The organism is Bradyrhizobium sp. BRP22 (genome assembly GCF_020194175.1).
Classification (GTDB): domain Bacteria; phylum Pseudomonadota; class Alphaproteobacteria; order Rhizobiales; family Xanthobacteraceae; genus Bradyrhizobium.
On record NZ_JADYVX010000004.1, the window covers coordinates 112,666 to 168,743 of the forward strand.

The 56,078-nt window shown below is 62.0% G+C and carries 54 protein-coding genes and 1 pseudogene (1 of these 55 running past the window's edge); 35 read left to right on the plus strand and 20 right to left on the minus strand.

Annotated elements, in window-relative coordinates; translation table 11 throughout:
- The 14 genes from I6F35_RS07250 to I6F35_RS07315 form a co-directional block, all read left to right on the plus strand.
- Window positions 1-846, plus strand: partial view of an NAD(P)H-quinone oxidoreductase gene (locus I6F35_RS07250; protein ID WP_225117193.1) — the 3' portion only. The gene continues 117 nt to the left of window position 1, outside the view; 846 of the gene's 963 nt are visible here — the last part of the coding sequence; the start codon falls outside the window, past its left edge; its stop codon occupies window positions 844-846.
- A 23-nt stretch (window positions 847-869) separates the two neighbouring features.
- Window positions 870-1,295 (plus strand): heme-binding protein, encoded by a 426-nt coding sequence (locus I6F35_RS07255; protein WP_225116968.1) that lies wholly within the window; start codon window positions 870-872, stop codon window positions 1,293-1,295.
- Window positions 1,296-1,303: 8 nt separating this feature from the next.
- Window positions 1,304-1,912, plus strand: a complete 609-nt coding sequence (locus I6F35_RS07260; RefSeq protein WP_225117194.1) for a glutathione S-transferase — start codon at window positions 1,304-1,306, stop codon at window positions 1,910-1,912.
- Between the two features lie 573 nt (window positions 1,913-2,485).
- Entirely contained in the window at window positions 2,486-3,586 is a 1,101-nt protein-coding gene (locus I6F35_RS07265) for an ABC transporter ATP-binding protein (protein ID WP_225116969.1), read from the plus strand.
- Window positions 3,587-3,639: 53 nt separating this feature from the next.
- Complete coding sequence (locus tag I6F35_RS07270) at window positions 3,640-4,704, plus strand: ABC transporter substrate-binding protein (protein ID WP_225116970.1); 1,065 nt, start codon at window positions 3,640-3,642, stop codon at window positions 4,702-4,704.
- A gap of 45 nt (window positions 4,705-4,749) precedes the next feature.
- Complete coding sequence (locus I6F35_RS07275; RefSeq protein ID WP_225116971.1) at window positions 4,750-6,096, plus strand: LLM class flavin-dependent oxidoreductase; 1,347 nt, start codon at window positions 4,750-4,752, stop codon at window positions 6,094-6,096.
- Window positions 6,097-6,117: 21 nt separating this feature from the next.
- Window positions 6,118-7,884, plus strand: a complete 1,767-nt coding sequence (locus tag I6F35_RS07280; RefSeq protein ID WP_225116972.1) for an ABC transporter permease subunit — start codon at window positions 6,118-6,120, stop codon at window positions 7,882-7,884.
- Between the two features lie 136 nt (window positions 7,885-8,020).
- Complete coding sequence (locus I6F35_RS07285; protein ID WP_225116973.1) at window positions 8,021-8,974, plus strand: LysR family transcriptional regulator; 954 nt, start codon at window positions 8,021-8,023, stop codon at window positions 8,972-8,974.
- Between the two features lie 604 nt (window positions 8,975-9,578).
- Entirely contained in the window at window positions 9,579-10,325 is a 747-nt protein-coding gene (locus I6F35_RS07290) for a class II aldolase and adducin N-terminal domain-containing protein (protein ID WP_225116974.1), read from the plus strand.
- Between the two features lie 162 nt (window positions 10,326-10,487).
- The gene (locus I6F35_RS07295; protein ID WP_225116975.1) at window positions 10,488-11,765 is read left to right on the plus strand and encodes an NAD(P)/FAD-dependent oxidoreductase; all 1,278 of its coding nucleotides are present in this window, start codon (window positions 10,488-10,490) and stop codon (window positions 11,763-11,765) included.
- A gap of 202 nt (window positions 11,766-11,967) precedes the next feature.
- Window positions 11,968-12,384, plus strand: coding sequence for a RidA family protein (locus tag I6F35_RS07300; RefSeq protein WP_225116976.1), 417 nt, complete (start codon window positions 11,968-11,970; stop codon window positions 12,382-12,384).
- A gap of 3 nt (window positions 12,385-12,387) precedes the next feature.
- Window positions 12,388-13,062 carry a DUF1028 domain-containing protein gene (locus tag I6F35_RS07305; RefSeq protein WP_225116977.1) on the plus strand — a complete coding sequence of 225 codons (675 nt, stop codon included), beginning with the start codon at window positions 12,388-12,390 and terminating at the stop codon, window positions 13,060-13,062.
- A gap of 403 nt (window positions 13,063-13,465) precedes the next feature.
- Window positions 13,466-15,775 (plus strand): FdhF/YdeP family oxidoreductase, encoded by a 2,310-nt coding sequence (locus I6F35_RS07310; RefSeq protein ID WP_225116978.1) that lies wholly within the window; start codon window positions 13,466-13,468, stop codon window positions 15,773-15,775.
- A gap of 12 nt (window positions 15,776-15,787) precedes the next feature.
- Window positions 15,788-15,946 (plus strand): hypothetical protein, encoded by a 159-nt coding sequence (locus I6F35_RS07315; RefSeq protein ID WP_225116979.1) that lies wholly within the window; start codon window positions 15,788-15,790, stop codon window positions 15,944-15,946.
- A 236-nt stretch (window positions 15,947-16,182) separates the two neighbouring features.
- Here the strand turns inward: I6F35_RS07315 and I6F35_RS07320 are convergent, their stop codons facing one another.
- Genes I6F35_RS07320 through I6F35_RS07330 form a run of 3 tightly spaced genes read right to left on the minus strand, consistent with a single transcriptional unit; the run spans window position 16,183 to window position 19,067 of the window.
- On the minus strand, window positions 16,183-17,325 hold the full coding sequence (locus tag I6F35_RS07320) for a DUF305 domain-containing protein (protein WP_225116980.1): 1,143 nt from the start codon (window positions 17,323-17,325) through the stop codon (window positions 16,183-16,185).
- Window positions 17,326-17,330: 5 nt separating this feature from the next.
- Entirely contained in the window at window positions 17,331-17,873 is a 543-nt protein-coding gene (locus I6F35_RS07325) for a hypothetical protein (protein WP_225116981.1), read from the minus strand.
- Between the two features lie 18 nt (window positions 17,874-17,891).
- Complete coding sequence (locus I6F35_RS07330; RefSeq protein WP_225116982.1) at window positions 17,892-19,067, minus strand: zinc-dependent alcohol dehydrogenase; 1,176 nt, start codon at window positions 19,065-19,067, stop codon at window positions 17,892-17,894.
- A 201-nt stretch (window positions 19,068-19,268) separates the two neighbouring features.
- Here I6F35_RS07330 and I6F35_RS07335 point away from each other — a divergent pair, with 201 nt between their 5' ends.
- Window positions 19,269-20,060 carry an SDR family NAD(P)-dependent oxidoreductase gene (locus I6F35_RS07335; RefSeq protein WP_225116983.1) on the plus strand — a complete coding sequence of 264 codons (792 nt, stop codon included), beginning with the start codon at window positions 19,269-19,271 and terminating at the stop codon, window positions 20,058-20,060.
- A 176-nt stretch (window positions 20,061-20,236) separates the two neighbouring features.
- Window positions 20,237-20,629 carry a VOC family protein gene (locus I6F35_RS07340; RefSeq protein WP_225116984.1) on the plus strand — a complete coding sequence of 131 codons (393 nt, stop codon included), beginning with the start codon at window positions 20,237-20,239 and terminating at the stop codon, window positions 20,627-20,629.
- A 225-nt stretch (window positions 20,630-20,854) separates the two neighbouring features.
- Here the strand turns inward: I6F35_RS07340 and I6F35_RS07345 are convergent, their stop codons facing one another.
- The 4 genes from I6F35_RS07345 to I6F35_RS07360 all read right to left on the minus strand — a co-directional run bounded on the left by I6F35_RS07345 (window position 20,855) and on the right by I6F35_RS07360 (window position 23,819).
- Window positions 20,855-21,277: a CBS domain-containing protein gene (locus I6F35_RS07345; RefSeq protein ID WP_225116985.1), complete on the minus strand. Its 423-nt coding sequence runs from the start codon at window positions 21,275-21,277 to the stop codon at window positions 20,855-20,857.
- 141 nt (window positions 21,278-21,418) lie between these two features.
- Window positions 21,419-21,889 (minus strand): YbaK/EbsC family protein, encoded by a 471-nt coding sequence (locus I6F35_RS07350; protein WP_225116986.1) that lies wholly within the window; start codon window positions 21,887-21,889, stop codon window positions 21,419-21,421.
- A gap of 380 nt (window positions 21,890-22,269) precedes the next feature.
- Window positions 22,270-22,707 carry a low molecular weight phosphatase family protein gene (locus I6F35_RS07355; RefSeq protein WP_225116987.1) on the minus strand — a complete coding sequence of 146 codons (438 nt, stop codon included), beginning with the start codon at window positions 22,705-22,707 and terminating at the stop codon, window positions 22,270-22,272.
- Window positions 22,708-22,778: 71 nt separating this feature from the next.
- A complete protein-coding gene (locus I6F35_RS07360) occupies window positions 22,779-23,819 on the minus strand; it encodes an alpha/beta hydrolase (RefSeq protein WP_225116988.1) in 1,041 nt (346 codons plus the stop codon).
- Window positions 23,820-25,162: 1,343 nt separating this feature from the next.
- Between I6F35_RS07360 and I6F35_RS07365 the strand changes: the two genes are divergently transcribed.
- Entirely contained in the window at window positions 25,163-26,074 is a 912-nt protein-coding gene (locus I6F35_RS07365; protein WP_225116989.1) for a DUF3313 domain-containing protein, read from the plus strand.
- A gap of 32 nt (window positions 26,075-26,106) precedes the next feature.
- Here I6F35_RS07365 and I6F35_RS07370 read toward each other — a convergent pair whose 3' ends face one another.
- On the minus strand, window positions 26,107-26,922 hold the full coding sequence (locus I6F35_RS07370; protein ID WP_225116990.1) for a lytic murein transglycosylase: 816 nt from the start codon (window positions 26,920-26,922) through the stop codon (window positions 26,107-26,109).
- Between the two features lie 98 nt (window positions 26,923-27,020).
- Here I6F35_RS07370 and I6F35_RS07375 point away from each other — a divergent pair.
- Window positions 27,021-27,416: pseudogene (locus tag I6F35_RS07375) on the plus strand (serine hydrolase domain-containing protein); the annotation flags it as partial.
- A 350-nt stretch (window positions 27,417-27,766) separates the two neighbouring features.
- Here I6F35_RS07375 and I6F35_RS07380 read toward each other — a convergent pair.
- Window positions 27,767-28,081: a hypothetical protein gene (locus tag I6F35_RS07380; protein WP_225116991.1), complete on the minus strand. Its 315-nt coding sequence runs from the start codon at window positions 28,079-28,081 to the stop codon at window positions 27,767-27,769.
- 597 nt (window positions 28,082-28,678) lie between these two features.
- On the opposite strand from I6F35_RS07380, the gene I6F35_RS07385 reads away from it, so the two are divergent.
- From I6F35_RS07385 to I6F35_RS07405, 5 genes are all read left to right on the plus strand, one after another.
- A complete protein-coding gene (locus I6F35_RS07385; RefSeq protein WP_225116992.1) occupies window positions 28,679-29,806 on the plus strand; it encodes a TRAP transporter substrate-binding protein in 1,128 nt (375 codons plus the stop codon).
- A gap of 120 nt (window positions 29,807-29,926) precedes the next feature.
- On the plus strand, window positions 29,927-30,529 hold the full coding sequence (locus tag I6F35_RS07390; RefSeq protein ID WP_225116993.1) for a TRAP transporter small permease subunit: 603 nt from the start codon (window positions 29,927-29,929) through the stop codon (window positions 30,527-30,529).
- Window positions 30,526-31,875 carry a TRAP transporter large permease subunit gene (locus I6F35_RS07395; protein ID WP_225116994.1) on the plus strand — a complete coding sequence of 450 codons (1,350 nt, stop codon included), beginning with the start codon at window positions 30,526-30,528 and terminating at the stop codon, window positions 31,873-31,875. The genes I6F35_RS07390 and I6F35_RS07395 overlap by 4 nt, the downstream gene beginning before the upstream one ends.
- A gap of 30 nt (window positions 31,876-31,905) precedes the next feature.
- Complete coding sequence (locus I6F35_RS07400; RefSeq protein WP_225116995.1) at window positions 31,906-33,306, plus strand: amidase; 1,401 nt, start codon at window positions 31,906-31,908, stop codon at window positions 33,304-33,306.
- Entirely contained in the window at window positions 33,303-33,476 is a 174-nt protein-coding gene (locus I6F35_RS07405; protein ID WP_225116996.1) for a hypothetical protein, read from the plus strand. The genes I6F35_RS07400 and I6F35_RS07405 overlap by 4 nt, the downstream gene beginning before the upstream one ends.
- A gap of 77 nt (window positions 33,477-33,553) precedes the next feature.
- Here the strand turns inward: I6F35_RS07405 and I6F35_RS07410 are convergent, their stop codons facing one another.
- The 3 genes from I6F35_RS07410 to I6F35_RS07420 all read right to left on the minus strand — a co-directional run bounded on the left by I6F35_RS07410 (window position 33,554) and on the right by I6F35_RS07420 (window position 35,541).
- Window positions 33,554-33,796 carry a PilZ domain-containing protein gene (locus I6F35_RS07410; RefSeq protein ID WP_225116997.1) on the minus strand — a complete coding sequence of 81 codons (243 nt, stop codon included), beginning with the start codon at window positions 33,794-33,796 and terminating at the stop codon, window positions 33,554-33,556.
- Between the two features lie 193 nt (window positions 33,797-33,989).
- Window positions 33,990-35,009, minus strand: coding sequence for an aldo/keto reductase (locus I6F35_RS07415; RefSeq protein ID WP_225116998.1), 1,020 nt, complete (start codon window positions 35,007-35,009; stop codon window positions 33,990-33,992).
- Between the two features lie 103 nt (window positions 35,010-35,112).
- Window positions 35,113-35,541, minus strand: a complete 429-nt coding sequence (locus tag I6F35_RS07420) for a PaaI family thioesterase (protein WP_225116999.1) — start codon at window positions 35,539-35,541, stop codon at window positions 35,113-35,115.
- 75 nt (window positions 35,542-35,616) lie between these two features.
- Here I6F35_RS07420 and I6F35_RS07425 point away from each other — a divergent pair, with 75 nt between their 5' ends.
- From I6F35_RS07425 to I6F35_RS07435, 3 genes are all read left to right on the plus strand, one after another.
- Window positions 35,617-36,240, plus strand: a complete 624-nt coding sequence (locus tag I6F35_RS07425) for a CoA pyrophosphatase (protein ID WP_225117000.1) — start codon at window positions 35,617-35,619, stop codon at window positions 36,238-36,240.
- Between the two features lie 339 nt (window positions 36,241-36,579).
- Window positions 36,580-37,560 (plus strand): tripartite tricarboxylate transporter substrate binding protein, encoded by a 981-nt coding sequence (locus I6F35_RS07430; RefSeq protein ID WP_225117001.1) that lies wholly within the window; start codon window positions 36,580-36,582, stop codon window positions 37,558-37,560.
- A 163-nt stretch (window positions 37,561-37,723) separates the two neighbouring features.
- Window positions 37,724-38,800, plus strand: coding sequence for a hypothetical protein (locus tag I6F35_RS07435; RefSeq protein WP_225117195.1), 1,077 nt, complete (start codon window positions 37,724-37,726; stop codon window positions 38,798-38,800).
- Window positions 38,801-38,846: 46 nt separating this feature from the next.
- Here the strand turns inward: I6F35_RS07435 and I6F35_RS07440 are convergent, their stop codons facing one another.
- A complete protein-coding gene (locus tag I6F35_RS07440) occupies window positions 38,847-39,152 on the minus strand; it encodes a hypothetical protein (RefSeq protein ID WP_225117002.1) in 306 nt (101 codons plus the stop codon).
- 213 nt (window positions 39,153-39,365) lie between these two features.
- Here I6F35_RS07440 and I6F35_RS07445 point away from each other — a divergent pair, with 213 nt between their 5' ends.
- Window positions 39,366-39,833, plus strand: coding sequence for a hypothetical protein (locus I6F35_RS07445; RefSeq protein WP_225117003.1), 468 nt, complete (start codon window positions 39,366-39,368; stop codon window positions 39,831-39,833).
- A 13-nt stretch (window positions 39,834-39,846) separates the two neighbouring features.
- On the opposite strand, the gene I6F35_RS07450 is transcribed toward I6F35_RS07445, so the two are convergent.
- From I6F35_RS07450 to I6F35_RS07465, 4 genes are all read right to left on the minus strand, one after another.
- Entirely contained in the window at window positions 39,847-41,064 is a 1,218-nt protein-coding gene (locus tag I6F35_RS07450) for an EAL domain-containing protein (RefSeq protein WP_225117004.1), read from the minus strand.
- Between the two features lie 338 nt (window positions 41,065-41,402).
- Window positions 41,403-42,410 carry a tripartite tricarboxylate transporter substrate binding protein gene (locus tag I6F35_RS07455; RefSeq protein ID WP_225117005.1) on the minus strand — a complete coding sequence of 336 codons (1,008 nt, stop codon included), beginning with the start codon at window positions 42,408-42,410 and terminating at the stop codon, window positions 41,403-41,405.
- A 100-nt stretch (window positions 42,411-42,510) separates the two neighbouring features.
- On the minus strand, window positions 42,511-43,485 hold the full coding sequence (locus tag I6F35_RS07460; protein ID WP_225117006.1) for a TAXI family TRAP transporter solute-binding subunit: 975 nt from the start codon (window positions 43,483-43,485) through the stop codon (window positions 42,511-42,513).
- A gap of 15 nt (window positions 43,486-43,500) precedes the next feature.
- The gene (locus I6F35_RS07465) at window positions 43,501-45,540 is read right to left on the minus strand and encodes a TRAP transporter fused permease subunit (protein ID WP_225117007.1); all 2,040 of its coding nucleotides are present in this window, start codon (window positions 45,538-45,540) and stop codon (window positions 43,501-43,503) included.
- A 203-nt stretch (window positions 45,541-45,743) separates the two neighbouring features.
- On the opposite strand from I6F35_RS07465, the gene I6F35_RS07470 reads away from it, so the two are divergent.
- On the plus strand, window positions 45,744-46,547 hold the full coding sequence (locus tag I6F35_RS07470; protein ID WP_225117008.1) for a glucose 1-dehydrogenase: 804 nt from the start codon (window positions 45,744-45,746) through the stop codon (window positions 46,545-46,547).
- A 27-nt stretch (window positions 46,548-46,574) separates the two neighbouring features.
- Here I6F35_RS07470 and I6F35_RS07475 read toward each other — a convergent pair whose 3' ends face one another.
- The gene (locus I6F35_RS07475) at window positions 46,575-47,132 is read right to left on the minus strand and encodes a DUF924 family protein (protein WP_225117196.1); all 558 of its coding nucleotides are present in this window, start codon (window positions 47,130-47,132) and stop codon (window positions 46,575-46,577) included.
- Between the two features lie 190 nt (window positions 47,133-47,322).
- On the opposite strand from I6F35_RS07475, the gene I6F35_RS07480 reads away from it, so the two are divergent.
- Window positions 47,323-48,303 carry a LysR family transcriptional regulator gene (locus tag I6F35_RS07480; RefSeq protein ID WP_225117009.1) on the plus strand — a complete coding sequence of 327 codons (981 nt, stop codon included), beginning with the start codon at window positions 47,323-47,325 and terminating at the stop codon, window positions 48,301-48,303.
- 98 nt (window positions 48,304-48,401) lie between these two features.
- Here I6F35_RS07480 and I6F35_RS07485 read toward each other — a convergent pair whose 3' ends face one another.
- Complete coding sequence (locus I6F35_RS07485; RefSeq protein ID WP_225117010.1) at window positions 48,402-49,946, minus strand: sodium:proton antiporter; 1,545 nt, start codon at window positions 49,944-49,946, stop codon at window positions 48,402-48,404.
- Between the two features lie 203 nt (window positions 49,947-50,149).
- Between I6F35_RS07485 and I6F35_RS07490 the strand changes: the two genes are divergently transcribed.
- The 6 genes from I6F35_RS07490 to I6F35_RS07515 all read left to right on the plus strand — a co-directional run bounded on the left by I6F35_RS07490 (window position 50,150) and on the right by I6F35_RS07515 (window position 55,028).
- Window positions 50,150-50,854, plus strand: coding sequence for a tetratricopeptide repeat protein (locus I6F35_RS07490; protein WP_225117197.1), 705 nt, complete (start codon window positions 50,150-50,152; stop codon window positions 50,852-50,854).
- Between the two features lie 125 nt (window positions 50,855-50,979).
- Complete coding sequence (locus I6F35_RS07495) at window positions 50,980-52,887, plus strand: propionyl-CoA synthetase (protein WP_225117011.1); 1,908 nt, start codon at window positions 50,980-50,982, stop codon at window positions 52,885-52,887.
- 192 nt (window positions 52,888-53,079) lie between these two features.
- Window positions 53,080-53,349: a hypothetical protein gene (locus I6F35_RS07500; protein ID WP_225117012.1), complete on the plus strand. Its 270-nt coding sequence runs from the start codon at window positions 53,080-53,082 to the stop codon at window positions 53,347-53,349.
- A 16-nt stretch (window positions 53,350-53,365) separates the two neighbouring features.
- Window positions 53,366-53,572: a DUF6494 family protein gene (locus I6F35_RS07505; protein WP_225117013.1), complete on the plus strand. Its 207-nt coding sequence runs from the start codon at window positions 53,366-53,368 to the stop codon at window positions 53,570-53,572.
- A 339-nt stretch (window positions 53,573-53,911) separates the two neighbouring features.
- Window positions 53,912-54,646, plus strand: a complete 735-nt coding sequence (locus I6F35_RS07510; RefSeq protein ID WP_225117014.1) for an OmpW family protein — start codon at window positions 53,912-53,914, stop codon at window positions 54,644-54,646.
- Window positions 54,647-54,809: 163 nt separating this feature from the next.
- Window positions 54,810-55,028: an alkylphosphonate utilization protein gene (locus I6F35_RS07515; RefSeq protein ID WP_225117015.1), complete on the plus strand. Its 219-nt coding sequence runs from the start codon at window positions 54,810-54,812 to the stop codon at window positions 55,026-55,028.
- A 211-nt stretch (window positions 55,029-55,239) separates the two neighbouring features.
- Here I6F35_RS07515 and I6F35_RS07520 read toward each other — a convergent pair whose 3' ends face one another.
- Window positions 55,240-55,932 carry a cell cycle transcriptional regulator TrcR gene (locus I6F35_RS07520; RefSeq protein WP_225117016.1) on the minus strand — a complete coding sequence of 231 codons (693 nt, stop codon included), beginning with the start codon at window positions 55,930-55,932 and terminating at the stop codon, window positions 55,240-55,242.
- Between the last annotated feature and the right edge of the window lie 146 nt (window positions 55,933-56,078).

Here is a 56,078-nt window from a genome sequence, read left to right on the forward strand (position 1 = left end):
AATCGGCCAGATCTGATGCAGCGGAGCGGTGCGGTGCCGCTGCCGCCGGGAGTCACCGATGTCCTCGGCCTCGAAGTCGCCGGCCGCATCGTCGATGGTGACGCCGCGTTACGCGGTCACACCGTGATGGCGCTGGTGAAGGGGGGCGGATATGCGCGCTACTGCGTCGCCAAAGCATCGCATTGTCTCCCGGTGGCCGAAAGCCTGACGATGGATGAAGCGGCAGCCTTACCCGAGGCGCTCTTCACTGTATGGCACAATCTGTTCGAGCGCGGGAAACTCGCGAGCGGCGAGACGGTTCTGGTGCATGGCGGCGCAAGCGGCATCGGCACGATCGCCATTCGCATGGCGATCGCGCGAGGTGCCGCCGCCATTGCCACAGTGGGTAGCGACGTCAAGAAAATGGCGGTTGAGGCTCTCGGCGCCATCGCGATCAACTACCGCTCAGACGATTTCGTCGCCGCTACACGTGAGGCGACAGGAGGACGCGGCGTTGATGTGGTGCTTGATATTGTCGGCGGCTCGTATGTGGCGCGCAATCTCGAAGTGCTGGCGCCGGGCGGACGCCATGTCAGCCTCTCCTTCATGGAAGGAGCGGTCGTACCGATCGATTTCGGGCTGGTAATGCGCAAGGGCTTGTATCTGACGTCATCGACACTGAGACCGAAATCTGACGATGAAAAGACCGCGATCGCGGCGGCGTTGCGCTCGGAGGTGTTGCCGCTGGTGAACATGGGCGCCATCAGGCCGCTGATCTGGCGCAAGCTGCCGCTGGCCGACGCCGCCGAGGCCCATCGCATTCTGGAGGCGAACGAAAACGTCGGCAAAGTCCTGCTGGTGCCGTAGGGCATAACAAACGGAGATACTCAATGTCGATGACCAGGAACTCGCTCAAACTGACTCATCAGGGCGCGTTGAAGGCGCTGGCAGGCGCCATCGCCAAAGCGGAAGAGCTTGGTGTGCCGCAAAACATCTCGGTCGTGGATGACGGCGGCAATCTCCTGGCGTTTGTTCGAATGGACGGCGCTAAACTGCTGTCGCGCGAGACATCGCTTTCCAAGGCCGTCACTGCGGCGTCGCATCGGCAACCGACGTCGCGCCTCAATCCGGCCGACGAGATCAAGCTCGCCATCGCTGGCGGCGGCCGGCTCACCAATCTCGAAGGTGGACTGCCGATCATGATTGGCGGCCAATGCGTCGGTGCGGTTGGCGTCGGCTCGGGCACCGGCGCGCAGGACGTCGCGGTCGCGCGCGCCGCGTTGGTGGCGATCGAAGCGGAGGACCAGATACCGTGAGCGACAAGATCGAGCTGTTCTATGCGCCGACATCGCCTTACGTTCGCAAGGTCATGGCTTGCGCGATCGAGCTTGGCCTCGCCGACCGCATCGTCAGGCTGCCGAGCTCAGCACATCCGCTGAAGCGGGATGAGCGGATCGCGGCCTTCAATCCGCTTGCGAAGGTGCCGGCAGCGAAGCTGGCGGACGGTACGCTGTTGTTCGACAGCCGGGTGATCTGCGAATATCTCGACGATCTCGCGGAGGGCTCGCTGTTCCCGCACGGCTCCGAGCGTTGGCAGGTGCTCACCGAACAGGCGCTTGGAGATGGGTTGCTTGATGCGGCTCTTCTTGCTCGCTACGAAAATACCTGTCGGAGTGACGAGATCAGATCCGCGGAGTGGATCGGCGGTCAAATGAAGAAAATCGCTGCGGCCCTCGATCAGATGGAGAGGACCACCGGGGTGTTCGGAAATCGTGTCAGCATCGGCAGTCTGACCATCGCCTGTGCACTGGGGTACCTGGATTTCCGCTTCGCGACCTATGGTTGGCGGACCTCACGCCCTGCGCTCGCAGCCTGGTATGAGCAATTCGCAAAGCGACGATCCATTCAGGAAACGTTCCCTCACGAAGCCTAGCCCTTTGGTCAGCGATCGAAACACCGAACGCTGTGATCGAAGGTTGGCGCGACTCTTGCTCCACTTCCGAATGTCCAATTCGGAGCTTGAGGCGTTCATGACGAAGCAAATGAGGACTTTGTTGGCAATCTTCCGAAGGAACCTTGCGGACTGGTTCAAATACATCCCAATGCACTGAACCTCTCCGAAGCGAACCAGGTGTTCGACGGCATATCGCGGTGAGATCGCGCCTCGCGGTGGATCCGGGCGGTCCGTTGTCGAATGTCTCAGCGCACGCCGCAGTCACCGCGGAGCCTGAGCGTCTTGTCCTGGCGGAAGATCAGCCTGAAGGAAGGCGCGGCGACCACGGGCCGATGATTAAATTGGCGCCACGATTGCCAGCCAGATCTCAGCAAATGCGCTTGCCGGGATTAAAGAGCGAGCAAATGTCGCTCATATCGGCTGCATAATTGGGCGAAAAATCGCGTTTCAGCAAAACCGAAGAACGGCGGTTGTTTTTCCTAATTTACCCCAAAGATGGGCCATGGCTAGCTTTCGACTAACAAAGCGGCAGCAGAAGAGTTTGCTTAGTGCATGGACAGCTTGACCCCAACAGCATCGACGAAATCATACGCGAACGATGCCGTTAAGCTGCACGCTCAAGGCATCTGCAAATTCTACGATGCCACCGCCGCGCTGAACCCGATCGAACTCAAGATCCTTGCTGGAGAGCTGCTGACGCTTCTCGGACCTTCCGGATCCGGCAAAACAACATTGCTTCAACTGATTGCCGGACTTGTGAAGCCGACCAGCGGACGGCTGATGATTGACGGTCGCGATCAGACCGATCTGGAGCCGTACAAGCGCGATATTGGCGTTGTTTTTCAGAATTACTCGCTTTTTCCGCATTTGACGGTGCAGGAGAACATCGCATTTCCGCTTCAGATGCGAGGTCAGTCCGACCGGGTATCGGCAACGCAAGTCTCCAACGCGCTGGAGATGGTCGGGTTGGAGAGATTCGGTAAACGCTTTCCGCACGAACTGTCAGGCGGTCAGCAGCAGCGTGTGGCACTTGCCCGCTGTCTTGTTTACAAGCCCTCCCTGATTCTGATGGATGAATCGCTCTCGGCGCTCGATCGAAAGCTCCGCGAAGCGATGCAGGTGGAAATCAAGCGAATCCACCGGGAAACGTCCTCGACGATAATTTTCGTGACCCACGATCAGGAAGAGGCGCTTGCGCTCTCCGATCGTATTTGTCTGATGAACAACGGAGCCATCGAACAACTCGGAACGCCTCTTGAGTTGTACGACAAGCCCAAGACCGTATTCGCCGCGACTTTCATCGGCACGTCGAACGTCGTCAGTGGCCAATTGGCGAATGCGGCTCAGATCAGCTCAGATATCTCCGAACGACTGATCGACATCGGTGGCGACTGCAAGAAGGTCGCGCTCGGTCAGCCCTGCAGCATCGCGATCCGGCCCGAGAACGTCCGCATTGGCGACTGCGGAGCTGGAATCCTGAACGGCACGATCATCGAAGAGATATATGCCGGCTCTGAAACCCGCATGATGGTCGAGCTGCCGAACGGCTCTGTCTTTACCGTGCGCGTCCCCGGCGGAGCGCAACGGTGTCAGCTCGGTGAGAACGTCTCCCTGACCTGGGATCCTCAACATGTCCGCATTCTGGAAAGCTAGTCTTTTACCAACCACGCCGTCTTTCATCCGAGCCGACAATCAAGGAACATCTCATGACGCGCCACATGTTGAACCGACGCACGCTCCTTAAGGCCACCGTACTCGGAAGCGGGACGCTGGCGATGCCTTCGATCCTGACGAGGTCAGGTTTTGCGGCTGAGTCTCTCACAGTCGCCGACGTCGGTGGTGCAGCCGGCGACGCAATACGGGCCGCATTTTGCGAGCCGTTTAAAAAAGAAACCGGCGTCCAGGTTATAAACGTTGCGCATGATCCGGACCCTGTCACGCAGTTCAAGCTGATGGTCGATACGAAGACCTATCTCTGGGACGCATGCATGATGATCCCTGACTACATATTTCGTCTTCAGGAAGGAAAGAACTATATCGCGCCGCTCGATTTGAAGGATGAGACCGGTGACATGGTCCCGGGGATGCTGACCGAAAATTGGCTCGGCTTTTCTGTGTTCGGTATTCTCATGGCCTACAATACCGAGAAATATGGTGCGAACGGTCCGAAGAACTGGGCCGACTTCTTCAACCCCGAAAAGTTCGCCGGTCGCCGCGGTCTCTATCGTGCAGGCTGGGGCTCGCTCGAAATGGCTCTGCTTGCGGATGGCGTCGCGCCGGACAAGCTTTATCCGATCGATGTTGATCGCGCCTTCAAGTCCCTCGAGAAGATCAAGAAGGACGTGTCGGTGTGGTGGACGAGCGGTGCCCACAACACGCAGATTCTGCAGAGCGGCGAGGTCGACATGTCAGATACGTGGTCTGCTCGCGTCTACGGCGCGATCCAGGGGGGCGCGAAGCTTACGACGGTCTGGCAGGGGCTTTACTCCGTCGACGGTTGGGCGATGCCGATCAATGGCCCGAAGCAGTCGCTCGCCAGGGAGTTCATTCGGTTCTGCATGCGCGCTGATCGGCAGGCCGCTTATTCAAACCTAGTAGCGAATGGTCCTACGAACAAGAAGGCGTTCGACGCGATTGCGCCGGAGCGAGCAAGGATCCTTGCGACCGATCCAGCGAACTTCGCCGGTCTCGTACCGCTGGACCCGCGTTGGTGGTCGCAGTCCAACCGGCAGATGGTCAAGAAGCGAATGGATGAATGGCTGCTCAGCTGAACGCAGCGTCTTGCTGCGTTCAGCTTCGCTAGTGTGACCTTCGGATTGGTACTGACGATGACATCAAAAAGGCAGATCGTTCTTTCGGCGCTCGTACACCCTCATGGCATCTACAAGGGGGCCTGGCGACATCCAAACGCTGAGGCTCATCGAATTAACGACGTCGAGTACTACAAGGAGATCGCTCAGCTATGCGAGCGTGGTTTGATCGACCTGTTCTTTATTGCCGACACTCCGGCAGCTCGCACTGACAATCTCGAGATCTGGACGCGATCTCCACTGTTCCAGAACGTGATGGAGCCGGTGACGCTGCTTGCAGCGCTGGCTGGCGCAACGACGCGAATCGGCTTGGGAGCGACGGTCTCGACCAGCTTCTTCGAGCCCTACAACATTGCGCGTCAGTTTGCATCGCTCGACCATATCTCGGGCGGACGGGCCGCCTGGAACGTCGTGACCTCGGCGAATGACTATGCGGCACGGAATTTCGGCCTGGATCGCTTGCCACCGCACAGCGAGCGGTATGCCAAGGCACGGGAGTGCCTGGAGCTTGTGAAAGCCTATTGGGACACCTGGGACCAGGACGCATTCGTATTCGACAAAGAAAAGGCAGTCTACTTCGATCCCAGGAAATTCCATGCCGTTGATCACAAGGGCAAGCATTTCACGGTGCATGGCGGCCTGAATATTGCGCGGTCTCCTCAAGGGCATCCCGTGATCATCCAGGCCGGCGCATCGGAGAGCGGCAAGGAGCTGGCGGCGCAGACGGCCGAAATCGTCTTCGGTACCGGCGCCGAGCCAGAGGCTGCCAAGGCGTTTTACAGCGATCTCAAAGGTCGGATGCCGAAGTTTGGCCGAGATGAATCGGAGCTCTTCATCCTTGCGGGGCTGAGCACAGTTATCGGTCGGACGCGGGACGAAGCGAAGGAAAAGTTCGAATATCTGCAGTCGCTTGTTCCAGTCGAAGTGAAGGTCATGGCTTTGAGCAATGATCTCGAGGCGAATCTGCTTGATTTGCCGCTGGACGAACCGGTCCCCATCGACTGCATCCCGGCCTCATCGAATCTGCACCAGGCCTACTTCAATCAGATTGCGGATATGATCCGCAGTCAGAAACTCACCCTGCGGGAAATGGCGAACAGGTACAGCAGAGGGTCGAGAGCCATGTGTGCCACGGCCGTTGAAGTTGCCGACTTCATGCAGGAGTGGCTCGAGCAGCGGTGCTGCGATGGGTTCATGCTGTCGCCTGCCGTCGTTCCGGGCTCGCTGCGGGAGTTCATCGGTGAGGTCGTGCCGATCCTGCAGGAGCGCGGGATCTACAAGACGGCGTACAAGGGAACGACATTGAGAGAGAATCTCGGTCTCAAGCCCGTCGCAAACAAGAATTCAATATAGCAAACAGTGATCGGGGGGCCCGTGGCGTCGTCGGACCTATCCTCGCCGAACCTTTCGGCAACGGGCAAGCCAAGCTTCCGCCTCGGATCCATCTGGCTCGCCGTGCCAGGTGTGGCATTCCTGCTGATATTCTTCCTGTGGCCGACGGTGCACATCCTCGTGTCGGCCGTGTGGGGCGACGACGGACGCTTCTCTTCGAAGGCGTTGTTTTCGGTCTTCACCTCGTCCTCCTACAGTCGCGTGATGGCGACGACATTTACTGTCGCCGTGCAGGTGACGGTATTGTGCGTTCTGATCAGTTATCCACTGGCGTACTGGCTTAGCCGACATTCGGCCCGGCGACAGCGATTGCTGATGATGCTGATCCTTTTGCCATTCTGGACCAGCGCCCTGGTCAAGAACTTTGCGTGGCTGGTCCTGCTCGGACGAAACAGCAACTTTGCACAGTTTGTTACGTCCATGGGTGGTGCGGGCGATCGCCTGTTGTTCAACAGGACGGTCGTTCTGTTCGGCATCGTGCACACCCTCGTCCCCCTGTGCGTCATTGCGATGATGCCGACGTTCAATCAGGTGAACAAGTCGCTGCTCTCCGCCGCGACGACGCTTGGCGCAAGCCCGACGCAAGCGTTCTGGCGGATTTTTCTTCCTCTCTCAATGCGAGGAGTTGCGACCGCGGGCTTGATGATCTTCGTCACGTCACTGGGCTTCTTCATCACTCCGTCGCTTCTCGGAAGTCCTCGCGAGACGATGGTAGGACAGCTTATCATTGAACAGATCAATGAGTTGCAGAACCTTCAGCAGGGCAGCGCGTTTGGCGTGGTCCTGCTGGTCGGGGCGATTATTGGAGTCATCCTGTTCGATCGCATTTTCGGCCTCTCGGGCGTGGCGGGTGGAAGCGGGAATTCGCAACCGGACGATCGCGTTCGGCGCTTCGGCCTATGGCTGTGCAGCCGCATCGGCAACATGCTCGACCCGGTGGCCCGCGGTTACCGTGATACGTTTCGCGGCCTTCCGGGGTCTCGGCTCTTGGGGGCCTATAGCCTGCTCGTGATCGCCCTCTTGCTTGTTCCCGTGGTTGCGATCATTCCCATGGCGTTCACAAGTGGCAGCTTCCTCGCCTTTCCACCGCCTGGCTTCAGTCTGCGCTGGTTCGAAACCTACTTCGCGTCGCCTATCTGGATGGCCGCCACTGCTCGATCGTTTGGAATTGGGTTGGCATGCGCGGCTCTGACTATCGTCGTTGCGGCAACTGTCGCTTTTGCAGTCGTTCGATCCAGGAGCCGGCTGGCTGGCGCCATCTTTATTTTCTTTATGTCGCCAATGATCGTGCCTCACCTCGTTATCTCGATCGGCCTGTTCTATCTCTTCGCACAAATGTCGCTGATCGCGACTGACATCGGCCTCGTGCTTGGCCATAGCGTGATTGCGACGCCGGTCGTATTCATTGTCGTTCTATCAACGTTGCGCGGGCACGACTGGCGGCTGGATGACGCCGCCCTCACGCTGGGGGCGACGCCGCGAAGAGCGTTTTTCAGGGTGACATTGCCGCTGATCAGTGGAGGCATTGCTGCCGGACTCATTACGGCATTTCTCATATCTTTTGAGGAACTCACGATCGCCTTGTTCATCGGCGGCGGACTCGTTACAACGCTGCCCAAGCAGCTGTGGAGCGACATCTTCCTCCAGATCAACCCAACGTTAGCCGCGGCATCGGTTGTGGTTCTTGGCGTCGTGACGGTCCTCTTCTTGCTCATGGAGGTCATCAGCTACTGGCGAAAGCCTGCTTGACCGCGCCCATTGAGGCCGGTGTATAAAAAGGAGCATCGGATAGCGGAAGCAGGGATGCGGGTATCTAAGCCTTCTTGGAACGACTCGCATACAGAGAGCTGACCCGCGATACCGGCGGCGGAATCGCGGATCAACAATGCGTTTTACTTTGAGACAGCTGGAATACTTCGTAGCTGCCGGGGAGACCGGAAGCATCACGCTCGCTTCCGAACGCATCAACATCTCGCAGCCGTCGATCTCAACCGCCATCTCGCATCTGGAGAAGGAGTTGGGCGTTCAGCTTTTCGTTCGCCAGCACGCGCTGGGCCTTTCATTGACGCCGGCTGGGCGCAGTCTGCTCCGGGAGGCGAAGAATGTGTTGAATCAGGCCGAGCAGCTTTACTCCGTAGCATCTGATGTCGGCGAGCAGATCCGTGGTCAGATCACGGTTGGTTGCCTTGTAACGCTGGCGCCAATGGTCATGCCGGAACTGGCACACTCCTTCACGACTGCGTTTCCTGCGACGCAGATCAGGCACATCGAGCTCAATCAGGAGCAACTCCTCGAAGGATTACGCTGCGCCGAAATCGATGTCGTCATAACGTACGACCTGCAGATTCCATCCGGGATCGCTTTCACGCCGCTCGCTCAGCTACCGGTGCACGTCGTGGTCAGCGACAAGCACAGGTTCGCGTCCAAGTCGGCTGTCTCTCTCGCTGAGCTCGTCGACGAGCCGTTTCTATTGCTGGATCTGCCGCTGAGCCGGGAGTACTTCCTCGCGCTATTCATGGGCGAGGGGCTCGAGCCCCGAATAGAAGCGCGCTCGGCTTATCAGGACGTTATCCGGACCATGGTCGCGAATGGTTACGGCTATACGCTGGCCAATGTGAGGCCGAGGGCCAATACGGCGCTGGACGGTCGAAAGGTTGTCAGGGTGAAACTCGCCGGGGAATACCGGCCGATGGTGATCGGCGTCGCGACCTTGGCGCAACTCACGAAATCTCGCCTGATCGAGACGTTTCAAGCGCATTGCCAAGCCTTGATTTCCGAAGAATACATCCCTGGGATGGTTGCCCCCCGCGCCGATCGCCCGACCTCTGGAGCGACCTGAGCGGAAACAGCGGCCCTTCTTGGCGTCGCTCGTGCCTAGTTCAGGGGCAGTGCTGCAAACAATTTGAGCCTGCTTAGGGAAAACGGAAGGCGCGCTTCGCAAAAGCGCATTGGTCCGCATCCGTCAGCTTCGGTAGATTGAGTCTTAACGCCAGGTCACACTGTAACTCTGTTGATTGTCCCGGGTGTCGAGATGATAGCAGCGTTTATGAAGCAATACCGAAGAACGGTTCTGCCCCGCCTTATCAGGTTCGTTCACAACTTGATGCCGCATCCGCCTGTAGTCTGACGTCGGCTACAGGGAGGCGGCTGCTTCGTGCCTCTGAAGAACGCGATTGTCGCTTAGTACTCTTCTCGAGGCGCGCGCAATCAAGCTGCGTCCCAAATCACCTGAGCCTTGGATTATACGGACATGCACAGCTCTGTTGGTGCAGGCACGCGATCAATCTTTCCGAAGCGGAAGATACGAATTCCGTAATTGCGTAGTGTGAGTGCCCCTCCCTAGCATTACCCCACTACGTAGCGTCAGAACCAAAGCCGCGATTTGCAATGGTTTACAATTTGCAGCGTTGTACGGCGCACGTTTCGCAAATTTGGGATTTCCAATGGAAACGAACACGACCGTCTCCGACGAGCGTCAACTGAGAATTGACCTTGCGGCCGCATTTCGCCTGTTCGCCAAGTTGGGCATGCATGAAGCCGTCGCGAACCATTTCAGTGCGGCGGTTTCGACCGACGGTCGCAAGTTCCTGATGAATCCAAAGTGGCGGCACTTCTCGCGAATCAAAGCAAGCGATCTGGTGCTCTTTGATCTTGATGCAGAGGACTCGCGCGGGAGGCAGCAGGACGTCGACCCGACTGCGTGGTCGATCCACAGCCAGATGCACAGACTTCTTCCACAAGCGCGGGTCGTGCTTCATCTTCATCCGCCCTTCGTCACGACCATCGCCTCGCTCGCCAATCCCGAGATAAAGCCGATCGATCAGAACACCGCCCGATACTTCAATCGCGTGGCCTTGGACTCATCATATTCCGGTATGGCCGACAGCGAACAAGAAGGCGCCCGTCTCGCCAGGCTGTTGGGCAATCGCTCGCGGCTTATGATGGGGAATCATGGCGTCATGATTGCTGCGAGGACCGTCGGCGAGGCGTTCGACGACATGTACACCATAGAGCGCGCTTGCCAGACGCTTGTGCAGGCCTACTCGACCGGACAGCCGCTGAAGGTGCTGCCCGATGACGTCGCAGAGCGCACCGCGCAAGACTGGGAAGGTATCGCGGACTTCTCCGAAGCCCACTTCGCGGAGATGAAGGAGCTGCTGAATGTGGAGGATCCTTCTTACGCACATTAATCGGTCGCCTGAGGAGCGCGGGAGGCGAGGCGTTCACATAGGCCTGGCCTGATCACTGGGAAGCCAGAAGATAATGTCCGAGTATCGGGGCGTCACTTAAAGCATCGATAGATCATTGGTCCGGCCGCGGATCATGTCAGGCGGTCAGGAGTGGATACATAAATGTCGATCGAGCGCGTAGACACGATTGTGGTCGGCGGAGGCCAGGCTAGCCTCGCCATGAGTGAGCACCTCAGCCTGGCAGGCGTGCCGCACGTGGTACTGGAACGGCACCGGATTGCCGAGCGATGGCGCTCCGCCAGGTGGGACTCGTTGGTGGCAAATGGTCCTGCGTGGCATGACCGATTTCCGAATCTGGAGTTTCCTAGATCTCACCCCGACTCGTTTCCCTCGAAGGAAAGCGTTGCGGACTATTTCGTATCATATGCGGAAATGATCGCAGCTCCCGTGCGATGCGGGGTTGAAGTGACGTCTGTCGAAAGAATCGCAGGGAAGCCGGGCCTGCGAGTCAAGACATCGTCGGGCGAACTGGAAGCGATGAATGTGGTCGCTGCGACCGGAGCATTTCAAGTGCCTATCGTTCCGGAAATCGTCCCGGCAAGTCCAGACATTACGCAATTGCATTCCAGTCATTATCGCAATCCTGGCCAATTGCCGAATGGAGCCGTCCTGGTCGTTGGGGCGGGATCCTCTAGTGGCCAGATCGCTGACGAGCTTTTGCGTTCGGGAAGGCGGGTGTACCTATCGGTCGGGCCGCATGAACGTCCGCCGCGGGCCTACCGGGGGCGCGATTTCTGTTGGTGGCTGGGTGTCCTGGGGAAATGGGACATGGAAACGAAGCTGCCCGGTACTGAGCACGTAACGATCGCGGTGAGCGGCGCGCGCGGCGGTCACACCGTTGATTTCCGGCGTCTTGCGGCCGAGGGAATGCATCTCGTGGGCTCTACGAAGTCGTACGATCGAGGCAGAGTTCTGTTTGCAGGCGACCTCGCGGCCAATATCGCTCTGGGCGATGCGTCCTACATGGCGCTGCTCGACGAAGCCGATGCCTATGTCGATCGCTTTGGACTTGACCTTCCGACCGAGCCGGAAGCTCGCGAGGTCAGGCCGGATCCGGACTGCATGGTCAGCCCCATGCTCGAACTGGATCTGGCCGGGGCCGGCGTCAAATCGATCATTTGGGCAACCGGCTTCGCGACGGACTATAGCTGGCTGAAGGTGAGCGTCTTTGACGAGTCCGGAAAGCCGAAGCACCAACGTGGCGTGTCTTCCGAACCCGGAATCTACTTTCTTGGGTTGCCTTGGCAGTCCCGCAGGGGTTCCGCGTTCATCTGGGGAGTCTGGCACGACGCGAAGCATCTTGCTGATCGCATATCCACGCGACGGCGTTATCTCGACTACGATGCATCGGCTCGGTGCTCGGTCAAGTGTGCCACCTAGGGCATGATCCGGAAACGTGGAGACCGGTTTTCCCTTGCGATGAACGCGAAGCGCTTGCGTGGCGATCATGCTCCAGAGGTGCCATGGCAAGCGTCTTGCATCCGTTCAGCCATGTGTCGCGGTGGGTGCCTGGCCGAAGGATGTCGGATAGACTCCATGCCAAAATAACGTTGGTCGGCTGTTATGGGAGATGGAAAGATCGATGGTTCATACTCGAATTCGCAAGTTCAACACCAAGGACACATATCCGGAGCAAAAGCTCGATAACGATCTTTGCCAGGCGGTGGTTACGACCGGAGGGAAGATCGTGTGGCTGCGAGGACAGTGTCCTCAGAACCTCGATGATGCGAAGAATATCGAGAGTCACGATCCAGTCGAGCAGACCCACAAGGTCATGCAGAACATCAAGCAGCTGCTTGAGGAAGCAGGCGGTGGCATGGAGCATCTCGTCAAGGTCGTCGTCTACCTCACCGACGTTCGCCACCGGGAAGCGGTATATCGGACCATGGGCGAGTACATCAAAGGCGTGCATCCTGTGTCGACGGGGCTTGTCGTACAGGCTCTGGCGCGTCCGGAATGGCTTGTCGAAATCGACGGTACAGCAGTTATTCCGGAATAGAACATGACCTTTTCGCTTGTCGCGCGTTGCGCTGAAACCGGAATGTTTGGCGTAGCCATCTCATCGTCATCACCGGCCGTCGCGGCTCGCTGCTCATTTGCGCAGGCGAGCGTGGGGGCGGTGGCGACGCAGAATGTCACAGATCCAACTTTGGGCCCTATGGGCCTCGAGGCTCTAGCGCGCGGCCTTTCCGCCGAGGAGGCGATCGCGGAGGTGAAAAAGCGCGGACATTTCATCGAGTTTCGACAAGTCCTCATCGTCGACAAGTCAGGTCGTTCCGCGATCCACTCGGGTGATAAATCGCTCGGAATTTGGAGCCAGGCGCAGGCCGAAGATGTGGCGTCGGGGGGCAATCTCCTCGCGCACGAAGACGTTCCGAAGATGATTGTCAGCGCGTTTTTGGGGTCAACCGGTCACCTGGGCGATCGGCTCCTTGCAGCTCTTCGGGCGGGCTTGTCGGCCGGCGGGGAGGCTGGTCCGATACATTCCGCAGGTCTCAAAGTCGTCGATAAGGTCAGCTGGCCGGTTGTGGATCTGAGGTGCGATTGGACGATGGAATGCCCGATTGAAGCCGTTGCGTCCGCGTGGGCAGTCTATAAGCCGCAGCTCAACGACTACGTTAAGCGTGCGCTTGATCCTCGATCGGCACCGTCTTATGGCGTTCCCGGCGATCGCTAGAGTATGATCCGGAAAAGTGGAGACCGGCTTTCCCTCGCGACAAGCGCGTAGCGTTTGCGCGGAGATCGCTCATCATCTTCTCCTGTTTTGTTGCGCGGTCCGCCAGACTGACTGAAGCGCATGAAGCAGCCGGGCAGGCTGCCGGCCGCTATCGCAGTGAGGCCGATCGTAGCTCTCGTCTCCCGATCGCTGGCGGTGTTCGCCGCACAGGTCGAAGTCAGACCCGGAGAACCGGCGTTAAGGCATGCTCTCGAAATGAACGAGCTCAAAGACTTGCAATCGATGTCCCGGACCGAAGTTCCTCGGCCGGCCGTAGAAACGTCAAGGGCATCAAGAGGAACGAAGGTCGCGGATCGAGCTTGAATGGGAAACTCGCAAGACAAGCTTCTGCCAAGGAACTGCCATGAGCACCAAACGCAAACTGAGCGCAGACCTCGAGGTCGAGCCCTATGAGCGTCCATCCGGCGGATGGGGTTCGGTACGGTCGCTTGCGCGGAGTCTCGCGGGCGATTACGTGCCGTTCACGGGTCCGCGGGTTCTGCTGCGTCAGAACAAGCCTGACGGCTTCATGTGTGTCAGTTGCGCCTGGGCGAAGCCGGCCGATCCGCGCGTGTTCGAGTTCTGCGAAAACGGCGCCAAGGCAACGACGTGGGAGATCACGCACAAACGCGTGACAGCGGCATTCTTTGCCGACAAGACGGTCGCCGAGCTCGAGACCTGGGACGATCACCATCTCGAGGCCGCAGGCCGGTTGACCCATCCGATGCGGTGGGACGCAGCGAGCGACAAATACGTGCCCGTGAGCTGGGAGGAGGCGTTCACCGAGATCGGCCGCGAACTGCGGGCGCTGCAGCCTGATAGCGCTGTGTTCTATACGTCCGGTCGTGCCTCGCTCGAGACATCCTTCATGTATGGGCTGTTCGCGCGGGCCTATGGCACCAACAACCTGCCGGATAGTTCCAACATGTGCCACGAGACGACGTCGGTGGCGCTGCCGGAAAGCATTGGGGTCCCCGTTGGCACCTGTACGCTCGACGATTTCGGCAAAACTGACTGCATCTTCTTTTTCGGACAGAATGTCGGAACCTCCAGTCCGCGGATGCTGCATGAACTGCAGGACGCATCCCGCCGCGGCGTGCCGATCGTCACCTTCAATCCGCTGCGCGAACGCGGCCTGGAGGAATTCGTCAACCCTCAGGCACCCGCCGAGATGCTGATGGGATCGTCGACCCGCATCTCCTCGCAATATCATCAGATCAAGACCGGCGGCGACACTGCCGCGATCATGGGAATCGCCAAGGCGCTGCTGGCATTTGAGGGCAAGGCCAACCTTGCCCAGCCAGTCATCGATTGGAATTTTATCCGCCAGCACACCCATGGCTGGGATGAATTCGCCGGCGCTGTGAAGAGCTGCGAATGGGCCGAGATCGAGCGCCGCTCGGGTTTGACACGCAATGCACTGGAAGCTGCGGCCACGGTCTACGCGCGGGCCAAATCCGTGATGTTCATCTATGGCATGGGCCTGACGCAGCACGAGCGTGGCGTCGAAACCGTGCAGACTTTGGTCAATCTCGCGCTGATGCGCGGCAATATTGGCCGGCCCGGAGCCGGCATCTGTCCGGTGCGCGGACACTCCAATGTGCAGGGGCAGCGGACCGTCGGCATCACTGAGAAGCCGGAGATGGTGCCGAAGGACAAGATCAAGCAATTGTTCGGCATCGATGTGCCCGCGCAGAAGGGTACGACGACCGTCGAAGCCTGCGAGAAGATCATCGACGGCTCGGTGCGCGCCATGGTGATGCTCGGCGGCAATCTCGTTCGGTCCGTTCCCGACCACCGGAGGGTCGAGCCTGCCTGGCGCAGGCTGCGCCTGACGGTCAATATCCTGACCAAGCTCAACCGCTCGGCGCTGGTACATGGCGAGATATCGTACATCCTGCCATGCCTTGGCCGCATCGAGATCGACGAGCAGGCAGGCGTGCGACAGGCGGTCTCGATGGAGGATTCCACCGGCTGCATGCACGGCTCATGGGGACAGGTGAAACCGGCAAGCCCCGACTTGCTGTCCGAGCCGCGGATCATCGCGGAATTGGCCAAGGCAGCAGCGCCTGCGCGCTCGACCATTCCATGGGATGACTGGGTGGCGGACTACAGCCGGATCCGCGATGCGATCGCGGCGATCTATCCCGACATCTTCCATGATTTCAACGCGCGGCTCTGGCGGCCCGGCGGTTTTCATCGCCCGCTCGGCGCCCGCGAGCGCCGCTGGAACACGAAGACCGGCAAGGCAAACTTCATCACGCCGGGTTCGCTCGCAACCGACATCGATACGCGGCCCGAGGATCGCGACATCGTCCAGCTCATCACGCTGCGCAGCAACGGCCAGTTCAACACCACGATCTACAACTACGACGATCGCTTTCGCGGCATCCATGGCTCGCGCCAGGTCGTGCTGATGCATCCGAACGACATCGATCGCTTTGCGCTGAAGGAGGGAAGCGTTGTGACGCTCGCCACGGCCGCGAACGACGGGGTGAAGCGGGAAGTCGGCGGGCTTCGCGTCGTCGCCTACAACATCCCGGAAGGATGTATTGCCGGCTACTATCCCGAATGCAATCCGCTGCTGCCGCTTTGGCATCATGAGAAGAAGGCGAAGACTCCGGCCGCGAAGTCGATTCCGGTGCGGGTCAGGGCCGAGGCGCATGCCGCGTGAGGGAGACAGATCATGACTGACAAGGACGAGCAGAAGCGCATCCAGGAGAAGCAGGGTGGCCATCATATGCCGCCGCGGCCCGATGACGGACCGCCGCTCGACGATACCGACCGCAACACCGACAAGGTCATCAAGCCATCGCGCCGCAAGCCGGAGCCTTACGCTGGCTGACATTGCGCTAGAGCGTTTTCGAGCGAAGTGGATACCGGTTCGCGTGAAGAAAACGCGTCAAAACAAGAATCTAGAGCTTCGGTTCTGATTCAATCAGAACCGAAAATGCTTTAGAGCATGATCCGGAAAAGTGGAGACCGGTTTTCCCTCGCGACAAACGCGAAGCGTTTGCGCGGAGATCATGCTCAAACAGAGAGCTAGAGCGGGATGACGATTCGAAGAAAAGTCATCACGCTCTAGTTGACGTTATCGGCAAACATGTTGCGAAACGCCGTGGCAACGGCCGCGACGCCGGTCACACCCTGCATCAGCGCGATCTCACCCTGTTGCTCATGTCGGATCGCGTGCGCCATGATGCGCAGGCGCGGATCGCCCTCGCTGCGCCATTGCTGATCGGCCATCTTCACCGCGCCCCTGTGATGCAGGCTCATCATTTCAACGAACAGTGCATCGAACTGCTCCGGTGAAGCGGCCTTGACCTGCTGTATCTGTACGGAGTTGAGGTAGCCCGGCATGTTGGCGCGCTCCTCGGCCGTGCAGCCCGGCATCACGGTGTCGAACCAGCTTTGCCACCAGTTGTCGAAAATCCTGTTTTCACCCGTCTGGCTCGCCACCATCAGCATGGCAAGCGACTGAAGATGTGGATCCTGCGCACGCTGGATGCCAATGCGGGCCAGCTCGATGCCTTGCGTGTGATGGGCGGTCATGTGCCGGATGTAGGTCTGATCCGCTTCCTTGTCGCGTCCGACCCAAGGCAGCTCACGGCCGAGGCTGGCCGATAGTGTCATGCCGCCCAGCACGATGATGATCGCAAGCGACCCGATCAGCCATGCCTTGCCGAAGCGGGAGTCCCGCGCGGGCGCGTCGCCGGGCGGCCACCGCAGCCATGCAAACAGCGGATACATGAGAGCGGAGGCGCCATGAACGAGCAGGCCGATCCAATAGGGCTGCTGCAGTGTGAACAGCGGCTGCCAGAACGGAACGAGCGGCACCAGCACGAACCATTCCGTCGCCGACGAGAACACCGCCCATGGCAGCGCGAGCGTGAGGATGGTCAGCGGCCGAAGCGCGGCCGTCCAGCGTCCGAACAGGCCGAAGAACACCATCGCCCAGGAGAAATCGGCCCATTGATGGAATGCGATCCCGGCCAGGATCGCGCTCCAGGACGGCTCGGCGCTGATCGCCCAGTCGCGCGCGGGAATTGCGGCCACCGTCATCCAGTCGACCCATGCGTCGCGGCCGATGCGGGCAGCGAACAGCTGGCTGACGATGGTCGAGAACGTGCTGCTGATCAGGCCGAGCTCGGCCGCCGCGAGCCAGTGTGATTTCGTCGCGTGTGCCGTGCGCGCCGGCGCGCTGCCCCAAGCCTGCACGCTCATGTCATCTACGACGCTCCGACGGCCGTCCGGCTCAGGAGAGCCTTCGCCGAACTTCGCGCCGCCTCGATCCCTTTCGGGAAGCCGCTGCGGTCGGTATAAAGGCGCCGTCGCCCGCCACGTGCGGGTGAGCGCGGCGCGGTCTGCTGGGCGGCCTTGTAGTCGAGGCAGGCGATTCCTCCCACCATCAGCAGGGCGAGCGTGACGTTGTGCTTCTTCGGATTGTCGTATCTGAAGCCGGACAGCAACGTGGCGGCGTCCAGGCCGTCGCCGGCGACGCGGCTCCACATGCCGGCATTCTTGTCGACCGAAAGCGACATGACGCCGCTGAACAATTCGCGGAAACCATAGGCGCGGACGAGGCCCTCGCTTCCCCGCATTCCCAATGCGCGCGTGATCCGTCGCGGCGCCAGCACTTCCATCGCTCCAAGGCCGATCGACAACCAGCCAAGCGCTCGCGCGAGACGGTCGGCCGGCTCGATCGAACTCGGGCCGCTGCGCACGATCTTGGGATCGCCCTTGGATCGCATGATGTTGGCAACGTAATACATGTTCTCGCCTCGCTATGTTCAGGGTTTCAGCACGACCTTGACGCAACTGTCCCGCTTGTCGCGGAACACCTTGTACATCTCCGGCCCCTGCGCCAGATCGACCGTATGGGTGATCACGAAGGACGGATCGATCTGGCCTTCTTCGATCCGCCGCAGGAGGTCGTCGGTCCAGCGATTCACATGAGTCTGGCCGCTCCGGACCGTCAGTCCCTTGTTCATCAGGGCACCCATCGGCACGTGGTCGGAAAGGCCGCTGTAGACGCCGGGAATCGAGATCACCCCGCCGGGGCGACAGACATAGATCATCTCGCGCAGCACGTGCGGCCGGTCGCTCTCCAGCATCAGCATCTGCTTGGCGCGGTCGAGCAGCGTATCCGGCTGCGATGCCATCACATGCGATTCCATGCCGGTTGCATCGATGCATTTCTCCGGACCCTTGCCGTCGGTGAGCTCGTTGAGGCGCTCGACCACGCTTTCGGATTCGAAATTGATGGTGGTGGCGCCGCCGGCTTCCGCCATGCTGAGCCTCTCGGGCACGCAGTCGATCGCGATCACCTGGTTGGCGCCGAGCAGGAGAGCGCTGCGGATCGCCATCTGCCCGACCGGGCCGCAGCCCCAGATCGCCACCGTGTCGGTCGGCTCGATGTCGCATTGGACCGCGGCCTGCCAGCCGGTGGGGAAGATGTCGCCCAGGAAAAGCGCCTGCTCGTCGGAAATGCCCTCGGGGATCTTGATATGGGTGGTGTCTGCGAAGGGAACGCGCAGGTACTCGGCCTGTCCGCCCGGATAACCACCGGTCAGATGGGTGTAGCCGAACAGGCCGGCCGTGGAATGGCCGAACACCTTGTCGGCCAGATGCCGTTTGCGGTTGGTGGTCTCGCATACCGAGAAGTTGCCGCGTTTGCACTGCTCGCACTGGCCGCAAATGATGGTGAAGGGCACGACGATGCGGTCGCCCTTCTTCAGCTTGCCGTCCATGCCATGGCCGACGTCGACGACCTCGCCCATCATCTCATGGCCCATGATGTCGCCCGGCAGCATGCCCGGAATGAAATTGTGAAACAGGTGAAGATCGGAGCCGCAGATCGCGCAGCTCGTGACCTTGACGATGGCATCGCGCGGATCCTCGATCCCGGGATCGGTGACGGTGTCGCAACGAATATCTTCCTTGCCGTGCCAAACCAGCGCTCTCATGCCAAGCCTCCGGTATCCGAATGGAATTGGGGTCCGAATGAAGTTCTAAAGTCGGATCGCCGACGATGGTTGCTAGCGGCCTGGCAGTTTTCCTGAACGCGTCGCGGCAAGCCTCGGACGCAAACAAGCCTCGGGCGCAAATAGGAACGACCGGTCGCCGCGGCGATTGAGCGGGCAAAATGCAGAGTTGAGGAAATTCACATGCCCAATGGACAATTCGCCATCGTCACCGGCGCCTCCACCGGCATCGGTCTGGAACTTGCCAGATGCTGCACCCGCGCGGGCTTCGACCTCCTGATCGCCGCCGACGAGCCCGCGATCGAGAGCGCGGCCGATGCGCTCCGCCGCGAGGGCGGCAAGGTGGATGCGGTCCAGGCCGATCTGTCGACCACGGAAGGCGTCGATCGGCTCTATGCGGCGACCAAGGCGCGCCCGGTCGATGCCTTGCTTGCGAATGCCGGCGTCGGCCTCGGCCATGCGTTCCTCGATCAGGATTTCGACCGGGTCAGGCGCGTGATCGATACCAACATCACCGGTACCGTCGATCTCATCCACCGCGTCGGCAATGACATGCGCCGCCGCAATGCCGGGCGTATCCTGATCACCGGCTCGATCGCGGGCTTCATGCCGGGCAGCTTCCAGGCGGTGTACAACGGCAGCAAGGCGTTCCTCGATTCATTTTCGTTTGCCTTGCGCGAGGAGCTGCGCGGCACCGGCGTCACCGTGACGTGCCTGATGCCGGGCGCGACCGAAACGGAATTCTTCCGCCGCGCCGACATGATGGACACCAGCGTCGGCACCGCGAAGAAGGACGATGCGGCTGCAGTCGCAAAGGCCGGCTTCGACGCGATGATGGGCGGCAAGGGCGACATCGTCACGGGCATCAGGAACAAGATCCAGTCGGCTGTCGCAAACGTGCTGCCCGCCGGCATGCTGGCGCGGCAGCATCGCAAGATGGCCGAGCCGGGCTCGGCAAAATCGTCGCGCACGTGAGGCGGATGGTTGCGGCCGGCGAAGCTCAGTGCGTCTGTTGAAAAGGAAAGCGGCAAGCCGTTCATCTCTTGCGAGACGCCAGCCCCATGCATTGCTGGAGCTGCGGAACGCTGCTCATGCTCCAGACGTTGACTCGCCTCGAGGCCAGTCTTGCCATCAGTGCGGAGCTAACGATCATGGCCATCGACTTCAATCATACGATTCTGTCGGCTCGCGACAGCAAGGCCTCGGCCGATTTCCTGGCCGAGATGCTCGGGTTGCCGGCGCCGCGGCGCTGGGGACCATTCCATATGGTTACGACCGATAATGGCGCCAATCTCGATTACATGGATGCCAAAGGCGACATTGCGCGTCAGCACTATGCCTTCCTGGTCGACGACGCCGCGTTCGACGCGATATTCAATCGAATTCGTGAGCGGAACCTGCCGTACTGGGCTGATCCCGGCCGGCAAAAGGCAGGCGAAATCAACGACCATGACGGTGGACGCGGCCTCTATTTCGAGGAACTGAACGGACACCTGCTCGAAATCATCACGCGTCCCTATGGCAGCGGCGGCTGGAATCCATAGCCGGCTCTCTGCGCGATCAGCGGCGTCAAATCACATCAAGAGTTGATCCTGCAGCCAGCGTACGCCGGCGGCACCCTCGAAGGTCACGAGGGTCCATCCGTAACGACGCGCCTGGGAAGGTTAACCCCTGGCTTGCTCCCTCCGGAGACCGTTACGTCCCGGACAAAGTCGCGCGCGCCCACCTCCAGCCTTCGGCGGCTTGGCGGTTGTCGCGCCGGTCGTGCCTCAGTGATGGGCCGAAACGCTCCTGAAGCACTCGGACAGCAGATTGTCGCCAGACGCAGAATGGCTGAGATCACCTAGACTGAGAATGCCGACCATCCGCTTGCTCTTGTTGATCACCGGCAGCCTGCGGACCTGCAGCTTCTCCATGTGATGCATCGCCTTTGCGAGGTCGTCGTCCTCCCGGCAGCAATGGATGCCGTCGGTCATGACATCACGCGCCATCGCGCGACGCGCATCGAAGTTGTTGCTCGCAAGCCCTTTGCAGACGATGTCGCGATCGGTCACCATTCCGATCAGCCGATCGTCCTCTCCGATCGGAATGCAGCCGATGTCATGCTCCCGCATCAATTTCGCGAGTTCGGTGACAGGGGTGTCGGGGCTGACCCAGTCGACGCCCTTGTGCATCACTTCTTGGACTTTCATGGCGGACCTCCGTTACTGGATTTCAGGTGCGTTTGATGCAGCGCACTTGCGCAGATCTCTTCGTTTGAGCATGATCTTTTCGGAAAACCGGTTTCCACTTTTCCGGATCATGCTCTGGTGGCAGATCCGAGCGACCAATCCTCAATCGTGTACGCTAAAGCGCCCATGCGGCGCGTCCGCCGTCAGGCGCGCAAACTGCTCACGCGTGAGATGCAGCAGGGTCTGATGATCGCCGGCTTCCATATAGATTTCCGGCTGTGTCTCGATGCTGTCGTCGACGATGGTATCGAGCCCATAGCACTTGCCGATGGCAGGAACGGCGCCGTGTGCGCAGTCGCGGAACAGCTGATTGATCTCGGTTTCATCGGCCATATCGACATCATCACCGAGTGTGGTCCGCAGCTCCGACAGGCGGAGGTGGTGCGATGCGGGCACGACGGCAAGAATATATTCGCCGTCGCGTCGCAACACGATGCCCTTGGCAAGACGGTCGCCCGAGATATGGCACGCTTGGGCCGTGCGGGTGGACGACATGCTCGGCTCGTGCTGAATCTCCTCGTATTGGATGTTTTCAGCAGCGAGGTATTTTTGCAGTGTGGGAGCGATGGACATGACGTGACCTCCGGTGCGGGTAGGCAAACCATCCGCCGCAAGGTCTTCCTGCCGAGCCTCGCCTTACGGCGGCTGCGTCACTATAGGATCAACATATTCCTTCCATCCGCCGGCTGCAATTCTTCGTCAGTGACTGGGGTGCGGTGCAACGTCTCCACGTTGGCGTTGGTATGGTTTCCGTCTTTACCTGCAACAGGAGGTCGTCGCGGCGACGGCGTCACCGATAGGGCAGAGTTCTTGGCCTAATTCTCAAGCGCCGAAGGGCGGATCAGCCTTGCGCCGCCGCTCGAAGCCGTTCACTGGCGCTGCGCCGAGGATGGTGGGTTACGCCTTGCGGTTTCTGGTTCGACTGCGCGCGCCGCGCGTTTTCGAAGTTCTCGCTATCGGAGCGTTCGTAAAAGATCTTCCATCAGCCTATCGATCATGGCCAGGGCGTCAGCCGGGTTGGCGACATCGATATCGTGGACATGCCAATACCTCACCCTGTCCGCAACGGCTGGAAAGCGCCGTTCGACCAACGGCCGATGCTCGGCTTCCTTCAGTGCGATGACGAGATCGGCTCCGTCGAAGTCGGCCAGGCAGCAGGGTTGAGGATAGCGGTGCGCCCCTTCTGCGACGATCGATTTTGCCTGAAGGCCCTGCAAAGCAAATTTCGAAATTGGTCCCACATTGTCTAGGGAACCTTTTTCCGCCGCGCCGCGCGAGAAGGCTCGCCAGTTCAGCCCTTCGAGTCTTGCCTGGTGATTAAACAGCTCTTCGGCATATCGGCTACGGTAGTAGTTGCCCGTACAAAGAAACAGGATGTGATTGTTTGACATTGGCCAGCGGGGAAACCTGAATTTTTTAAGTGATCGGCACGACCGGAGTTGGGTACGCTGTTACTGCGCCCCTATTTCGTCACCATCCCCCCGGTCTCCGGATGCTGCAGCCAGCCCAGCACCGCCTCATGGAATCGCGCCGGCGCCTGGATCTGCGGGGCGTGGCCGAGGTCGGGGAATTCGATCAGTTGGGCGTGCGCGAAGCGCTTGGCGGCCTCCTTGCCGAGCACGAGATAGTTGCCGAGCGTCGGGCGAATCGCCGGCGGCGCTTTGTCCTTGCCGATTGCGGTGGTGTCCTTGTCGCCGATCAGGAGCAGCACCGGCGTCTTGATGCGCTCGAATTCGTAGAACACCGGCTGGGTCGCGATCATGTCGTAGAGCCGCGCCGAGCTCGACGCCACGGCATCGCGTCCGGGGCCGCGATACATGCCGGCCAGCATCTGCACCCAGGGCTCATATGACGCGTCCCAGGTGTCGGCATAATAGGTGGCGCGTTCGTAGGCGCGGATGGTGTCGGCGGTCACGCGCTTCTCGCGCTCGTTCCAGCCGTCGAGGCTGAGCCACGGCACGCCCTTGGCCGCCCAGTCCTCGAGGCCGATCGGATCGACCAGGACGAGCTGATCGACGGCCGCCAGATACATCAGCGCATAGCGCATCGCCAGCATGCCGCCGGTCGAATGGCCCATGATCACCGCATGCTCGATGCCGAGCGAGGCCAGCAGCGCATGCGTGTTACCGGCGAGCTGCTGGAACGTGTATTGATAGCGCTCGGGCTTGCTGGATTTGCAGAACCCGATCTGGTCGGGCGCGATCACCCGATAGCCGGCCGCCGTCAGCGCCTTGATCGAGCCTTCCCAGGTGGCGGCGCAGAAATTCTTCCCATGCAGCACCACGACGGTGCGGCCGTTCGGGTTCGACGGTTTCACGTCGAGATAGGCCATCTCCAGTTCCTGGCCCTGCGACGTGAACCGATAGCGCTCAACCGGGAAGGGGTATTCGAACCCCTGCAGTTCGGGTCCATAGGCTGGCCCGTCATCGGCGGCGGAGGCCGGTGAACTCAGGCTGACGGCGGCGGTCAAAGCGAGAGCGAACAGGGTCGAAAAACGGATCATCGGGCAATCCTGCAGCGTGGAACATCAGGCGGCATCGAACTAACGCAGCGCCTCATCGCTATCCAGAAGGCCCGCGATGATTTGTTCGTGATCGATTGGGAGTTCAGTCAGCTGCTCACGCCGTCATTGCGAGGAGCGATAGCGACGAAGCAATCCATTCTTCCGCTTGCGGTGCTATGGATTGCTTCGTGGGCGCTATCGCGTCGCCCCGGATGACACCCCCATCCTGAGGAGCCGCGAAGCGGCGTTTTGAAGGATGGGGTACGGGCGAGACCGTGGCCTCATGGGTTCTCAAGGCGATGCGCAGCATCGTCCGGAGACGCGCTGCGCGCTCCTCACCATGAGCGGGCAACAGCGCGTGCGCGGCCGGACAAATTAAGCGAGTGATTCCAACGTGATTTGCCCTGTCCACTGCTCGCGCAAAAAACATTCCGCTTCCGTCGTCGGGCAAATCAGTGATTTAACTCCGCGCGTCTCATCCAAATGAGGGGCGGCTCGCGATCGTCACGAACGTTGCGGTGGGATGCGGTGGACGCGATGCGTGCGACTGACGAGCGTGCGTAATGCGGACGGCGAAGTCGTGTGGTTCTGGCGCCCCGACGCTGGCGCTAAGTCTTTTGCGCGAAGAAGTTCGCGCGAGAGATGACGGTGGCAAGAAAGCCCGGTCACCGAGAAGAGCTCGAAGTAAGCCGTAAAACCATCGCGCAGGGAAAGCCGGAGTTGCTTCGGTTGACCTGTGGTCCTACCCCCGTGCTTTTTGTTGCACGGGGCCCACGGGTGCGACCGGCACCCGGCTTTCCCTGCGCCCTCTGACCAATGAGAGGGTGAAACGAGATGCAAAGCTCGGACGTAATGCGCCGCGAGAATGCGAACTCACATCCATTCCACCGTCATGCCCCGCGCAGGCGGGGCATCCAGTAACCACAGGCCTCTCGGGTCAAGCACGACCGCCTCTGGAATACTGGATCGTCCGGTCAAGCCGGACGATGACAGCGCAAGGCTGTTTGACAATTGAATCAGTATCTCCCCACGTCGTCCCGGGCTTGCGCGCCGCGGCGAAGCCCTTTGGGCGTAGCCGGGACCCGGGACCCATAACCACAGGCCATTGTTGTGTGCTCCGCTGCAACCGCTTGCTCCTGCCACAACACCCTCATGTGGTTATGGGTCGCTGCTTTCGCCGGGATGACGGAAACGGAGAGCGGACGCCAATCCCACCACGATACCGGCAACGTTGCGACAGGATCTCGCAATCATCAATCTGTATTCAGCAGAGCATATCTCCGCCTCAATCGGTCGTGCATCTGACGCTCGTCAGCATTTGCCGTCAGAAACAGGACTGCCAGATGGTCGTTCATCGCCTGCTGCCGAAGGTGCGCCGATGGCGGATGCCAAATCCGTCCGGTCGCGCCACGTTGCGGAGTGCGGCCGTGGTGACCGCCGCTTCCCTGATGTCGGGATGCGCGACGGTGGCGCTGGATCAGGGCGGCTCGCTGACATCATATGGTCAGCTTCAGCCCTCCGACGGCGTGCTCACCAAGTCAAAGCTCTATGTGCGCGAAGATGGCGTGCTGGCGGCGCGCACCGTGCGGATCGTCCCCGCGACGATCGCCGGCAAGGCCAGGGTGGAGGGGATCACGGACCAGGAGCGCAGGCTCGTTGCCAACGCCATCGATCGCTCCCTCTGCGCCGGCCTCAGCGAACGTTTCACCGTCGTGGCTGCGGGCGATGACGCGGATCTCACCGTTCACTCGCTGATCACGCAGATGACGCCGACCGACGAAACGGCGGTGGCGGCATCGAAAGGCGCATCCGTTGCCAAGACCGTGCTGCTGCCCGGCGTGCCGGTGCCGGTCCCGCGCATTCCCATTGGTCTCGGCTCACTGTCGGTCGAAGCGGAGGCGCGGGCGCGCGATGGCAAGCAGGAGGCGGCCATGGTCTGGGGGCGCGGCGCGAATGCCCTCTCCGGCTCGGCGCGCGTGTCGCCCTCTGGCGACGCCTACGAACTGGCGAGCGCGTTCGGCGACGATTTCAGCCGGATGCTGGTCACCGGCAAGACGCCGTTCGGATCGCTCGCGAAGCCGCCTTCCATGGACCGCATCCAATCCTGGGCGGGCGGCGCACCGAAATATGCCGCCTGCGAAGCTTTCGGCCGCGAGCCGGGCATCGCGGGCCTGGTCGGGGGAGCGATCGGCGTGCCGCCGGATTGGAACGACAAGGTGCCCGACGCAGGCACGGCGACCGCGCAGGCGCAATAGCGCCGCGCACGTCCTCGCCGGTATTCCCGCCGTCACCGGGCCGCTGACGCGCGACCCTCACCGTCGATCTGCCGACCCATGATCGCGATCGCTTTCTGGTAGACGCCGGCGGCATTCCAGGCTTCGATCGCCGCGAAATTGGGTTCGCCGGGCTGGTAGCCGGCGCCGGCGCGCCAGCCGTGGGCCTTGAGGAAGTTCGCCGTCGAATTCAGCGCATTGGCCGCCACGTCCAGATTGCCGGTGCCATAGGCGAGGATGTTCTTGGGCATGAATTGGGTCTGGCCCACCTCGCCATGCATGGAGCCGCGCGTGGCTCCCGACAGCACGCCGCGGTCGATCAGCTTCAGCGCCGCGTAAAGCTGGTCGGTGAAGAACTCGGGCCGGCGGCAGTCATAGGCAAGGGTGGCGATCGACGACAGCATGTTCTGATGGCCGCGCTGGCTTCCAAAGCCGGTCTCCATGCCCCAGATCGCGATCAGCGGCCCCGGCGGGACGCCATAGCGCTGCTCGATCGATGCGAACAGCGCCGCGTGGGATTGCTTGAGCGCCCGGCCGCGCGCGACGATGGTCGAGGCGCCACGCTTGGCGAGAAACTGATCGAGCGACAGGCCAAAGCTGCGCTGGCCGCGATCGGCGGCGATAGTCGCGCTTGCATAGTGCGTCTGCATCAAGGCGGCGACCGCGGTCTGGCCGATGCCCTTGCCGCTTGCCTCCCGCGCGAATTCCGCCTTCCAGGCCTCGTAACCTCCCGGGCCGTTACCGCATTGAGCGGCTTTCGCGATGGTCCCGAAAGGCGCCAACGTTGCCAAAGCGAAGAGGGTGGCGGTTGCAAGTATCCTGCTGGTCATTTCGAACTCCGTTGGTCGGCAGACATGATTTAAGCATAAAGTTGGCGGACGCATAAATCGCATAACAATCGGGCGAAATCCGCACCCGGAAGGAAATCATGAAGATGCTGATCGCCGCGGCCGTGGTGGCCGGCCTTGCTCTCGAAATGGCACATGCCGCGCCATTGCCCGAGGCAACAAGGCCTGATGACGTCGGATTCTCCGAGCAGGGGCTGGCCCGGCTGGACGATTTCTTCGCCCGCGAGATTGCGGCGAAGCGGGTGCCCGGCGCCGTGGTCGCGATCGCCCGCGACGGCAAGCTCGTGCACTACAAGGCCTATGGCCAGCTCGATCCGGCCAAGGGCACGCCGATGCCGCTCGATGCCGTCTTCGCACTTGCATCCATGACCAAGCCGCTTGCCGCCGTCGCCGGGCTGACGCTGATGGAGCAGGGTCGCCTGCCGCTGCAGGCCAGGCTCGCGGATTACTATCCGGCGTTCGCCGACATGAAGATGGCGCGATCAGCTATTCGCACCTGACGGTGTGATCCGTGCCGAACTCCGGTGACCGAGTTTTACGAGCGGCTCTCTCGCGCAGCCAAGCTGTTCAATGACAACTTCACCATCGCGTTTCGGGTACTGATCGTTGCGGCGTTTCGCTGTGTCCGTTCGTGCCGCGAGTCCGATGGTCGATGCTGCCTCTGCTGATCGGAAATCGCGGTTTGGCCGAATACGGCAAGGGACGATTTGCGCAACGTGCTCGGCTTTTTCCTGGTCAGCGCGTTCATTGCGATCTATGCAGCGATACGTAACCTGAGCCCCGCGCCCTCAAAGAAAAAGCCCGCCTTGCGGCGGGCTCTTGTATTTTACCAGCCCCGATATCCGCCGCCGCCGAAGCCGAAGGTTACGCTCGGGCCGCCATAGTAAGGTCGTCCATAGTAGCCGTAGCTATTGCGGTACGGCCGATAGTAACCGTGGCGCCAGTGGTGGCGATGGCCCCAATGACGATGGCCCCAGTGGTGATGGTGATGCCAGTGCCGACGTTGCGAACTGAAGTCGGTCGACGACTGCGTCACGTCGGCTCCGCCTTTCGCCTTCACTCCGTTCTCTGCGGCGTTCGCAACTGATCCGCCAACCAAAGCGGTCGCGCCAACTGCGATCGCGATCAGCAACTTTTTCATATGAACACTCCCGTTGTCGTGTGGAGGGCTAATGACGGCGAGGCTCATGCGTTCCGGAGTGCGACAATAAATCTCCGCCTAAGTCTTTGAATAAACGTTCATATTCATTAACGGGGCTTCATCGGGAGGCGCCGTCTCCATTCCGCCTCGACCCGGTCCAGGTCCTTCGGCAGCGACGGCGTCAAGCCCGGCAAAAGATACATCAGCATCCTGCAGACGATGACGATCGGCAGGACGTAATGGCCGACAAGATCTGGTTGGGCGTGAGGTGCTTCGGCGCGACGTCCCTCGGATAAAACCGCCGGTGGCGGCAGGGCGCCGCCTGCAGCTTCACGAACAATGAGGACATACCGTCTGCATCCTTTGCTGCGCCGCGACAGACGACGACTGGATATCCGGCTGCTGAAAGCCCGAATGGGATCGCCCTGAGGCCAAGTGCGACCTAAGGCTAAATGCGACATCGCGTGGCTTGTCGGATGCTGGCAATGCGTCCAGACTGCGAAGAAAGTCGCTGGAATGCGGCATCGCTCCAGCGGTCGACAACGAAAAGAGCACCAAAGTGCCGTTCGAACAACAACGCCGCCAGGGAGGACGTCCATGACCGCAAAGTCTGAAAAGACCAAGACAACCCGTCGGAAATTTTTGCTCGCCGCGGGCGCCACCGGCGCCGCCGCTATCGCCATGCCGCAAGTCAGCCGGGCGCAGACAGCGACGCTGAAGATGCAGGGCTCGTGGGGCAAGGCTGATGTCTTCAACGAGATGGCCGAAGATTATGTGAAGCGCGTCAACGAAATGGCCGGTGGCCGGCTGCGGATCGACTATCTGGTCGGCGGCTCGGTCGTGCATCCATTCCAGGTATTCGACGGCGTTCATGGTGGCCAGATCGACGCGGCACATACGGTAACGGTCTATTGGTACGGCAAGCACAAGGCGGCCTCGCTGTTCGGCACCGGCCCGGTGTTCGGCTTCAACGCCAACGAAGGCCTCGGCTGGATCCACAACGGCGGCGGCAAGGAACTGTTCGAGGAGCTGCAAACCAAGGTCATGAACGTCAACATCAAGAGCTTCTTTGCCATGCCGATGCCGACCCAGCCGCTCGGCTGGTTCAAGAAGCCCATCACGAGCGACGCCGACCTCAAGGGCTTGAAGTATCGCACGGTGGGCCTTGCCGCCGATCTCTTCCAGGCGATGGGTGCATCCGTCGCGCAGCTTCCCGGCGGCGAAATCGTGCCTGCGATGGAGCGCGGCGTGATCGATGGGTTCGAGTTCAACAATCCGACCTCGGACCGGCGCTTCGGCGCGCAGGATGTCGCCAAGAATTACATGATGGGCAGCCACCATCAGGCGACGGAATATTTCGAGATCATGTTCAACCGGACGAAGTTCAACGCCCTGCCGAAAGAACAGCAGGCGATCCTGCAATACGCCGCCGAAGCCGCTTCCTCCGCCAACGAGTGGAAAGCCATGGACTATTATTCCAAGGACCTGCAGGAGCTGATCAACAAGGACAAGGTCAACGTCCTGCGGACGCCGAAGTCGGTGTTCGACGCGCAGATCAAGGCCTGGGACGGTCTGATCGTCCAGCTCGGTTCGGACCCGTTCATGAAGAAGGTGATGGACTCCCAGAAGGAATGGGTGCGCCGCGTTGTTTACTACAACATGTACAACGCAACGGACTACCGCGGCGCGTTCGAGCATCATTTCCCGGGCGTGCTCAAGGTCTGACGGCTCTCGCAGCGCGGCGCCGACGCTGCATGATGACGGACGGCGCAGTTGACGCGCCGTCCAGCCACGAATCGGGAGGGGGGACATCCGGATGTGCTGCGCGAAGCGAGTACAACTCGCATGACGAAGTTTCTGTTCTTCATCGATGAGCTCAGCACCTGGGTCGGCAAGGCGTTCGCCTGGCTGATTCTCGTTCTTACGCTGGGCGTCAGCTACGAGGTGTTCGTGCGCTATGTACTGCGCGCGCCGACCACCTGGGCTTTCGACATCAGCTACATCACCTATGGCGCGATGTTTCTGATGGCCGGTGCATATACGCTCTCGCGCAACGGCCATGTGCGCGCCGATGTGGTCTACCGCCTCTGGTCGCCGCGCACTCAGGCGGCGATGGACCTTGTTCTCTACATTCTGTTCTTCCTGCCGGCGATCGCGGCGCTGATGTATTCCGGCTGGAATTATGCCCAGATGTCGGTGCGCTTCCGCGAAGTCAGCATCTTCAGTCCGGCCGGCGTGCCGGTGTTTCCGCTGAAAGCGCTGATCCCGCTCACCGGCTTCCTGCTGTTCCTGCAGGGATTCGCGGAAATCATTCGCTGTGTGCTGTGCATCCGCACCGGCCGCTGGCCGCAACGCTTGCACGACGTGGAGGAGACCGAGAGCATCGTCATCCAACAACACCAGCAACAGGCGGCTGCACAGCGGAGCGAGAAGGGAGCAGGCACATGACCGATCCTCAACTCGGCATGCTGATGCTGGGCCTGTTCATCTTCATCATCATGCTCGGCTTCCCGATCGCCTTCACGCTGATGGCGATGGGCGTCGCATTCGGCTACTATGCCTACTACACTCCCGGTCAGGAGTTCTTCCAGAATCGCATCTTCACGCTTCTGGTGCAGAAGACGTTCGAGGTCACATCCAGCGACGTGCTGGTCGCGGTTCCGCTGTTCCTGTTCATGGGTTATCTGGTCGAGCGTGCAAACATTCTCGACCGCCTGTTCTATTCGCTGCAGTTGTCGATGAAGAACGTGCCGGGCGCGCTTGCGGTGGCCACGCTGATCACCTGCGCGATGTTCGCGACCGCCACCGGCATCGTGGGCGCCGTCGTCACGCTAATGGGCCTGCTCGCTTTGCCCGCGATGCTGCGAGCTGGCTACGACACCAAGCTGTCGGCAGGCGTAGTCTGCGCCGGCGGCTGCCTCGGTATCCTTATTCCGCCGAGCATTCTCCTGATCGTCTATGCGGCTACCGCGGGCGTTTCGGCGGTCAAGCTTTACGCGGCGGCGTTCTTTCCGGGCTTTCTGCTGGCCGGCTTCTACGTCCTCTATGCGATGGCGCGCGCGATCATCAATCCCGCGCTCGCGCCGAAACTGCCGCCCGAGCAGGCCAATGTGCCGATCACCAAGGTCATCTGGGCACTCACCACGTCATTCCTGCCGCTTGCGTTGCTCATCGTTTCGGTGCTCGGCGCGATCCTGTTCGGCCTGGCGACGCCGTCCGAGGCGGCCGCTGTAGGTGCCCTCATGAGCATCGTTCTGGCCGCGGCCTATCGTTCGCTCAACTACGAGATGATGCGCGAATCGGTATATCTGACCGTGCGTGCCACTGCGATGGTCTGCTATCTGTTCATCGGATCGTGGACGTTTTCCGCGGTGTTTGCCGTGCTCGGCGGACAGGCGGTGGTGGAGCAGTTCTTCACCTCGCTGAACCTATCGCCGATCCAGTTCCTGCTGTTGACCCAGTTGATCATTTTTCTGCTCGGCTGGCCGCTGGAATGGACCGAGATCATCATCATCTTCGTGCCGATCTTCCTGCCGCTGCTTCCCCAGTACGGCATCGATCCGATCTTCTTCGGCATCCTGGTCGCACTGAACACACAGACCGCGTTCAATACGCCGCCCGTCGCGATGGCCGCCTTCTACCTGAAGGGCGTGGCGCCGCCGCAGGTGAAGCTCACCGACATCTTCTCCGGCGCGCTTCCCTTTGTCGGCCTGGTCTTCCTCACCATGGCGCTGGTCTACATCTTCCCGGACATTGCATTGTGGTTGCCAAGCTATCTCTATGGATCGCGGTGAGCTGCCTGGTCAGCCGATGAAAGGGTACGCATGAGTCTCAATGCGCTGGGCCTCGCGGAAGCCGCGGCCGGCATCCGCGACGGCCGGTTCAGTTCGGCGGAGCTTGTCGGAGACTGCCTCGAGCGCACCGATGAGGTCGATCGCGATGTCCAGGCGTGGGCGTTCCTCGATCGTGACCATGCGATGCGGCAGGCCGAGGCCGCGGACGATCATCGCAAGCAGGGCAAGCCTGTAGGCCCATTGCATGGCGTGCCGGTGGGCATCAAGGATATCTTCGACACCGCCGACATGCCGACGGAGTTCGGATCAGAGCTGTGGGCCGGGCGCACGCCGCGGCGCGATGCGGCGGCTGTGGCGCGTCTGCGCGCGGCAGGAGCTGTGATCCTCGGCAAGACGGTGACGACCGAGTATGCCTATTACCATCCGGGCAAGACCCGAAATCCGCACAATGCGGATCGCACACCGGGCGGATCGTCCTCGGGCTCCGCCGCGGCTGTCGCGGCGCTGATGGTGCCAGGTGCCATCGGCTTGCAGACCAACGGCTCGGTGATCCGCCCCGCCGCTTTCTGCGGCGTGGTCGGCTTCAAGCCCAGCCATGGCCTCATTCCGCGCAGCGGCGCGCTCGAACTGTCGCGCACGCTCGATCATGTCGGCGTGTTCGGGCGCAGCGTCGAGGACGTCGCCCTGCTGGCCGAGGTGATGGTCGGGTTCGACGAAGAGGATCCGGACACACGGCCCGTTCCGCGGCCGCCATTTTCCGCCACAGCGGCGAGCGAGCCGCCATTGCCGCCGCGATTTGCCTTCGTGCGCTCTGCGGTTTGGGAGCAGGCCGAGCCGGTGACGCGTGAAGCCTTTGCCGAGCTTGTCGAGGCCTTGGGCGAAGCATCGAGCGAAGTCGAGCTTGGGCCGGGCTTCGAGAAGGCGATCGAGATGCACCGTGTGATCATGGAGGTCGATATGGCGCACAATCTCCGCCGCGATTACGAGAGAGGCGGCGACCAGCTCAGCACACCGCTGCGGCAGGCGATCGAACGCGGCCGCGCGCATCTCGCGGTGGATTATTGCAACTCCATGGCCGGCATCACCCGGCTCAACCAGGTTCTTGATTCTGTATTCGACGAGTACGACGCCGTCCTGACGCCGGCTGCGCCGGGCGAGGCACCCGGTATCGAGACGACCGGCAGCCCGATTTTCTGCACGACCTGGACCTATCTCGGTGTGCCCGCCGTCAGCCTGCCGTTGATGAGGTCCGAAGCCGGCCTTCCGCTTGCCGTCCAGCTTGTCGGCCGCCGCGGGAACGATGCCCGCCTGTTGCGCACCGCGCGCTGGCTTGTCGACAATGTCGCGCGCACCAGTCGCAGCGGCCGGCGCAAAGTCACGACCGTTGGATCGAAGCCGGCGCTTGGCGCGCAGGGAAGGAAAGCGCAATGACCAATCTGATCACCGGAATCATCGGTCTCGGGCTTGTGATGACATTTTTGGGAATCTTGTTGATTTGGGTCAAAGCCATCCCGCTCATCGTTATTGTCGTAGTCGTGATGATTCTGGCGGTGATCGATTTCGCACAATCGCTGCGGGCGGGGAACGGCGCGCGTCGCTGACATCAGGCTGGTTCGCCGATAAGGGGAGCGCGATCGCCACGATCCGCCCACAGCCATCGGCAGGATGCTGCGGCCGCTCAGTTGTTGAACTGGACCCCGATCCGCTTCTCTTTTCTCCAGACGACACGGCAGGGCCGTTGAAGGCGCTCGGATTCGACCACCAGAGTGAAGCGCTCGGGAATGCCGAGTGGCGATGCCACATCCAGCGCAGCGCCCCTTTCTGAGAGATTGCAGACCGTACAATCGATCGCGCCGCCGCCGAACGAGATCGTGCCCGCCTTCAACGTACGATGTCGCTGATTGCTTCTTCGCTCTTCCATCGTGGTCTCCGCGTGTGCCGGAGAGCTGCAATTGCCCCGACATTGCAGATTGGAAGCGAGCCTGTCCGAGAGGTGATCTGGCCGTCCAACAGCAGCCGGTGCAGTAAGTGATAGCGCCGTGGTTAACGAAGCGCCACGGTGCCCAGACGAAACGCCTAGATTTTATTGCGATGCAATGCGGCCGATTATCATGCTAAGACGACTCTGCCGTCCGCGCCCGTCGCCCCTCGATCGGATAGGCCGGATCGTTGTAGCCGGGTGTGGAAGGATGCCCGCTCACGACGAGCCGGTCGATCAGCGCCTCGTCTTCGGCGGTGAAGCGATAGTCGAGCGCGCGGATGTAGTCGTCCCATTGCGCTTCCGTGCGCGGGCCGGCGATCACGGCAGAGACGAACAACGAATTCAGGACCCAGGCGACGGCGAATTGCGCCGCCGTGATGCCGCGGGCCTCGGCATATTGCCTGATCTCCTGCGCCAGCTTCAGTGATTCCGACCGCCACTCGGTCTGCATCATCCGGGTATCGCTGCGGCCGGCGCGGGTGTCCTTGTCGGGGATGGCATCGGGGCGGTATTTGCCGGTCAGCACGCCGCGTGCGAGCGGGCTATAGGGCACCACCCCGAGCCCATAATAGCCGCAGGCCGGAAGATGCTCGACCTCGGGCATGCGGTTCACCGCGTTGTAATAGGGCTGGCTCACGATCGGGCGGTCGAGGCCGAGCCGGTCGCAGATGCTGCAGATCTCGGCGACGCGCCAGGCGCGGTAGTTCGAGACGCCGAAATAGCGCACTTTGCCCTGCCTGATCAGGTCGCCGATCGTGCGCACGGTCTCTTCGAGCGGCGTCGTGTGGTCTTCCTTGTGCAGGTAGTAGATGTCGATATAGTCGGTGCCGAGCCGCGTCAGGCTCGCCTCCGCCGCCTGCAGCACCCAGCGTCGCGACAACCCGCCAAAATTGGGATCGTCGCCGATCTGATTGGCCAGCTTGGTGGCGAGGATCCAGTTCGGCCTGCTGTTGGCGATGGCGCGGCCGACCACCTGCTCGGAGTTTCCGCCATTATAGGCATCGGCGGTGTCGATGAAATTGACGCCGGCCTCGCGCGCTTTTGCGATGATCCGCGCCGAGGTCGCCTCGTCGGTGGGGCCGCCGAACATCATGGTGCCCAGGCAGATCGGCGAAATCTTCAGGCCGCTGCGGCCGAGTGGACGGTACTGCATCGTCTGCTCCTCCTGGAGTCATTCCGGGGCGATGCGGAGCATCGAACCCGGAATCTCGAGATTCCGGGTCTGGTGCTGGCGCACCATCCCGGAATGACGAACGCTACGCCTGTTCGCTCTTCAGTATCTTGAACACGCCGTTCGCCATGGCGATGCAGCGTCTGTCGACGGTGACTTCCGTGGTGATGAAGATCAGGCTCCTGGTCGAGCGCACCACGCGCGGCCTCGAGATCAAGATTTCGCCGATCTTGCCGGCCTCCACAAAATGGGTATCGAGCTGCACGGTCGCCAGCGTCGGCTTGCCCGAGACGTAGCGGGCGGTCATGCCGCAGGTGCGGTCTGCGAAGGTCATGATCACGCCGCCTTGCACCAGGCCGCGGCGATTGTGATGCTTGTCTTCGGTGATCAATGCATATTCATGCTCTTCGCCGACGAGGCGCTGCCACAGCGGCCCGACCAGATGCAGGAAGCCGGATGTATCGACAATCTTCCAGCCGTCGGATTTGAGCTTTTCCGCGGCATGTTTCGTCATGTGATGCTTTCCGTGGCCAAGGCGTGATATCAGGTCGTCATTTCATTGAACGCGGGACTGTTGTAGTCAAGATCAATGGCCCGCTCATTTGATGATGCCACCCGGCGGAATATCGCAGAGCTCTGTGCGGCGTTCACGCGCCTGCCGGATGACAGTGCGCCGCTGCTCAAACGCGCGGCGGTCGCGATCGCGCTCACGAGAGGCGAGGGCGAGGAGACCGCGTTCCTGCTCACCCGCCGCGCGGCCGGCCTGCGCAACCACAGCGCGCAATGGGCGCTGCCCGGCGGACGCTGCGATGCTGGCGAGACGCAGGCGGAAGCGGCGCTGCGCGAGCTGCACGAAGAGCTCGGCCTGCGCGTCGATGACGGCGATGTGCTCGGCGTGCTCGACGATTATCCGACCCGCTCCGGCTATCTGATCACGCCGGTCGTGGTGTGGGTCTCGAGCCGGGCGCGGATCGTGCCCAATCCGGACGAAGTCGCCTCGGTCCATCGCATCACGCTCGAAGCGATCGAGGCGGAGGACGCGTTCAGCTTCACCACCATTCCCGAAAGCGTCAGGCGCGTGATCCGCTTCCGTCACGCCGACCAGCACATCCACGCGCCGACAGCCGCCTTGATCTACCAGTTCCGCGAGGTGCTGGCCGGCCGCGACACCCGCGTCGCCGATCTCGAGCAGCCGGTATTCGCCTGGAAATAGGGCGAGCGATCTCCGTCATCATTGCTGTGGCAGTGACGTGCAGGGAGCAGCGAACTCGAGTCTATCCCCTCACCCTGAGGAGAGCGCGGAGCGCTCGTCTCGAAGGGCGAGGCCATCGGCCGGGCCTCATGGTTCGAGACGCGCTGCGCGCTCCTCACCATGAGGGTCCAGTAGCACGTCGCGATGGACTGCTTCGCTGAGCCTGTCATCGGGCGGCGCATTCGCGCCGACCCGGTGGCGCGCCATGACGAGCCGGCACGTCCGAACCCTGGTTGCCGATGCCAGGCGTTTGGGTGACAATGCGCCCACAACAAAAAACATCAGGGGAGGCTTTCGGACATGCTGTCCTGGAAGAACCGACTTTGCGGCGCCATCGTCGCGCTTGCTGCGGGCGCAGCATTCTGGCCCGCACAGGCGCAGGATTATCCGAACCGGCCGATCACGCTCGTCATCCCCTTCGCTCCGGGCGGCAGCACCTCCATTGTCGGCCGGGGCATCGCCGAGAAGATGAGCGAACTGCTCGGCGAGAAGATCGTGATCGACAACCGTCCCGGCGCCGGCGGCACGGTCGGCACCAAGGCCGTCGCCAAGAGCGATCCCGATGGCTACACGCTGTTGCTCGGCTATACCGGCACGCTCGCGATCGGTCCGTCGCTCTTCAAGAAGGCGGGCTACGATCCGCGCAAGGATTTCGCGCCGATCGGCATGATCGGCAATGCACCGAATTCGCTCGTCGTGCATCCGTCGTTCCCGGCCAGGAGCGTTGCCGAGCTGATCGCCTATGCCAAACAAAATCCCGGCAAGGTCAGTTTCGGCTCGGCCGGTGCCGGCACCGCAAGCCACATCACCGGCGAATATTTTGCGCGCAGCGCCGGCATCGCGCTGGTGCATGTTCCCTACAAGGGGACGGGGCCTGCGCTGGTGGACCTCATTGGCGGGCACATCCCGATGGCATTTGCGCCGATCCCGGCCTCGCACGCCAATGTCAGCGCGGGAACGCTGCGCGCGCTCGCCGTGACCAGCTCGACCCGCTCCGGCCTCCTGCCCGACGTGCCGACGATTGCGGAGGCCGGGATCCCGGGGTTCGATGCTTCGCTCTATTATGGCCTTGCCGCGCCGGCGGGCACGCCGCGGCCGATCATCGACAAGCTCAACAAGGTGCTGCGCGATGCGCTCGCTTCCGATGAGGTGAAGCGGCAATTGGGCTCTGACGGCACCGAGATCACGCCGGGCTCGCCCGAGGACTACGCCGACTTCATCGACAAGGATGAGAAGAAGTGGGCGCAGCTCGTGAAGGCCAGCGGCGTCGAGCCGGAGTGAGCAGGTTCCGGGGCTGACTTCGCGGGCAGGCTTGCTACAAGAGAGCATGCGCCCGCCATTGATTCGCCTCTTCCCCGGATTGGTCGCGCTCGCGCTGTTCGCGGGCGCGCCGGAGGCCGTGGCGGCCGAGGCTGCCACCCTTTCGGCATCCACGGCGGACGCGATGGCGCAGGCCGCGACGCCGCAAGCGATCGCCGAATATCGCCGCAAGCTGCGGGAATATCAGGAGGCGCGCGCCGCCTTCGAGGAGGAGGCGGGCGCCTATTGGAGCGCGATCACCGAGAAGCGGCGCACCCGCAACGCCAAGCGACGCGAGCGGCAGCCGGTCACGCTCGACGACTATGTGCTCGCCCAGCCGCCGGTCTATACCGGGCCGAAGCGGCCGGTGAGTCCGGAGCCGGAGGAAGAGGAGCCGTCGCGTCCACGCAGGGCCATTCCTGTTGTCGCCGATTTCCTCCAGGCTGCCGCCGAGCAGTTTCAATTCACGCCGCAACGGCCGGCCTCCGAGCTCGAGTTCAAGCGCGCCTATGCCCGCTATGCGATCGCGTCCGGCCTGACGCGCGAGCAGGCGGTCCGGGTCTATTCGTTCGAAACCGGCGGCAGCGGCAATCACGACATGCAGTCGGGCTATCGCGGTCCCGGCACGAGGGCGATTTCGACCGCGATCGGCTACAACCAGTTGTTGACCACCAACAGCGTCGAATTGATCGCCCAGCAGGGCCATGAGTTCATCAAGGTGCTGACCCAGAAGGCAGCCACGCTGTCCGGTCCCGCGCGCAAGGCGATGGATCACAAGATCGCGGTGCTGAAGAAGATGGTGGCCTTCGCACGCTCGGTGCCGGACGACTGGTCGGCGCACGAGAAGCTTGCGAGCACGCCGCAGGGCTGGGCGGTCCATGCCATGGTGCTCGACATCGACATCGGCCCGATGCTGCAGACCCACAAGCTGCTGACGTCGGTCATCTTCGCGCGCGCCAAGGGCTATACCCGTCCGCTGACCGCGGCCGAACTTGAGATGATGAACCTGACCGGCGACGGCACCGGCCTCGACATGGTCACGATGCCGCAGGCGATGCGCGAGAGGGTGCCGACATCGAACTTCTTCCAGCGCGGCGGTTATGAGCGCAACCCGGTTGCGATCCGCCACAACACGGTGGCAAAGCTGCTCGCGGTCACCGACGAGCGGATGGATTTCAACAGCAACAAGCCCGGTGCCAAGGAACTGGCGTCGGCGTTTTAGCCTCTTCACCCTTCAGGGAAGGGTGAAATCAACGGATGTGCGATCTTCAATTCGATCCGAACATGAACTTGCCGTCGCCCTCGAGATAGGGGCCGGAGCGCATGTAGAGCTGGCCGTTCTGGCCGACGAAGAACAGCGTGCCTTTCGGCACCTTCTTCGCGCCCTTGAGCAGCAGGCCGGCATTGTTGGTCCCCAGCTTGTAGGCGAGGGTCGTGCCGTCCTTGCCATAGGCGTAGCCCATGTCGGACTTCAGCTCCCAGGGCGTGGGCGATGCGTTTTGCGCAATTGCGGGAGCGGCCAGCGTCGTCAGCGCCGCTGCGATCAAAAGGATCTTGGCCAGAAATCGAATCATGATCATCCTCCCCAGTCGTCGTTGCCGAAACCGGCGCCCTTGCTTGAACAAATCACGAACGCCATTATTCCGTCAATACGACGGAAGTGTCGTGCGGCATCGCGCGCACCCTTGCGGGTTTGTGATTTTCTGCTTCGCGACTATGTTGCCGTTTCCATCTACAAGCGCATCATTGCGAAAAGCTCGATAGGGATGATTCGAATGAAGTCCGGCATGAATATCGTTTTTGGTATCGCGCTCTCGCTCATGACGATAGCCAGCGTGGCTTATGCCGATGAATTCAAGCTCTCCAACAACCAGCGTATCGCCTGCAGCCGGGGATTGTCAGCCGGCAAGCTCAACACCGCGACCTGCAGATCCTACGCCTATCTGTTCAACACCAAGACCTCGGAATACTTCCGCTGCCAGGTTTCGCTGGCGCTGACGCGCGACAACAAGGAGGTCATCAATGTGCAGGCCGACGGCGGCTGCACCAAGCGCCCGCGGATCTTCGATACCGACGGCAACTACTCCTTCGACGCCACCGAAACCGAACCGCCGAACACCAACTCGTTCTTCGGGCCCGGCGGCTATTCCGTCTGGGCCAGCGACAACAACGTCCAGAAGGTGCGCGGCTGCATCATCATTTCCTCCGGCCTCGGCTCCGACATTTCGAAATGTATCGACATGACGTTCCAGTGAGCCCGAGGGAAGGTCACGATTTCGCTTCGGCGCTCGCGGCGGAGGAAGGCCGCGATCGGGCGAACTTCTTCACCGCCATCGGCTTGCCGAACAGATAGCCCTGCACCAGATCGAAGCCGACCGCATGCGCGGTGAGGAAGTCGGCGCGGGTCTCGACACCCTGCGCCAGCGCCCGCGCGCCATGGTCATGGGCAAGCTCGACGACATGCTTGCACACCGTCTGCTTCAGCCGGTCGTTGGCAGCCCCGGTGACGAATTGATGATCGATCTTCAGTTCGACGAAAGGAAAGCTCTTCAGCCCCATCAGCGAGGGCCACTCGGTGCCGACCTGGTCGACCGATATTGCGATGTTGTGGAACCGCACCTGCCGCGCCACCTCGATCACGAGATCCAGGTTCTCGATCACCTCGGCACTTCCGATCTCGAGCAAGAGGCCGCCGAAAGCGGGATGCTGCGGCACGCGATGGCATAGTTCGCGCACGGCATGAGGATCCTCCAGGAAGGACACCGGCAGGTTGATCGAGAGATCCACCGGTCCTTTCTGCTCCAGCAGATAGTGCCAGTCCTCGATGGCACGGCCGACCACGAATTCGGACAGCGCCTGGAAATGCGGATCGCCGTCATCGGGAATGAAATAGGCCGGCGGCACCACGCCCCACGCCGGATGCCGCATCCTGACCAGGGCTTCCGCGCCCGCAGGAACCAGCGTGCGCAGGTTGATCTTCTGCTGGTACCACAATTCGAGCCAGCCGGCCTTCAGCGCCTCCGCCACATCGACCGCGGGGCTCGGCGCCGGCTCCTGTGGCAGCAGCATCGCGACGCTGTCGCGCAGCGTTCCGGCGCCAAACGGCGTCGCCAGCGGCGGCAGCATGGCTACGCCGTATTCTTCGCCAATTTGCCTGACGGCTTTTACCATAATCGACTCGGGCGGGCCGATGACGAGAACCTTGCCTGCGAAATTCTTCCTGACGAGAACCTCAAGAATCCTGCCGACCTCGATGCCGTTCACCGAGACACCAAGCACAAGCAGATCCGGTTGATGCTCGTCCAGCGCGCCATCGAGTTCGGCGGCCTCGCTGCACTCCGAGGTGATGAATCCGAGATCCTCGAGAGCATCGGAAAGAAAGGTACGAAGGTGCTTCTTGCTATCGGCGACGCAAGCCCGCGGCGTCAATTTGCGATGACCGAACCAGCCGGGTCGTGCGTATTCGTTGGGGTTGATTTGATTCATGCCCGCCCTTTCCCGCGATGTCGATTTGACTCGTACATCTCCGTGGCGGCCTTAATCTGGAAATTTAAGGACACTCCCTGCAAATCCCCATGAATGCTTAGGTAGGGTTAAAGAGAGCAATAAAGCTAAAATTGTAATGAAAAAATCCAGGCGAGAGCATGCGTGGCTGCAAATGCCGTGCTCCGACACCATTCAGTGCGAAGCGCGCTCGCAATGATGCGCCACCGCGTCATTCGCGGCGGCTGCACCTGTTAATGTCTATGGTTGTTTGGGGTCGCCGTCGTGATCGATTCCCGTTTTGAGAAAAGCATTCACGCGATCGATGCGGCTACCGATCGTCACTCCGGTTTGATGCCGGCGAATTTGGCGACCTTGCCCCATTTCTCGGTCTCTGCCAGCACGTACGCCTGCATATCTTCGGCCGAGCCGCCGGCGGGTTCGGCGCCGAGCTTGCGCAGGCGCGCAATCCCGTCCTCGGTCTTGAGGAATTTGTCGACGCTCGCATTGAGGCGATCGATGATCTCCTTCGGCGTCTTCGCGGGAGCCGCGATCGTGAACCAGGAAGCGGCTTCATAACCGGGGACGCCCGCCTCCGCGATCGTCGGAAGATCGGGCAATAGCGGCCAGCGCTTGGACGTGGACACTGCAAGCGGACGGATCTGTCCGGCCTCCGCGAAGGGCTGCGCGGCGGGCAGGTTGTCGATCATCAGATGCACGCGGCCGGCGATCAGGTCTGTCAGTGCCGGCGCGCTGCCCTTGTAAGGCACGTGCGTGATCTCGACGCCCGTCATCGAGCGGAACAGTTCGGTCGAGACATGAGCGGTGCTGCCAAGCCCTGGCGTGCCGAAGAACAATTCGCCGCGCTTCGACTTGGCGTAGTCGATCAGTTCGGCGACCGACTTCACCGGCAGCGAATTGGTGACCGAACAGAGATTGGGCACCCGCGCGATGATGATGACCGGCGCGATATCCTTCAGCGGATCGAACGGCATGTTCTTGAACACGAACGGATTGATCGCATGCGTGCCCGGCGTGCCCACGAGGAAGGTGTAGCCGTCAGGGTCGGCCTTGGCGACGGCGTCGGCCGCGATATTGCCGCCCGCGCCGGTCTTGTTCTCGACGATGAACTGCTGACCGAACTCTTCCGAGACCTTGGCCGCGACGACGCGGGCCAGGATGTCGGTGGTGCCCCCGGCGGCAAACGGCACCACGAGCTTGACCGGCCGCGTCGGCCATTCGGCGGCGCGTGCCAAATGCGGCAGCAGCGAAGCGCCGGCAAGTGCTGCGGTGCCGCGCAGCAGCGAGCGGCGGCTGAGAGGTGACGAAGCGACGGTCGAACAGCGCATTTGAAGGTCCTTGAGAGATGCGGAGGGGGAGGCGCCAAAAATCGAGCGGCGCACGATGGCGCCGCTCGGCGGTGGTCAGGAGTTGTGGTTGAGACGCGCGTTAGCCGCCGACACCCTTTTCCTTGAAATATTTCAGCGCGCCGGGATGGAACGGGATCGGGGAGCGATCCTGCGACTGGTTGTCGAGCGAGAAGCTTTCGGCCTCCTTGTGCACGGCGACGATGTCGGCCTTCTTTTCCACAAGCGTCTTGACGATCGCATAGGCATCGTCGTTGCTCATCTTGTCGCCGGTGACGATCAGGTTCCAGACCTCGGTGATGGAGTTGTCCTTGTCGTAGCCCGGATAGGAGCCCGCCTTGATCGTGCTGGGGGAATAGAGCTTGCCGTATTTGGCGTTCATCTTCTCGGCCAGATCGCCATGGTCGATCAGTTTCATCTTGATGCCGGGGGTCGCGGCCAGGTCGGTCACCGCCGCGGTCGGAATGCCACCGACCCAGAAGAACGCATCGATCTTGCGGTCCTTGATGGCGTTGACGGATTCGGCAACGCCAAGCCGCTCGCGCTTCATGTCCTTGTCCTTGTCGAGGCCGGCGGCTTCGATGACACGGAACGCCATCACTTCGGTGGCGCTGCCGGGCGAACCGGTCGAAACGCGCTTGCCCTTGAGGTCAGCCATGGTCTGGATGCCGGTGCCTTCGACGGTCACCACATGCATGCGGTTCGGATAGACCACCAGCAGCGCCTGCAGCGGCACCTTGTTGTTCTTGAACTTGTCCTGACCCTGCAGCGCATCGAGCGCGGCATCGGCCATGGTGAAGCCCATTTCGCTCTGTCCGGTGCCGATCAGCTTGAGATTGTCGACCGAGCCGCCGGTGACCTCCGCGGTGGCCTGCACGTTGGGAAGATTCTTCGAGAGCACGTTGGCGACCGCGCCGCCGAGCGGATAGTAGACGCCGCCGGTGCCGCCGGTCCCGATCGACATCGTTTTCTGCTGTGCATGGACGAGGCCGGCGAAAGCGAGACCGGCCGAAATCGTCACGGCCAGTATCGCTACAGTCTTTTTCAGTTTCTTCATCGTATCACTCCCTGACTAAATCGTAAGCGCCGGTCTTGTCGGCGTCGGCGTTCTGGCCTGCCACAGCAATACGCCGAGGCCGATGATGAGACCGGGCACGTAGGTGTAGCTGATATCGCGGCCGATCATCCATTCGACGATCGCTTCGATCAAACTCGGAAACACCAGCAGCAATCCGGATAGCAGAAGCAGGCCGCTCTCGACCGGCGTATTTTGTCGCAGTGCCCAGTTCTGGGCAAACGCGGCGAGCGCCAGCAGGCCGATGGTGGTCTTGATCGTGATTTCGAGGATATCGACCCACGAGCCGCCTTTGGGGATCGACAGCAGCAGACCGACGCCCTGCGGGTCGAGCACGAACACAAACGGCACCAGGAACGCCGGCAGGGTATATTTCCATGACTGCAGCGTCGTGCGGTAAGGGTCGCCGCCGGTGATGGCGGCAGCCGCGAACGGAGACAGCGCTGTCGGCGGCGACACCTCCGACAGCACGGCGTAGTAGAAGATGAACATGTGCGCGGCGTAATCGGGCACGCCGAGCTTGATCAGCGCCGGTGCTGCGATCACCGCGCAGATGATATAGGAGGCGGTCACCGGCACCGCGAGACCGATGATCCAGACAATCAGCGAGGTATAGATCGCGGTCAGCAGCAGGCTGCCGCCGGCGTAGCTGATCACGATCGACGAGAATTTGAGCCCAAGACCCGTCAGCGTCACGATGCCGACGACGATGCCGGCGCATGCGCAGGTGGTTGCGGCATTGAGCGCGCCGATCGAGCCGTCGGCCAGCGCCTTCACCAGCTTCGAGGGCATCAGCGCGGTTTCTCTTCGCAGGAAGCTCAGCGCGAAGGTGACCACGATGGCGTAGAACACCGACAGTGACGGCGAATAGCCGATGATCATGAACACCACGACGGCGGCCAGGGAGACGAAGTGGAAGCCGTAGCGCTTCGTCATCTGGCCGAGCGTCAATTCCGGCGTGAAGCTGACGTCCTTGGCGCCGAACTTGCGGGCGTCCAGTTCGACCATGAACAGCAGCGACATGTAATAAAGGCAGGTCGGGATGGTCGCCATCCAGATCACGTCGAGATAGCTGATCTTGAGAAACTCGGCGATCAGGAACGCGGCCGCCCCCAGCACCGGCGGCGACAGGATCGCGCCCAGGCCACCGGCCGCCAGCAATCCGCCGGCGGCGTTTCTCTCGAATCCTGCCTTGGCCAGCATCGGATAGGCCACGGTGCCGATCATGACGGTGGTGGCCACGCCCGAGCCGGATGGCCCACCGAGCAGGAACGACGACAGCACCACCGTCCGCCCGGCGCTGTTCGGCTTGCCGCCCATCAGCGCCAGCGAGAAGTCGATGAAGAACTTCCCGGCGCCGGATTGCTGCAGGAATGCGCCATAGATCGTGAACAGAATGATCAGCGTGGCTGACACATCGACCGCGACGCCGAAAATGCCTTCCAGCGTGATGAAGAGATGGCCGACCAGGCGGGTCAGGTCGTAGCCGCGGTGGGTCCACGGTGCCGGCAGGTGCGGACCGAGCATCGCATAGGCGATGAAGAACAGCGACACCACGGGCATGATGGGTCCGGTGGTGCGCCGCGTCGCCTCCAATAGCAGCACGATGAAGACAATGCCGACGATGACATCCAGGTGGTCGGGCGTGGTGGCGCGGTCGGTGAAGTCCTCGCCGCCCCACAGCGCATAGACGATGGTTGCGACCGCAACGATGCCCGGCACGATGTCCCACCAGCGGACGCGGTTGCGAAACCGCGTGGCCAGCGGAAACAGCAGGAAGCTCAGCACCAGCGTGAAGGCGACATGGGTATAGCGAAGTTCCTGGGTAGGAACGATCGCGTAGGCCGCATAGAGATGGAACAGGCTCATGACCACTGCGATCGTGGTCGAAATGCGTCCCGCCCAGCCCATCAGGCGGTTGGTCGCGCCTTCCTCAGCCTCGACGAAGGTTTCCGCCTTGTGCAGCGCCTCCTCGGATATGGGGACGACGTCGTCACCGGGCGACGATTTGCCTGACGGTCGGCCTTCTGTGGTCATGCTTCCCCCGGAACGTTCTCATGCGGCCCGGCTGGACGGCCGGGGTCTTGGGCGGCGCATTCATGCCCGTTTGGGCAAGCGTTGCAAGGGTTGAGCGTGCGACTTTGGGATGATGCATGCGGACTTTGCATTGGGCACGCCTCCCGCATTGGGTTGACCGCGGGCGCCGCGCTGCAATACGAACAACGACAAGGGAGAAACCAATGGATCGGCTCAAGGGCAAAATCGCGATGGTGGTCGGCGCCGGCTCGATCGGGCCGGGCTGGGGCAATGGCAAGGCGACCGCCGTCACCTTTGCGCGCGAGGGCGCCAGCGTGTTCTGCGTCGACCGCAACGGGGCAGCCGCGGAAGAGACCGCCGGCATCATCACCGGCGAGGGCGGCAAGGCAGTGGCGTTCGCTGCCGATGTCTCTCGTGCAGCCGAGGTCGAGGCGATGGTTGCGGCATGCCTGAAGACGTACGGCCGCATCGACGTGCTCGACAATAATGTCGGCATCGCCGAGATGGGCAGCGTGGTCGAGGTGAGCGAAGCGGAATGGGACCGCGTCTTCGCCGTCAACCTCAAGAGCGCCTATCTGGCGATGAAGCACGTGATTCCCGTGATGCAGAAGCAGGGCGGCGGCTCGATCATCAACATCTCCTCGATCGCCTCGATCCGCCATCTCGGCATCTCTTACGTCACCTACGCCACCACGAAAGCGGCGATGAACCAGATGACGCGCACCACGGCGGTGCAGTTCGCACGCGACCATGTGCGCGTGAACGCGATCCTGCCCGGCCTGATGAAGACGCCGATGGTGGCGCATTCCGCCGGCCTTGCCGCCAGCTATTCCGCCGGCGACGTAGAGGAGATGTGGCGCGCGCGCGACGCCCAGGTGCCGATGGGCCACATGGGCGAAGCATGGGACGTCGCCAATGCGGCGTTGTTCCTGGCTTCCGACGAATCGAAATATATCACCGGCATCGAGCTCGTCGTCGACGGCGGGATCACCTGCAAGGTCAGTTGATCCGGCGCTATCGCGCGAAGCTTTTCATCATCCGGCATATCCGCCCCGATCGAGGAAATCCTCTTCCTCGATGGTCATGCTGCGGCCGAGAATCGGGTTGCGGTGGGGAAAACGACCAAACCGCTGGATGATGTCCCTATGGCGCCGTGCGTTTGAAGCGCCGGGCTCTCCGAGTTGCCGGAACAAGGCGACCGAGCGGGACTGATCGGCGATATCTTCCGAATGCGCGAATGGAAGGTAGATGAAGGTCTTGAGATCGTCCGGAAGGCGCTGATCCAGCTCTTTGACAATCGCGTTGTCGGCAATTCCGCGGGCATGGGCATCGCTTGCATACATCCGCGGCGTGCTGCGGAAGGCGTTGCGAGGAAACTGATCCAGCAGGATGATCAATGCCAGCGCGCCATTCGGCGTCGCTTGCCAGCCCTCGAGTTCGCCTCGCAGGGCAGCTTCGTGCGCGTCCAGGAATCTCTCGCGAAAAAGCCGGTCGAACGCAGCGTCCTTGGCAAACCATAGTGCGGGACCGGCCTCCCGCCAGAAGGCAACGACCTGTTCCGCCGTAGCAGGATGCGCCTCGGCCACACGCAAATCCCTGCCGGCATGAAATTCCTGTTCGACAAAGCCCTCGCGACTTGCCGCGGCGCTGCTGATTTCCTGGCGGAATGACATGCCTTGCTCCTGCTGGCCGACCATGGACGCAACCGAAAGCCCGGCTCCGTCAGTTGCCGCCAAACTGGCCGTTGGAACGTCATGAATCCAATGATATGATTTGTACGATATGCTGAACGAAATTAATCTTGCCCGAACCGATCTGAACCTGCTGACGCTGTTCGAGGTAATTTTTCGAGAGCGCCATGTCGGCCGTGCCGCCGTGCGGCTCAACCTGACGCCATCGGCCGTCAGTCACGGCCTCGCGCGGTTGCGGCGTCTGCTCAACGATCCCCTGTTTCTGCGCACGCCGAAAGGTGTGGTGCCGACGGCGCGCGCCATGGCGCTGGCGGAACCGATCGCGGAGGTGCTGGCGCGTGCCCGTCACGTGCTTGCCGGAGCAGAAGCGTTCGACGCGGCGAAATCAGTGCGGCGTTTCGTTATCGGCGCCCCGGACGGTGTCTCCTCCGTGTTCCTGCCGCCGCTGCTTACGGCATTGCAAAGCCGCGCTCCGGGAATCGACATCGGGCTGCGGCAATTGCTGCCGCCGCGGGGCGGGCAGTCGGTCGAGCATGCATGGATGCCGGTTCTTGCCGAACTGGAGAGCGGGACGATGGATATCGCTGTCGCGCCGATCGACCGTGCTCCGCCGCGCTTTGTCGCCCGCCTGCTTTATGAGGAGGATTTCGTGGTGGTCGCACGTCCGCGTCATCCGTTCGCGGTGCGGCCGACACTGGAGCGGTTCTGCCGCGCGCAGCATCTGGTCGTCTCGATGACGGCAGACGCCCACGGCTTCGTCGATGAGCTGCTGGCAAAACAGGGCCTCGTCCGTCGCGTCGCGCTCACCGTGCCCGATTTCGCGTCCGGTCTCGCACTGATCGCAGAGAAGGGGTTGATCGCTACGATGCCACGGCGCTTCGTAGCCATGCATGCCCCGCGCTTCGCGGTGGTAAGCAGGGACGTGCCATTGCGGCTCCGCAGCTTCTCGATCCGCGCCGTCGCGCCGAAGGCCGCACTGATGGATGCGGGCCTCGCCTGGCTGTTCGACCTCTTGTGCGAGGTGGCCGGGACCGGGCCGGTCAAGCGCGGCGGCCACGCAACGCCTCGCTAGAGCGTTTTCGAGCGAAGTGGACACGGTTCGCGTGAAGAAAACGCGTCAAAACAAGAATCTAGAGCTTCGGTTCTGATTCAATCAGAACCGAAAATGCTCTAGGCCTGCGCGCTCAATTCCGCACGATCGAGCTCCTCCTCGATCAGGTGGAAGGCATCGTCGCCGATCTCCTCCGATTCACGCAAGCTCAAGAGCGATTGCCGGGCGGCGCTGATCGCGCGGCGCCTCAAGGGATCGGCGGGAAGTTCGCTCGACGTGACGCCGCCGCTCGGATCGGTGTCGGCGCGCATCAGAAGCGCGCGATACTCCAGCCTGAGGATTTCGGCCTCTTCGGACGGATCGCTGTCGATCTCCTCCAGCGCGGCGCGAAAGACGATGGTGCGGGCGCGCGCAGCCTCGGTCGCCACCGGGTCGTCGTCCTTCAGACGCAGCGCCAGGATCAAGGGCCGCAGGGTCAATCCCTGGATCACCAGCGTTCCAAGGACCACCGAAAAGGCGGTCAGCACAATGAGGTCGCGATACGGAAAATCTTCCGGCAGCGCAAAAGCGGCCGCCAGCGTGACGATGCCGCGCATGCCGCACCAGGACACGATGATGCCGCCCTTGACCGTCGGTGGCGGCGCGGCGCGCCGGGGATGAAACAGCCCCCACGCCACCAGCCGCCTCACGACGGCGCCATAGCTCATCACCCAGCCGATGCGCGCCAGGACGACGGTCGCCAGCACGCTTGCGGCAAAGGCGCAATATTGGACGCGCACGATCTCGTCGAGCCCGGCCCAGACCGGTTTGAGCTGCATGCCGATCAGCATGAAGGCGAGGACGTTGAGCACGAACACCACGGTCTCCCATACTGCGTAGGACGGCACGCGCAGCCGTGCCGGCATCAGCGCCGGCGCGGTGCGCGCCATGGTGATGGCGTAGACGACGATCGTGAGGATGCCGGACAGGCCGATCCGCTCGGCGATGATCCACGCCATGAACGTGCCGCCGAACTGGGTGATGATCGCGCTCGGCGCGTAAGTCATGCGGCGCATCAGCAACATCGAAAGCCGGGCGAACAGATAGCCGGCGATCAGGCTGCCGATGACTGCCAGCACGAGCGACGGCGCTAGTTCACGCAGCTTCAGGTGATCGACCGCGACGGCGCCGACGGCGATACGATAGATCAGCAGCGCGCTGGCGTCATTGAGCAGGCTTTCGCCTTCGAGGATCTTCAGCAGCCGATAGGGCAGGTTCACCTGGCGCAGCACCGTGACCGCGGCCGCCGCGTCCGGCGGCGCGACGATGGCGCCCAATGCGACCGCCGCGGCCCATGGCATGTCCGGCTTCAGCCAATGCGCGACCAGTGCCACGGCGGTGGTCGTGGTGCCGACCGCCGCCAGCACCAGCATCGATACCGGCAACCAGTTGTTGCGGAGGTCGCGGACCGACGTATCGAACGCGGCGTCGAGCAGCACCGGCGCCACGAACAGCGCCAGCGCGAGACTGGGTTCCAAGGTCCAGGACGGCCCCGCCGGCAGGAAGGTCAGCAGCACGCCGCCGACCGCAAGAAAGGTCGGATAGGGCACGTTGATCCGTCGCGCCACCGCCGACAGCGGAATGGCGACGAGCAGCAGGACGATGATCCATTCGAAGGTTGACACGCGTCGAATTCCCGTTGGCAGTCGCTCGTTAATCTAGCATCTATTTGCGCGGCTATAAGCAAGCGAAGAATCGCGACAAATCTCCCGCTGTGCGGGGGAGGCGTCATTTGCTACCATCGGCTCGAGATCAAGAATTCCGGCCGGACCAATCGATGCACTTTTGGCTCTTCAACCGATGCGTCATTGTCGCGTCGTGCCTTGGCATGGCGCTCGCGCAGCATGCACTTGCAGCCAGCGTCGAGCCGCTCAAGGACGTGCAGGCCGATCCGGCGCCATGCCTCGCTGCCGCCGGCGCAAATGATGACGACAAGGTCGTCGCTCTCTGTACTGAGCTGATCGACAATGAAAACGCCGAAAAGGCCGATCGCGCCAAGGCGCTGGTCGTGCGTGGTGACGCCTATGCGCGAAAGGACATGGTCGACCGCGCGATCTCCGATTACGATTCCGCGCTCGGGCTGGATCCGACCCTTGCCGATACTTTCAACGCGCGCGGCGAGCTCTGGCGCAGGAAGGGCGACCGACCCAAGGCACTCGCTGATTTCGGCGCGGCGATCAAGCTGAACCCGGATCATGCCGCGGCGCGCGCGAATTATAAATCGCTGGCGCTGGAGCTCGAGCGTCTGGGCGCGCTGATGGCCGTTGCCGGCAAGCCGAGTTTCAACTGTGCCAGGGCTCGCCGCACCGTGGAAAAGGCCATCTGCGCCAATCCCGAGCTCGCCGATCTCGACCGCGAGATCTTCGCGGCGAATGCCAGGGTGGTCCGCGAGGCCGAGAACCCGCGTGCCGCCCGCGCCCTGCAGCGCGAGCAGGACGAATTCATCGCCCGCCGCAACGCCCAGTTCGGTCGCCCCGGCTACGACCTGCACAAGGCGATGCAGCAGCGGCTTCAGAAGCTGAATGGGGGTTAATGGACGTTAGTTGCGGCGACAACCCCTGCGCTTTCGGCTTGAAACCGCGCCGCTTACCGTGACAATGGCGGCAAGAATGCCATTCGCCTGCCTCGATGAGGCCGGCGACCGCCGGGAGGAACGCCATGAACATTCACAAGAGCCGCTATCATGAGGTCCATGCCCGCTCGCTGGCTGATCCTGATGGCTTCTGGGGCGAGGCCGCGCGGGAGATCGACTGGATCGAACCGGCCAAGAAAATCTTCGATCCCTCGATCGGGGTCTATGGGCGCTGGTTCACCGGTGCGGTCGTCAACACCTGCTACAACGCGCTCGACCGCCACGTCGCGGGCGGCCGCGCCGAACAGGTCGCATTGATCCACGATTCCCCGCTTACCGGCAGCGTCACGAAGTTCACCTATGCCGAACTTCTGAAGGAGGTGCAGACGCTCGCTGCGGTCATGCAGGATTTTGGCGTTGTGAAGGGCGACCGCGTCATTCTCTATATGCCGATGGTGCCGGAAGCGGTGGTGGCGATGCTTGCCTGTGCCCGCATCGGCGCGGTGCACAGCGTGGTGTTCGGCGGTTTTGCCGCAAAGGAGTTGGCCAGCCGCATCGACGACGCCAAGCCGAAGCTGATCTTTTCGGCAAGCTGCGGCATCGAGCCCGGCCGCATCGTGCAGTACAAGCCGCTGTTGGACGAGGCGATCAAGCTTGCCGGCGCCAAGCCGCAAGGCTGCATCATCGTGCAGCGCCCGCAGCATGGTTGCGAACTCACGGCCGGCCGCGATCGCGACTGGGCCGATCTGCGCCGTGCCGCGCTCGATGCCGGCAAGGCCGCGCCTTGCATCCCGGTGCTCGCGACCGACCCGCTCTATATCCTCTACACTTCGGGCACGACGGGAATCCCGAAGGGCGTCGTGCGCGACAATGGCGGGCATCTCGTTGCGCTGAAGTGGTCGATGTTCAATCTCTATGGGGTCAAGCCGGGCGAGGTCTGGTGGTGCGGCTCCGACATCGGCTGGGTCGTCGGCCACAGCTATATCGTCTACGGCCCGCTGTTCCATGGCGCGACCTCGATCATGTACGAGGGCAAGCCGGTCGGCACACCTGATGCGGGCGCGTTCTGGCGCGTGATCTCCGAGCACAAGGCGGTTGCATTCTTCACGGCGCCGACGGCCTTCCGTGCTATCCGCAAGGAGGATCCGGAAGGCAAGTTCATCCGGAAATATGATCTCTCAAGCTTCCGCACGCTGTTCCTCGCCGGCGAGCGCGCCGATCCGCCGACGGTGGAGTGGGCGGAGGCGCAATTGAAGGTGCCGGTGATCGATCATTGGTGGCAGACTGAGACCGGCTGGTGCATCGCCGGCAATCCGGTGGGGCTCGGCATGCTCCCGGTCAAGCACGGCTCGCCGGCGGTGCCGATGCCGGGCTATCAGGTCGACGTCGTCGACGAAGCCGCGCGTCCGGTGCCTACGGGCACCATGGGCTCGATCGTGATCAAGCTGCCGATGCCGCCCGCCTGCCTGCCGACGCTGTGGCAGCAGGACGAGCGCTTCAAGGAAGCCTATCTCACCGAATTCCCTGGCTATTACAAAACCTCGGACGCCGGCTACAAGGATGAGGACGGCTACGTCTGGGTGATGGGCCGCACCGACGACATCATCAATGTCGCCGGCCACCGGCTCTCCACCGGCGGCATGGAAGAAATATTGGCCTCGCATCCCGATGTCGCCGAATGCGCCGTGCTCGGCATCAGGGACGCGATCAAGGGCGAGGTGCCTTGCGGCTTCCTGGTGCTGAAGGCCGGCGTGAGCCGCCCGCCCGTGGAGATCGAGAAGGAGATCGTGGCATTGGTGCGCGAGAAACTCGGTCCTGTCGCCGCCTTCAAGCTCGCGATCACCGTCGGCCGCCTGCCGAAGACGCGCTCCGGAAAGATCCTCCGCGGCACCATCAAGAAGATCGCCGATGGCGAGGCCTGGTCCATGCCGGCCACGATCGAGGACCCCAAGGTGCTCGACGAAATCGGCGACGCGCTGAAGGGAAGGGTGTAGTTTCCCCATCGTCATTCCGGGGCGATGCGAAGCATCGAACCCGGAATCTCGAGATTCCGGGTTCGCGTCTGCGACGCGCCCCGGAATGACGGTGCCGGCGTGCGATATCCATCATCTCTGGCAGAATGCCTTTATTTCGATGGATTGCCGGGTCAAAGCGCGACTACGACGACACGAATGAATGGACGGCTCATGCGACGTAATTCAATGCGGTTTTCCATCGCTCTCCTGCTGCTCGCGCCACTGCTCGTCGGCTGCCTCGAGCGGAGAACGGCGCCTCTGGCCGAGGCCGCCGGCGATGACGACGCGTTCTGTCGCGCCAACAACGTTCAGCAGGGCTCGCCGGAATATGTCGCCTGCCGCAAGGACCGCGACGTCCAGCGGCAGAACGCCGAAGCGAGGACCGACCGTCGGCAGCGCAATCTCGCCGAAGACATGCTGAACAATCCGGTGAGGCCATGAGCAGAGGAGGACCGTCATGAACGAAGACGTCTTCAACGAAAGCCTGCGCCGCTTCCTCAAGCGCGTCGGCATCACCTCGCAGCGCGAGATCGAGAAGGCCGTGCGCGACGCCATCGAATCCGGTCGCCTCAAGGGCAACGAAAAGCTCGCGGCGAGGATGACGCTGACGATCGACACCGTCGGGCTGAAGCACGAAGTGACGGAAGAGATTGCGCTCGGGTAGCGCTGCGCGGATTTCCGCCGTCATGCGCGCCGCCGGGGCGGCCGAACGGCCGTCCGATGACAGGCTCCGGCGGGCATCCAGTATTCAGCGCTGGTTGTGCTTGAACCAAAGGGCGACCGTGTATTGGATACACCGCAGGCGCGGGTATGACGAGCGAGGCAGCGCGTTACCGCTACGACTTAATCGCATCAGCGGCTGCCGTGATACTTTTGCAACGGCGCGACTTAATCGCATCATGTTCCGGTTGGTTTGATCCGCATCAAATCCTTCACCGTCCCGCTTCTGGTCTGACAGAGGCGACGCGCGACTTTCCGCGCGGACTTGGCGATGGGGAATTTGATGAGAACAAGAACAATTGTGACGGCGTCGCTGCTGGTGTTTGCGGCGGCGTTCGGTGGGGCTGCCATGTCGGCGCAGGCTGCGGATCTGGCGCCGGTCTACAAGGCCAAGGCGCCGCCGCCGGTTGAAAGCTTCAACCCCTGGATGATCCGCGTGCGCGCGCTCGGCGTGCTGCCGGATGCGGGCGGCAGCTCGGTCAACGTCTTCGGTGTCCCGGGCCTGTCGTCGCCGAATTCAGGGCTTTCGATCAGCGATCAGGTGATTCCGGAGCTCGACATCACCTATTTCTTCACCCCGAACATCGCCGCCGAACTGATCCTCGGCGCGACCAGGCATCACATCAGCGGCACCGGGACGCTCAACGGGCTCGACATCGGTAAGGCATGGCTGCTGCCGCCGACGCTGACCCTGCAATATCACTTCACCGAACTCGGTGCGTTCAAGCCGTATATCGGTGCCGGCATCAACTACACCGTGTTCTTCAACCAGTCCGCGGCCAACATGCCGGTCGGCGGCCTTGCGGTGACGGATCTGCACATCAGTAACCAGGTCGGCGCCGCGGTCCAGTTCGGCTTCGACTACATGCTCGACCGCCATTGGGGCCTCAACGTCGACGTCAAGAAGCTGTGGCTGCGGCCGGATTATTCGGCAACCGTCAACAACGCCATTCCAGTCACCGGCCGCGCCAATATCGATCCATGGCTGGTGGGCGGCGGCGTCGTCTACAAGTTCTGACGCCGCAGGGGCGGGCGGCGCCGGGAGCCGGGCCCGGCGCCGTATCCGCTTTGGCTTTGAGCCATCTGCCGAACAGCATGAGGTGACGGACGAGATCGTCCTGCGCTAAGGGAGATCGGTCAAGTCATCCCCTCATCTCAGCGCTCATCGCGGAAAGCACCACATGGACATCAAGGTCAGGGATTCAAACGGCACGCCGCTCGCCGAAGGCGACAGCGTCACGCTGATCAAGGACCTGAAGCTGAAAGGCTCGTCCACCGTCTTGAAGCGCGGCACGGTGATCAAGAACATTCACCTCACCGACAACGAGGACGAGATCGAAGGCCGCACCGACAAGGTCAAGGGCCTGGTGTTGCGCACGGAGTTCTTGAAGAAGGCGTGAGCAGCGGCCATCCGCCCGCCGTCATCACCCGCGAAAGCGGGTGATCCAGTATTCCAGAGACGTCAATCGTCGGACCGATAAGCTGCCGCGTACTGGATACCCCGCATTCGCGGGGTATGACTATTGAGTGGGCGTTTGCTGCATCGCTCCAAACAGAAGCGCGCCGGGTATCCCGCCGCGTTCGCATTTCGATGCTCGAAGCGAACCAGGCTTATTCCTGCTCTTCCTTCTTGCCGCCGATCGTCTTCAGCTTGGCGAACACGGCGTCGACGTTGAGGTCGTCGCGCTGCTTTTCGGTCGGCTCGAATTCCGGTTCCTTCCGCGTGGTCTCGGAGGCCGGCAGCAGCGTGGCGCCACCATAGGTGGATGCAGCGGGCTTCTCCTTGGCCGCGCGCTGCACCTCGAAATCGAGCTCGATCTGCGAACACAGGCCGAGCGTCACCGGGTCCATCGGGGTCAGCGTCGAGGTGTTCCAGTGGGTGCGGTCGCGGACGCTGGCGATCGTGGTCTTGGTGGTTCCGACCAGCCGCATGATCTGGGCGTCCTTCAGCTCGGGGTGATTGCGGACCAGCCACAGAATCGCGCTCGGCCGCTCGTGGCGGCGGGACACCGGGGTGTAGCGTGGGCCCTTCCGCTTGGCGGCCGGCGGCAGCGCCACCTTGCTCTCACCGAGCCTGAGGCGGTAATTGGGGTCCTTTTCGCCCTTTTCGATCTCGTCGCGGCTCAATTGGCCGGTCGAGATCGGGTCCATGCCCTTGATCCCCTGGGCGGCGTCACCGTCGGCGATGGCGCGGATCTCCAAGGGGTGCATCTTGGTGAAATCGGCGACCTGGTCGAAGGTCAGCGCGGTATTGTCGAGCAGCCAGACGGCGGTCGCCTTGGGCATCAGAGGTGCGTTGCTCATGGCAAATCTCCTTTGTGCTTCGCCCACCTCTTTGGAGGCGAAACCTGCGGGTCATCAGCGATGACGGGAATTCAACCCTATATAAGCCTTCGGGTACCGATGACGCAATGGTTCTGCTAAACTGCCTTGACACCGACCGAAACCAA

Excerpts from the sequence above, each read along its gene's own strand:
- I6F35_RS07450 (WP_225117004.1), bottom strand. The coding sequence starts at position 41,064 with ATGAATCAAATCAACCCCAACGAATACGCACGACCCGGCTGGTTCGGT.
- I6F35_RS07325 (WP_225116981.1), bottom strand. The coding sequence starts at position 17,873 with ATGTATTACGTTGCCAACATCATGCGATCCAAGGGCGATCCCAAGATC.
- I6F35_RS07410 (WP_225116997.1), bottom strand. The coding sequence starts at position 33,796 with ATGGAAGAGCGAAGAAGCAATCAGCGACATCGTACGTTGAAGGCGGGC.
- I6F35_RS07425 (WP_225117000.1), top strand. The coding sequence starts at position 35,617 with ATGGCCCGCTCATTTGATGATGCCACCCGGCGGAATATCGCAGAGCTC.
- I6F35_RS07405 (WP_225116996.1), top strand. The coding sequence starts at position 33,303 with ATGACCAATCTGATCACCGGAATCATCGGTCTCGGGCTTGTGATGACA.
- I6F35_RS07315 (WP_225116979.1), top strand. The coding sequence starts at position 15,788 with ATGACTGACAAGGACGAGCAGAAGCGCATCCAGGAGAAGCAGGGTGGC.
- I6F35_RS07510 (WP_225117014.1), top strand. The coding sequence starts at position 53,912 with ATGAGAACAAGAACAATTGTGACGGCGTCGCTGCTGGTGTTTGCGGCG.
- I6F35_RS07395 (WP_225116994.1), top strand. The coding sequence starts at position 30,526 with ATGACCGATCCTCAACTCGGCATGCTGATGCTGGGCCTGTTCATCTTC.
- I6F35_RS07350 (WP_225116986.1), bottom strand. The coding sequence starts at position 21,889 with ATGTCCATCGCTCCCACACTGCAAAAATACCTCGCTGCTGAAAACATC.
- I6F35_RS07455 (WP_225117005.1), bottom strand. The coding sequence starts at position 42,410 with ATGCGCTGTTCGACCGTCGCTTCGTCACCTCTCAGCCGCCGCTCGCTG.
- I6F35_RS07465 (WP_225117007.1), bottom strand. The coding sequence starts at position 45,540 with ATGACCACAGAAGGCCGACCGTCAGGCAAATCGTCGCCCGGTGACGAC.
- I6F35_RS07495 (WP_225117011.1), top strand. The coding sequence starts at position 50,980 with ATGAACATTCACAAGAGCCGCTATCATGAGGTCCATGCCCGCTCGCTG.
- I6F35_RS07400 (WP_225116995.1), top strand. The coding sequence starts at position 31,906 with ATGAGTCTCAATGCGCTGGGCCTCGCGGAAGCCGCGGCCGGCATCCGC.
- I6F35_RS07385 (WP_225116992.1), top strand. The coding sequence starts at position 28,679 with ATGACCGCAAAGTCTGAAAAGACCAAGACAACCCGTCGGAAATTTTTG.
- I6F35_RS07270 (WP_225116970.1), top strand. The coding sequence starts at position 3,640 with ATGACGCGCCACATGTTGAACCGACGCACGCTCCTTAAGGCCACCGTA.
- I6F35_RS07365 (WP_225116989.1), top strand. The coding sequence starts at position 25,163 with ATGGTCGTTCATCGCCTGCTGCCGAAGGTGCGCCGATGGCGGATGCCA.
- I6F35_RS07390 (WP_225116993.1), top strand. The coding sequence starts at position 29,927 with ATGACGAAGTTTCTGTTCTTCATCGATGAGCTCAGCACCTGGGTCGGC.
- I6F35_RS07435 (WP_225117195.1), top strand. The coding sequence starts at position 37,724 with ATGGCGCAGGCCGCGACGCCGCAAGCGATCGCCGAATATCGCCGCAAG.
- I6F35_RS07505 (WP_225117013.1), top strand. The coding sequence starts at position 53,366 with ATGAACGAAGACGTCTTCAACGAAAGCCTGCGCCGCTTCCTCAAGCGC.
- I6F35_RS07370 (WP_225116990.1), bottom strand. The coding sequence starts at position 26,922 with ATGACCAGCAGGATACTTGCAACCGCCACCCTCTTCGCTTTGGCAACG.
- I6F35_RS07420 (WP_225116999.1), bottom strand. The coding sequence starts at position 35,541 with ATGACGAAACATGCCGCGGAAAAGCTCAAATCCGACGGCTGGAAGATT.
- I6F35_RS07430 (WP_225117001.1), top strand. The coding sequence starts at position 36,580 with ATGCTGTCCTGGAAGAACCGACTTTGCGGCGCCATCGTCGCGCTTGCT.
- I6F35_RS07355 (WP_225116987.1), bottom strand. The coding sequence starts at position 22,707 with ATGTCAAACAATCACATCCTGTTTCTTTGTACGGGCAACTACTACCGT.
- I6F35_RS07440 (WP_225117002.1), bottom strand. The coding sequence starts at position 39,152 with ATGATTCGATTTCTGGCCAAGATCCTTTTGATCGCAGCGGCGCTGACG.
- I6F35_RS07460 (WP_225117006.1), bottom strand. The coding sequence starts at position 43,485 with ATGAAGAAACTGAAAAAGACTGTAGCGATACTGGCCGTGACGATTTCG.
- I6F35_RS07515 (WP_225117015.1), top strand. The coding sequence starts at position 54,810 with ATGGACATCAAGGTCAGGGATTCAAACGGCACGCCGCTCGCCGAAGGC.
- I6F35_RS07415 (WP_225116998.1), bottom strand. The coding sequence starts at position 35,009 with ATGCAGTACCGTCCACTCGGCCGCAGCGGCCTGAAGATTTCGCCGATC.
- I6F35_RS07345 (WP_225116985.1), bottom strand. The coding sequence starts at position 21,277 with ATGAAAGTCCAAGAAGTGATGCACAAGGGCGTCGACTGGGTCAGCCCC.
- I6F35_RS07340 (WP_225116984.1), top strand. The coding sequence starts at position 20,237 with ATGGCCATCGACTTCAATCATACGATTCTGTCGGCTCGCGACAGCAAG.
- I6F35_RS07490 (WP_225117197.1), top strand. The coding sequence starts at position 50,150 with ATGGCGCTCGCGCAGCATGCACTTGCAGCCAGCGTCGAGCCGCTCAAG.
- I6F35_RS07300 (WP_225116976.1), top strand. The coding sequence starts at position 11,968 with ATGGTTCATACTCGAATTCGCAAGTTCAACACCAAGGACACATATCCG.
- I6F35_RS07305 (WP_225116977.1), top strand. The coding sequence starts at position 12,388 with ATGACCTTTTCGCTTGTCGCGCGTTGCGCTGAAACCGGAATGTTTGGC.
- I6F35_RS07335 (WP_225116983.1), top strand. The coding sequence starts at position 19,269 with ATGCCCAATGGACAATTCGCCATCGTCACCGGCGCCTCCACCGGCATC.
- I6F35_RS07265 (WP_225116969.1), top strand. The coding sequence starts at position 2,486 with ATGGACAGCTTGACCCCAACAGCATCGACGAAATCATACGCGAACGAT.
- I6F35_RS07445 (WP_225117003.1), top strand. The coding sequence starts at position 39,366 with ATGAATATCGTTTTTGGTATCGCGCTCTCGCTCATGACGATAGCCAGC.
- I6F35_RS07380 (WP_225116991.1), bottom strand. The coding sequence starts at position 28,081 with ATGAAAAAGTTGCTGATCGCGATCGCAGTTGGCGCGACCGCTTTGGTT.
- I6F35_RS07330 (WP_225116982.1), bottom strand. The coding sequence starts at position 19,067 with ATGAGAGCGCTGGTTTGGCACGGCAAGGAAGATATTCGTTGCGACACC.
- I6F35_RS07520 (WP_225117016.1), bottom strand. The coding sequence starts at position 55,932 with ATGAGCAACGCACCTCTGATGCCCAAGGCGACCGCCGTCTGGCTGCTC.
- I6F35_RS07295 (WP_225116975.1), top strand. The coding sequence starts at position 10,488 with ATGTCGATCGAGCGCGTAGACACGATTGTGGTCGGCGGAGGCCAGGCT.
- I6F35_RS07320 (WP_225116980.1), bottom strand. The coding sequence starts at position 17,325 with ATGAGCGTGCAGGCTTGGGGCAGCGCGCCGGCGCGCACGGCACACGCG.
- I6F35_RS07500 (WP_225117012.1), top strand. The coding sequence starts at position 53,080 with ATGCGACGTAATTCAATGCGGTTTTCCATCGCTCTCCTGCTGCTCGCG.
- I6F35_RS07285 (WP_225116973.1), top strand. The coding sequence starts at position 8,021 with ATGCGTTTTACTTTGAGACAGCTGGAATACTTCGTAGCTGCCGGGGAG.
- I6F35_RS07470 (WP_225117008.1), top strand. The coding sequence starts at position 45,744 with ATGGATCGGCTCAAGGGCAAAATCGCGATGGTGGTCGGCGCCGGCTCG.
- I6F35_RS07310 (WP_225116978.1), top strand. The coding sequence starts at position 13,466 with ATGAGCACCAAACGCAAACTGAGCGCAGACCTCGAGGTCGAGCCCTAT.
- I6F35_RS07360 (WP_225116988.1), bottom strand. The coding sequence starts at position 23,819 with ATGATCCGTTTTTCGACCCTGTTCGCTCTCGCTTTGACCGCCGCCGTC.
- I6F35_RS07255 (WP_225116968.1), top strand. The coding sequence starts at position 870 with ATGTCGATGACCAGGAACTCGCTCAAACTGACTCATCAGGGCGCGTTG.
- I6F35_RS07290 (WP_225116974.1), top strand. The coding sequence starts at position 9,579 with ATGGAAACGAACACGACCGTCTCCGACGAGCGTCAACTGAGAATTGAC.
- I6F35_RS07480 (WP_225117009.1), top strand. The coding sequence starts at position 47,323 with ATGCTGAACGAAATTAATCTTGCCCGAACCGATCTGAACCTGCTGACG.